This window comes from Sinosporangium album, from assembly GCF_900100605.1.
Lineage (GTDB): Bacteria > Actinomycetota > Actinomycetes > Streptosporangiales > Streptosporangiaceae > Sinosporangium > Sinosporangium album.
The window spans coordinates 1-56,058 of sequence record NZ_FNCN01000036.1 but is presented as its reverse complement, the minus strand read 5'-3'; the positions used below and the strand labels follow the sequence as shown (position 1 = coordinate 56,058).

Genomic DNA, 56,058 nt, shown 5'->3' with positions numbered 1-56,058 from the left:
GGTTGATCATGCGCGGTCTCTCTCGATCGGCTCGGCTGAGCCCGCGCGAGGGAGAGGGCGTGCGTCATCGTCGGGGCGCATGAAGGCCACACGGGAAGGCCGGTTTCCCCACCCCCACACGGACCTCGTCGCCGAAGCTCGGGGGCGGGGGTCATGTGGCCAAGCCAGTTTACCTATGTGTGGTAACGCGTGTGCGGAGGGGGTGATCGCTCCCGCCCAGAGCGTACGGCACAGCCTGAAAAGCCCGCCCCCGCCGTACATCTCCCCCGTGCTGGACGCGCGCTCAGCCCGTGGGGGGCGAACGGTGCGGGCGGCCCCGCTCGACGACCGTCACGCCGTCGATCGCGGTGGCCGGCCCGCCCGTGTTCAGCCCGCCTGCCTCACGGGCAGGGGAGCCGGTTCCGGCGCCGCCTCGCGGCGGGCCGCCTCGTTGAGGACCTCGACCATCCACTCGCGCAGCTCGCTGTGGGTGCGCTCCGCGGCGTCCTGCCAGAGCCGCTTCTGCTCGACGGCGATGTCCATGCGGATCTGCACGACGGCGGTGATGGTCATCGGCACCAGGCCGCGGTCCCGCCGGATGTGGGTGCGCAGGGTGTTGCGCGACCAGCCGTGCTGTTCGGCCCGGTCGAGCCACATGTCCTGGAGGTGGTCGGCGAGGGCGGCCACCTCGGCGTGGTGCTGGAAGCTCAGGGCGGGCCGCCGGCGATGTTTGAGGAACCGGCCGGCGATCCACGCGTAGTTCCGTAGCGTCTGGTAGTCGAGCGCGGTGTCTTCGATGGCCCGCCGGTATCGGTCGGGGTAGACCTCGCGCCCGTAGACGAGCCAGTCGCCGAGCCACCAGGTCGACGAGTCGTTGATGCAGGTGAGCTGTCGGCCCACCCGTTTCCAGTCCTCCAGCGGCATCCGCTCCGGGAGGGACAGGGAGGTGCGCCTGGTGAGTACGGCCCCGTCCAGCGAGAGCCGTTCGGCACCGGTTGGTCCTGATGGCGTGGTGCTCAGCGTTGAGAGTCTCGCGTGAGACATGAATCCTCCATGCCGCTATCCGTCATCTGTTGTCATGACACATGCACCGTGAGTCAGCAGAAATAGGTGAACACCAATCCCCTCCCCCGTTGATGACGACGGAACGTCATAACAATTGCTGTCGGCTAGCGATTGGGGCTTGCCCCGGCCCCTGTCAACACGTGCCCCCGTAAGAGCCTCCCCGACGGCTCCACAGCAACGCCACAGAATCACCACATGCCCCGTACGACCCCTCATTCGTCCAAATACTGCGCGACCAAGTACACCCGGCACCCGAAAATCCGTATACGGTGCGACCGAAACCCGCCCGCGCCTGTGAATCGAGCAATCCGGCCCAGAGAATGGAATCGCTGTCAACAGAGACACTGCCGACCGGGCACGAATCACGCGGAGATTTACTCATAAATCCGGGCAATCATCTCAACCGGATCAGGAATCGCCCCGTCACCCCATCGCCTGACGCCGGAGAGCATCAAATGGTTGACATAAAGTCAATAATGCCTAGATAATCCTGGTGCGTGGATGCCATCCATCACGGGGGAAATGATGGGGGATATCGTGGGCGATCTCAACATCAACATTTTAGGATCAGTCGCCATCCAGCACGGCGAACACGCGATAAGCGTCAGCCCCCCCAAAGCGCGGGCTCTTCTCGTCATTCTCGCCATTCGCTCCCATGAAGTTATCTCCAGGGACGAGTTGATCGACGCGATCTGGGGTCACCGCCCTCCCTCCGCGGCCAGGAGCAACGTCCACACCTATGTCACGGCGCTGAGACGTCTCCTCACCGGAGACCTCCTGGTCACCACCCCTCCCGGCTACCTGCTCAGGCTCGGCCGCGAGCAGCTCGACTCCCGCCGCTTCGAGGCCACCTTGGCGCAGGCCAGAGGCAGGCGTACGGCAGGCGAACACGAGCCGGCGCTGCGCCTGTACGACGCCGCGCTGGCCCTCTGGCGCGGCGCGTCGATCCTCGGCACGCCGGGGCCGTTCGCCGAAGCCGCGCGGGCCCGGCTCGACGAGCTGCGGCTCATCACGCTGGAGGAGCGGGTCCACGTGATGCTGGAGCTGGGCCGCCACACCGAGGTGCTGAGCGATGTCGCCGCCCTCGCCCGCCACCACCCCTTGAACGAGCGTCTGCGCGGCCTGCACATGCTCGCGCTCTACCGGAACGGGCGGCAGGCCGACGCCTTCCACGTCTTCGAAGACACCCGCCGCGCCCTCGCCGAGGAACTCGGCGTCGAGCCGAGCCGCGAACTGCGGCGGTGGCACGAACGCATACTCCAGGCGGACGCCGGCGCTATCGGCCTCTGACCGTCACCCGGCCCGCAGAACACGCGACCATCGGACAACAAGGTCTCACCATGAACGGGCTGGCTCTTTAGCCGGAAAACACGCATCCCAGTTTAGAGCGAAATGTGCTCTATAGTGCGCTCCGGCGAGCACATCAAGCCAATAGGGTATTTCAGGATGACTCGGATAGAGGTCCGGATGCAGATGAGCGAGACCGATCCACATGTGCACATCGAGCAGAAGGTGATGCAGGCCGGTGCCGACTACCGCAACCTCATCGCATCATCGTTGGGGCGCGCGGCCGACGCGCCGAGTGTCGTGACCACCGGTTGTGGACTCCAGGTGCGCTATGCGATGACCTCGCCTCATCCGGAAAGCGTCACCTGTCTCGCCTGTCGAGAACACGCTCATCGGGAGTACCTGCGCTTCGCCGAGCAGGTGGAGAACCTGAGCCGGATGCCTGGCGCACCCGTCACCGGTGATCAGGCGGCCAAGGTCGTGCAATGGGCACGGGACCTCGCAAGGAAGTTCGTCGGCTAGTACGCAGATGCCGACGACCGCTGCGATCAGCTAGGGCCACGACCGTAATGAAAGTACGTGACTCCTCCGCCTCCTGCCTTGAACGCCTTGTCCAGGCGGCGCAGGGTGGCCTGCCAGGGGGAGAACGACCAGCGGCCCTGCCCGCCGGGGTCGCCGGCCCGGATGTGCTTGAGCTCGGCGGACTGGTCGCCGTATCGGACCGTCACGCCCGCCTTGCGGTAGGCGGTGCGGCGGTGCTCCAGCGCCGCGTTGTACAGCTCCCGGTGGTCCTCCAGACAGGCGGCGAGCGCGATCTGCCGGTGCCAGGTCGGGCGCATCAGGAACTTGAACGACCTACGCACGGCCACCACCCCCGGACGGCCGCCCGCACCCCGTCCCGGTGCGGCGCCGCACCGCCTGCGCGGACACGGCACCGGCAGCGGAGCAGGACCGCGACCGCGGTGCGGACGGTCGGGAACGCGGATGCGGGACCTCGACGCGAGGGTGGCGGGAGGTCGACCCTTCGAACCGGTCGACCGCAAACGGCGGCGGGTTCTCCGGCTGCGCCTTGACCAGCGGACGCACGCGGCCGGGCACCACCTCAAGCGCCGCGACCCGCCGGCCGTGCCCGCCGGCCTCGGCACCGGTCCCTTCCTGCGGGCGCGTCCTCACGCGCCCGCGGAGGACCGGGCGGCGGCACCCCGGGCACCGCACGAGGGGGTGGCCGAGGTCGTACGCCGCACCCGGGGAGGTGCGTGCCTGGCGGGTCACCCGGTCATCATGACGCCGCCGCGCATCCGACACGCCCAAGACCGCAGACCTCAGACGCGCGGACCGGACAGGTCAGGGCACGCCCGGGCCTTGGCGGCCCTCCAGCTCCCGATTCCGCCGCCGCCTGAAGGCGACGGTCCCCTCGGGAGAATCTGATGGGGCGGCCGAGGCCATTGCGCATCCGCGTCCCGTCGGTAGACACCTCGATAAGCTACCCGCGTCTTGGAGCCACCGACGAGGGATATGTGATGTTCGAGACGCAAGAGGTCGAGGTCAAATACCAGGTGGCCGATCTCACCGCGTTGTTGAGCGCCTTGGCGCAGCGGGGCGTTCTGCCGGCTTGCGCCGTACGGCAGGACGATCAGGCATACGCGGAGGCGGGTTGGAACTACGGACTCAGCAAGATCGGTGTGGCCTTCGCCAGACTGCGCACCGAGGGCGGCAGGCATCTTTTCACGCTGAAGAGGCCGATGGACAACGAGCTCTCCTGCCTGGAGTACGAGACCGAGGTCGCCGACCGCGAGCAGATGCACCATGCCATCATCGCCATGGGCTTCCGGCCGACTGTGCGCATCGTGAAGGAGCGTCGCACCGCGACATGGGGTGAAGTGACGGTCTGCGTCGACGACGTCGAGCATGCCGGGGTGTTCGTGGAGTTGGAACGCAAGGTTCCCCCGGGCATGTCCGGTGTCGAAGTGCAACGGACTCTGGACGGCTTCGCCCGGTCGCTGGGACTGGAACTGCGCCGCGTGACCGACACCTACGACACCTTGGTGCGCGCCGCCTCCGCCTCCGCGTGATCGGTTAAAACAGGCTGATCGTCCCCGGTCCTATGGGATCTCCGCACTGTAGAGAAGCGGATTTCACCTTGAGTTTCAGCCGGACCGCCGCGTGATCCGTCATTCCGGTGCGTCGTGTCTCATGCAGGTATGCGCAGGAGTCGATGCCGTCGGCCAACGCTCTGCCCACATGCATGTAGTCAAGCGATATCCGTCCCCGGTTCGGCCGATCCAACTATGAGCCTGTTCTCCGGGAAAGCAGGTTTGATGAGCATCAACGAATCCGCGCTTGTCGAGCGTGTCTAGCAGACCGAACTCGAACGGCAGGAAGCCGGAGTGTCGCGGTTGGTGATCAACGGAGATCACGTTGTAGTCGCCGCCGATCACCAAGTGATCGTGCTGATGGATGGGCAGCTCAGCGAGCGCGGCTAGAAAGGAGGTGATGAACGCCTCCTTGCGGCTGGTCTTCGCCTCACTGCGGTCTCTGCTCGGCACGTAGACGCTCACAAACCATGTGGCCGGATCGGTGTCGAGCGCGGCCAGTGCCACCCTGCCGGGCAGGCTTACCCGATCGAACGGCGTGCCCTCGAGGGGCAGGATTGGAACACGGCTGACCAGGGCGGCACCCCGGTCGCGTTCCGTGCCGGGAGTATGTACGACGGCGAAGCCGGCATGTGCGAACTGCTTCAGCAGGTAAGCGGTGCCGTCTCCGGAGCTGGTTTCCGTCAGGAGGAATACATCGTCCGGCTGACGGGAGAGCCAGTGAAGAATCCTTTCGGCGCGACCTCGCGAGGCGGCCCCGATGTTGACTGTGAGTGCTCCCAGCACGGATTACCCTTCATCGCTGTGCCGCTGCACGGACATGAGCATTAGCCGTACGACCTGCTCGGGGTTGATGTCGCAGCAGTCGATCTGGACTTGGCGCCAACCCCGTTCGTGGCGAGCATGGGCCCGGCGACGGCGGGGACGGAGGCGGGGCGGCGCTGAGGCCGACCGGACCGGTCAGGCGGCGGGGGTCTTCCTGCGGCGGCGCTTGGGGGTGGGCAGCGGGTCGGCCTCGGCCTCCTCGGAGGAGAGCACCTCGATGATGCGCCGGCAGACGTGTTCGAGGTGGTCGCGCAGGTGGGTGGCGGCGGCGTCGGCGGCGCCGCGGGAGGCGAGGCGGGCGAGCTCGCGGTGTCCGCCGGCGCCGTGGTCGACGCGCAGGGCGAGCAGGTAGCGCCCGACGGAGTTGCGCAGGTCTTCGATGATCTCGACGGTGGTGGGGTTCTCCTCGGCGTCGTAGAGCTCGCGGTAGAACGCGACCCGCTCGTCGACGAGGGACGTGCTGACGTGCGGTTCGTCGAGAGCGGTGCCGAGTTCGCGGAGGCGGGCCGCGCGGGCCGAGGTCATGCGTGCGATCGACTTGCGGAGGGCGTGGACTTCGAGGAGCACCCGCAGCTCGTAGATCTCGCGGACCTGCTCGACGGTGAGCGTGCGGACCACCGCGCCCTTGTGCGGATGGAAGGAGACCAGACCTTCCGCCTCAAGCTGCATCAGAGCGGTACGAATCGGTATTCGGGATACACCGATGCGCTCAGCCAGCTCTTCCTGGCGAAGATGCTCACCCGGAGCGAGCACTCCGGTGATGATGCATTCGCGGATGATGTCATAGGCCATTTGACCGACGGTCTTGTAACCGCCGGCTGCACGCCCGACCACATCGGCGAACGTAAGCTCTGCCGACGCACTTGCCTTGCGCACCACCATGGGGGTTCCGCCCCTCCGGTTGAGGGTCCTGTCAGGACCCGATCGAGTATCCAGTGTTTGGATACAATCCAAGCACAATCCCCGCGCGCACGCGGACACGCACCCCCTGCGGGGCTCCGGACCGGGGACCTTGAAGGCGCTGAAGGCGCGCACCCCGGCGGCCATCTTGATCACCTCGTCGGGGAGGGCGGCGGACCACGCCGACGTGCGCGACGGGCTGGGACTGCCAGCCAACGGGAAGGCGCGGCCCGTGGTGGCGGCGCGCAGGGCGTTGGAGGACATCCGGGAGGCTTTCGAGATGACCAAGCGGCGGGATCGTTGGGGGACGATGGTGCCGACGGCCCGCTGACCCGCTTGTCGAAGACGCCTGCGGGGTGAGAGTCGGCCTGGTGGGCCGGCCCCTCCGATCTCCACCTGTCCGGCCGCTGTCGGCCAGGCTTCAGCGGCCGGGCATCACGTCGGCGAAGAACCGCTCGGCGATCCGGGTGTGCAGGGGAAACGCCAGCTCTCTCGGCCCGTCGATCAGCATGCGCTCCGACGCCTCCGCCGTGCGCGTGAACGGCGGCAGCTCGTTGGCGTGCAGCCGCGGCCCCAGGCCGAACACCAGCACGGTGCCGTCTGGGGCGCTCAACACGTCGAAAAGGCTCACACCCGCGTCGTCGACCACGATCCCGGTCTCCTCGCGCAACTCCCTGGCGGCGGCCTGCTGCCAGCTTTCACCCACGTCGATGAAGCCGCCTGGTAGCGCGAGCCCGCCGATGTGGGGAGCGACTCCGCGGCGCACCACGAGAAGGGAGTCGTTCACCGGCAGCACCATGAGCGCGACGGGCAGAGGGTTGACGTAGCTGGTGTTCCCGCAGCCGCCGCACGTGCGCGGCCAGGGCAGATCGGAGGCGAAAGCCGTACCGCAGAAGGAGCAGTGGGAGTTCCTGGTCATGCGGTGAGGGTAGGGGAGGCGCACTGGTCGTCGCGTAGCCTTCGGCCACCTTTTCGGGATCGGCATGTGCGCGCGTTCAGGCCTTGGAGACGCGGATGCCCGGGCGCCGCCGTGTCGGCACGCCCGGGCATCCGATCAGCGTCTAGATCAGCCGCCGATCATGCCGGTGACCGGAGCGATCGCGCCGGCGCCGCCGGTCGCGCCGCCGACCAGACCCGTGACGGGAGCCAGAGCGTCGCCACCCGTCGCGCCACCGACCAGACCCGTTACCGGGGAGAGAGCGTCACCGCCCGTGGCACCGCCGACCAGACCCGTGACGGGGGCCAGAGCGTCGCCACCGGTCGCACCGCCGACCAGACCCGTTACCGAGGAGAGCGGGTCGCCGCCGCCGGTGACGCCGCCCGTGGCACCGCCCACCAGACCCGTGACGGGAGCGAGAGCGTCGCCACCCGTCGCACCGCCGACCAAACCGGTGACCGAGGAGAGCGGGTCGCCGCCGCCGGTGACGCCGCCCGTGGCACCGCCCACCAGACCCGTGACGGGAGCGAGAGCGTCGCCACCCGTCGCACCGCCGACCAGACCCGTTACCGGGGACAGCGGGTTGCCGCCGCCGACACCGCCGAGGAGCCCTCCGACCAGGCCGGAGACCGGGTCCGGGTTGCTCGGAGCGGCGGCCATCGCCGCGGGGGCGGCGAACCCGCTCACCGCGGCGGCGAGGAGGAAGGTCGCGGCGACACGTCGTGCAGAACGCATGGGAAATCTGCCTTTCGGGGTGATCACTTTCTCAACCGAGGATAACTCTCCGTGATTAGTTGATAACTAAAGCGATTACCAGGAGTGCATGAAAACCGCGACATGGGATAGCCCGCACCGTGTCTCCCCAATCCATATAGAGCCTCACCAGGCACGAAATCCGGCCAATCCAAATCAACCCCTGACGTCCCCACTCAAGCCAACGCACACCCACACCACACCCCCGACCACGTGCCCCGGGCCGACCGTCGGCGCGCACAGCCTGCACCGAGCCCCCAGTTGGCGACACCCTGTCAACTGCCTAGCCGAGAGGCATGTCGGGCGCGCCCCGCCGCGCTCGCCCCGCTACGACCGGAGGCGATTGCCATGGGCCGGGAGTGTGCGCGGGCAGATGTCCACGCAGGCGAGGCCTCCTGCCGACGGATGTGCCCGCAGCGGACACCTTCCCGGGGGTGGACGTCCGTTCCCACGGCCCGGGACTTCCCGCGGGCCCCCGACTCCGCGCAGCCGAAGGGAAACCAGGACGACGAGAAGCAGACGACCCGGCCGTCCCTTCGGTCGGGACGGCCGGGTCGACTCCAGCCCCTCGCTGCTCAGGCCGGCGCCCTGCCTGCGGGAGGCGACGGCGGCCGGCGACGACTATTGGGGATTGATCGAGATCGGCGGACCACCGTGGCCGCCGACAATACCGAGGAGGCCGGCGAGCAGGCCGGCGACGGGGTCGGGGTTGGCCTGGGCCATGGCCGCGGGGGCGGTCAGGCAACCCAGGGAGGCGGCAAGCACCAGGACAGCGGCGACACGTCGTGCAGAGCGCATGGGAGCTGCCTTTCATCGTGATCTCGGTTTGGTGCAAGGTAACCGCTTGCTTGCATTTGATCACCAAGTGCCACAACAACACTGAAAGAACTCCCAGACTTGCACGGCTAACAGGGTTAGCTTAGAGTCTGGCTAACAACGTTAGCCCAGGAGGAGCCCATGTCTTCCCTTCTTGTCGTCGTGCTCACGAGCGCCGCCGCGCTGGTCGCGGCCCTAGCCGCGCTCCACGTGTGGACCCTCGCCCGTCCCCACGAGGTCCGCACCGAGATCGAGGTGGACGCGTCCCCGCGCCGGGTGTGGGAGGTTCTGACACGGTTCGACGCCTACCCCGATTGGAACCCGTTCATCGTCAGCGTCAGAGGCCGTGCTGAAACCGGTGCCACGCTCATCAATCAGCTCAGCATCGGAGGAAGAACGACAGGGTTCTCGCCCACTGTCCTGTCCGCCTCCCCCGGGCGCGAGTTGCGCTGGCTCGGCCGCGTTCTGGTGCCCGGCATTGTGGACGGCGAGCACTACTTCGTGATCGAAGACCTCGGCGACGGCCGCAGCCGTCTCGTCCACGGTGAGACCTTCACCGGTGCTTTCGTGCCGTTCGCCGGAAAAGCACTCGACGTCGCGGACGAGTTCGCGGCGATGAACTCCGCTCTCAAGGAACGGGCTGAGAGGATGGTCACGTGAGCAGCCATCCCGAGCCCAGCCCCCTGTCCCCGCGCGCCACCGAGATCGTGACCGCGGCCCGGGCCCTCCTTGAGGAGCAAGGACCCGACTCGCTCACCATGCGCGCCCTGGCCGAACGCCTCGGCATCCGCGCCCCCTCCCTCTACAAGCATTTGCCCGACAAGGCCGCCGTCGAAGTGGCCCTCATCGAACGCGGCCTCGCCGAGCTCGGCCAAGCCCTCCACACCGCCGTCACGACGCCCGCAGGCCCCAGCGCCGACTCCCAAGAAGCGTCAACGTGCCCCTCACCCACCGACCCCAGTTCCGCCACACCGGTCACCGCCGCCCTGGAACCTATCGCCGCCGCTCCCGACTTCCCCGCCCAAACCCTCACCGCCGACGTGCCGACCGACGAAGGCCCCCCTTCAAGCCCGATAGAGACACTTCTCTCCGCCTACCGGCACCACGCCCTCGCCAACCCCGCCCTCTACCGCCTGGCCACCTCCGGCCCCCTTCCCCGCAAGCGTCTCGCCCCCGGCCTCGAAGAGTGGGCCGGCAGCCCCTTCTTCCTCGCCGTCGGCGAACCCCACCTCGCCCAAGCCCTCTGGTCCTTCGCCCACGGCATGGTCATCCTCGAACTCGACGGCCGCTACCCCGAAGGCTCAGACCTCGACCGCACCTGGGCCGAAGGCGCCCGCGCTTTCTCCCCCGGCCGTCCCTGACCTCCACGGTGTAGTCCACGCGAGGACGCTTCACCAGAAACCCGATCCCCCACGCACCCCGGGCTGTAGACCGTCCGTTGCCCCGCCCCTTGGCGGCCCCGTGCCCGGCCATCCCCCCATGCCCTCGTTCAAAGTTCCTGCGGATGATTCCGCACGTCATCTGGGATAGTGACATCGTGCGTACGGTTCATATCGAGGCCAAGCCCGACCATCTTCTTCGGCTTGCCCGCCTGAGGGATCCGGTGGGCGCAGTCGCGGAGATGATCTGGAACGCCCTTGATGCCGAGGCTCACAACATCAGCGTCGAACTCGAACTGAACGACCTGAACTGCATCGAATCGGTCAGCATCACCGACGACGGCCACGGCATGGCGCACGCCTCATGCCCGAGTTACTTCAGCGGCCTGGGTGGCTCTTGGAAGACCTCCGCAAAAGTCTCACCAGAACTTAAACGCGGCCTTCACGGACGGAGCGGGCAAGGCAGGCTGCGCGCTTTCGCACTGGGCGAGCAGGTGCGCTGGGTGACGGTCGCGCAGGCCATCGACGGCGGAATCGAACGGACCGCCATCAGCGGAGCACTCGATCACCCCGCCGACTTCGACATCTCCGAGCCGGAGCATGTCGAGGCCCCCTCCGGCACCCGGATCGAGGCATCGGCTCCCGCCGATTTTGTGACGCGTCTGGCCCAGGACGACACCGCACAGCAGCTCGCTTCGACCTTTGCGCCGTTCCTTGCCGCCAACCCAGACGTGAGCATCACATATCAAGGCAAGTTGCTTGATCCCGCTACGGTCTGGACAGCCAAGGCGGAATACCCCATGCCATGGCCGGAGGTCGGCCCGGAGACGCGCCCAGTGCTGCGGATAGTCGAGTGGCCCAAGGATGTTGGCAGGGTGCTGGCCCTTTGCGATGCGGGCGGTGTCGTACTGGACGAGATCTCGCCAGGAATCCAGGCACCCGGCTACCACTTCACCGCCTATCTGCTGTGGGACGGATTCGTTGAACGGCGGGGCGATCTGCCGATGGCGGAGATGGATGAGATCGGCGGCCTGTTGGAGGCCGCGCGCGAGCAGCTTCGCGCGCACTTCCGTGAGCGCGATCGCGAGCGGCGTGCGCGCCTGATCCAGGAATGGAAGCGGGAAGAGGTCTATCCCTACGACGGAGAGCCCATAGAGCCGACTCAGGCCGTCGAACGGCACATGTTCGACGAGGTCGCGACCACCATCGCGCGTCGACTGCCCGCGTCGCAGCAGAGCCGCAAGACGACACTCCGACTCCTCAAGGAGATCATCTCTCACGATCCAAGCGGTCTGTATCCCGTCCTGGATGAGCTGTTCCGCCTGCCGCAGTCGGAACAGGAAGAGCTGAAGAGACTCCTGCAGCGAACAAGTCTGTCGGATGTTGTCCGAGCGACCGGTCAGGTCGCGGATCGGCTGGACTTCATCGCCGCACTGAAGAAGCTCGTCTTCGAGCCCGACATCAGCAGGACGGTCAAGGAGCGTCGCGAACTGCACAAGATCTTGGAGCGGGAGACGTGGGTGTTCGGCGATACGTACACCCTGATGGTCAGCGACCAGAGCCTCAACGTCGTGCTGGAGCGCCACCTGAAGGCTTTGGGCCGCGAACCCGAGAATGGCGCCTCAACCCCCGTCCTGCGAGAAGACGGCCGACAGGGCATCGTCGACCTCATGCTGGGACGGGCGCACCGAGGCAGCAGCGGCAGGGAACACCTCGTCGTGGAACTCAAGGCCCCCAAGGTGAAGATCGGCCTTGACGAAGTCGGCCAGATCAAGAGCTACGCGCAAGCCGTGGCGAACGACCCCCAGTTTTACGATGCGAACGTCTCCTGGGACTTTTGGGTTGTCTCCACACAAATGGATGACATCGTCCGACGAGACGCGACAGCTCCCAACCGTCCTCCGGGATGCATCGCGGAGTGGGACGGTGGAGTCCGTATCTGGGCGCGAACATGGAGCGAGATCATTGACGACTGCGAGCGTCGGCTTCACTTCTACCGGGAACGGCTGAACCACGATCCCGCCACGGAGCATGCGCTGGAATACCTCAGGCGTGTGCACGGCGAGGCGATGCCGCATGTGAGCGAAAGCGCATAGCCGGCCGGGACATCGCGTATCAAACCCATCACTGAAAACCCGTCACTGGCAGCCTTGGCCTGACGCACGGCCGCCCGCCCCGGCCACGCGCCCCGGCCACGCGCCCCGGCCATCGTCGCGCCCACCCTCTACGGACTGGCCACCTGCGGCCCCCTCCCCCGCAAACGCCTCGCCTCGGGGCGGTCGGCTGCTTCACCGCAGCTCTTTGTAGAGGAGGGAACGGAAGGTGCGTGGAGGGCGGCCGGTGAGGCGCTGGACGGTGTCGGTGACGCGGTCCTCGGCCCCCTCGGCGATGGCGCGGTCCATGCCGGCCAGTATCACGGCGAACTCCGGCGGCACCGCCAGCGCCGTGAGGCGGTCGCGCATTTCCTCGTAGGACAGACGGCGGTGGACGACGGGCCGACCGGAGACCTCGGTGGTGATCGCGGCGATGTCGTCGTAGCTCAGCGCTTCCGGCCCGGTAAGGATGAGATCGGTGTCGGGGGCCCGCTCCTCTGTCAGAGCGTGGACGGCGACGGCGGCGATGTCGTCGGCGTCGACGAAGCCGACACGACCGCTGCCGGTCGCGGTCAAAATGGCGCCCTCTTCACGGATGCTGACGGCGTGGACGTGCGTGCCGGTGAAGTTCTGCATGAACCACGAGGGCCGCAGCACCGCCCACTGCTCGAACAGGCCGGGCAGGGCTTGGTGCACCGCGCCCACCGCCGGGCCGCCCCCGGCTATGGCCGAGGAGCTGAGAAGCACCGCACGCCGCACACCGGCAACGCGGGCCTGCTGCAGGAAGGGCAGCATGACGGCCGCCGGGTCGGGGTCGCCCAGGGGCGGTATGAGGTAGACGCGGTCGACACCGTCGAGGGCGGCGGCGTGGGTGGCGGAGTCGTACCAATCGAAGCGGACCGGCTCGGCGCCGGGGACCGGGCCGGCGGAACGGCTGCCCGCCTTGACGCGGTGGCCGGCGGCGGTCAGCCGCGCGGCGGTGCGGCTGCCGGTGGTGCCGGTGGCGCCGATGACCAGAGTGGTGCCGGTGGTGGTCATCGGGCACCCCTGATGAAGTCGACGCCGGGTTCGAGGACGGCGAGCGGGTTCCAGTAGTCGCGGTAGGAGGTGAAGCGCCCGCTTTGAACGGTCACGACGGCGATGTAGGTCATGTCGTAGGGGCTGTCGGTCTCCACCAGGCGGCCGACGCCGCGCATCTCGACCACGATGGTCTCCGGGTCGGTGGTCTGGTGGATCCGCAGGTCGGGGAAATCGTGCGGATCAATGTGATCGGGATAGTGGCGCATGTAGGCGGCGATGGCCGCTCTGCCCTCGACGCGCTCGGGCCAGCCCTGCGGGGCGAAGGGAAACTCCATGACGCCTTCATCGGCCCACAGGCCGACCCAGCCGGGAATGTCCTTATCCAGCAGCAGTCGCAGGCTGTGGCGGTAAAGGTCCGCCGGGGAGGTCGATGCGTACATGGGTATCCTCCATCTCATAGAATCCGGACCATGGGTCCGATTCAACGATACGGACCCTCGGTCCGCTTCGCAAATGGAGGAACCGCGTGCCTGAGCGCAAGCCCCGCAAGGACGCTGCCCGCAACCGGAAGGCCGTCCTCGTGGCCGCCGACGCCCTCTATGCCCGCTGCGACAATCCCGAGGACGTCACGATGGCCGACATCGCGGCAGCGGCCGACGTCGGCAAAGGAACGCTCTTCCGCGCCTTCGGCGACCGCACCGGGCTGCTGCGCGCGCTGTACGAGGCGCGGTTCGAACCGCTCAGGGAGGCCGTGGAAGCGGGTCCACCACCCCTGGGGCCCGCCACTTCACCGCTTCAGCGTGTGCCCGCACTGCTCGACGCCGTGCTGTGCTTCAAACTCGACAACCGGCCCCTCGCGCTGGCCCTGGAGGAGAGCGGGAGCGGCAGCCCTTACCGAACGGAGCATTACGCGCGCTGGCACGGCCTGCTCCAAGCCATGCTGAGCCGGATCCCCGGCGTGGCCGACGGCGACTTCACCGCGCACGTGCTACTCGCCGCCACCCGGGCCGACCTCGTCGAACACCTGGCCGGACACGAGGGGATCCCGCGCGAAAGGATGCGGGCGCGGTTGGCGGACTTCACCGCCGGAGTCCTCGGCTCCCCCACACCACGGACCCAGGGTCGATCGGGGGACGGGTGACCCCCTTGAGGAGCGGGGCACCTCCCGCCGGGCCTCTCCCTGCACACGGTCGACCGAGCCCCACTTCGAAGGGAGCCCCCGTACGGCCCCGGCGTTGCCGTACGGACGATCCCCGACGGGGATGACGGGTCTCGTACGGCAGGCCCGACGCCTTGAGCTGATCCAGCGTGACGATCAGGAGCCCTGCCGCAGGGGCGTGATGGGGAGGCCGGTTCCCCCGGGGAGGTGGGGAACCGGCCGGGAGTCAGGCGACGACGCGTTGGGTGCCGGCGGGAAGTGCTTCGACGGTGATGTCGATGGCGATGCGGGGGCCGACGGCTTCGAGGGGGTGGCGTCGAAGCGTCCTCGCACTCGGGCGACAACGAGGTGCTGGGCTGTGAAGACGATGCTTGTGTGCCGGGGGTACTACGTGCGGGACCCTGCGGGATTCACCGCCGCGTGGCGGCGGCGCGCCAACCTCGCGTGCGAGCTCACCGAGGAGGAGGCAGCCGCGCTCGCGGAGCGCGACTACGGGGCGGTCTGCCTCGGCGGTCATCCGCACCTTCTATGGAGCTTCTCGGAGGCGGTCTGGGTGCCGGAGGTCTCGCGCCCGGAGCTGGTGGAGAGCTATCGGGAGAAGGCCCGTGCGCACGGCTATCCGGACACCTCCACCTAAGTGCGTCCTGGGTGTGCGACGGGTCGGTCGCACACCCAGGAGGGTAAAAAATCCGCGTTCAGTTGATAAAACGGAAAGATCGCTAGCCCTGGGACAGAAGAGACGTTAGCGTCGTCGCATGCATTCCGTTCACTATTCCGGAGTACGGCTCAGGCTGCGCGAGGTCACCCCGGACGACGTGGACGCCCTGCTCGCCATCTACGGCGACCCCGCAGCCACCCAGCACCTGCCGTTCAACCCCCGCACCCGCGACGAAGTCGAGGAGATCATCGCCAAGGCCGTCGAGGCCGCGGCGGCTCGGCCGCGGCACCGCTACCTCCTCGCCGTCATCGACAACGACACGGCCCGGCTCATCGGCGTCGGACGGCTCCTCATCGACCCCGAATACCCGCACAGCGCAGAGATCGGCGTCGGTCTGCGCCCCGACCAGTGGGGGCGCGGGATGGGCACCGACCTGCTCCGGCTCATACTCGAATTCGGTTTCCGAAGACTCGGGCTACACCGCCTGTGGGGGTCGCGCTCCCCCGCGAACACCGGTGCGCAGCTCGCCATGCTGGTCGCCGGGATGGTGGAGGAAGGCCGCCTCCGCCACCACGTCGCCACCCCCACCGGGTGGCGCGATTCCATCATCCATTCCGCAATCCGCACCGAGTGGGACAGATACCGCAGCAACTGATCGCCCCCGCGGTCCGGGCGGCCCGCCTCACGGCGTGCCGTACCCGGGCGGGATAGGTTCGGAATCTGTCCAGTGAGCGGTTCCCGCCGCAGGGCGGCGGGGGCTGCTCCACCACATCGGAAGGCGACACGATGCTGTTCGGAGAAGAGCACGTCAAGCGATACCGCGAGACCGGCGGAGCCGAAGGCCACGACTGGAACGACTCCACCGTCCTGCTGCTCACCACCACGGGGCGCCGCAGCGGCGAGCCCCGCACGTCACCACTGATCTACCAGCGCCACGGCGACGACCTCGTCGTGATCGCCTCCAACGGCGGCGACGTCAAGCACCCGCTGTGGTATCTCAACCTGGAGGCCGACCCCGACGTCGAGGTCCAGGTGCGGGACGAGGTCTTCCCCGCCCGCGCCCGCGCCGCCACCGACGCCGAACGGCCCGAGCTCTGGAAACTCATGACCGCCACCTGGCCGCCCTACGACGAATACGCGCGGAAGACCGCACGGAAGATCCCCGTCGTGGTGCTCGAACGCCGCTGACCCGCACCCGCGGACCCCGCACCCGCGGATGCCGCTCAGCGGAGCGTGGCGTAAAGCCGGAGTGTGCGCTCGGCGACCTTCGCCCACGAGAAGTGCTCGACCGCGCGCACACGGCCGGCGGCGCCCATCGCGGCGGCCCGTGCGGGGTCGGCCAGCAGCGCGTTGACCCGCTCGGCGAGGTCGGCGGCGAAACGCTCCGGGTCGTGGGGCGTGCCGTCCTCCGCCTGGTCGATCGGCACCAGCAGGCCCGTCTCACCGTCGGCGACGACCTCGGGGATGCCGCCCGTGGCGGTGGCGACGACGGCCGTCGCGCAGGCCATGGCCTCCAGGTTCACGATGCCCATGGGCTCGTAGACCGACGGGCAGACGAACACCGCGGCCCGGCTGAGGATCTGGATCACCTCGAGCCTCGGCAGCATCTCCCTGATCCACACGATGCCGGGCCGGCTCGCGGCCAGCCCCTCCACCAGCGCCGTGACCTCCTCCTGCAGCTCGGCGGTGTCGGGCGCCCCCGCACACAGCACGAGCTGGGTGTCGCGCGGGAAGGACCTCGCCGCGTGGAGCAGGTGCACCAGCCCCTTCTGCCGCGTGATGCGCCCGACGAACACGACGTACGGCACCGCCGGGTCGATGCCGTGCCCGATCAGGAAGCCGTCCCCGAGGTCGGGGGCGTATTCGTCGGTGTCGATCCCGTTGTGGATCACCGACACCCTGTCGGGCGGGATCTCCGGATAGGCGGCCAGCACGTCGCTCCGCATCCCGTCCGACACCGCCACGATGGCGTCGGCCGCGGCGAGGGCGGTGCGCTCGGCCCACGACGACACGGCGTATCCCCCGCCGAGCTGCTCGGCCTTCCACGGCCGCAGCGGCTCCAGGCTGTGGGTTGTCACGACGTGCGGCACGCCGTACAGCAGTTTGGCGATGTGTCCGGCGAAGTTCGCATACCAGGTGTGGCTGTGCACGACGTCGGCCCCCCGGCATCCGGCGGCCATGGCCACGTCCACCCCGAGCACCTGGAGTGCGGCGTTGGCCGCCTCCAGCTCGCCGGGCACGGGGTAGGCCAGCACTCCGGGTTCCGGGCGGGGCCCGCCGAAGCAGTGGACGCGCACGTCGGCCAGGCCGCGCAGTTCTCGGGCCAGGTATTCCACGTGGACGCCGGCTCCGCCGTAGACGTCCGGCGGATATTCGCGGCTCAGGAGATCGACTCGCACGGGTCCGACCTTAACGCGCCGGGCGCGTTCCGCGGGGTGTTCGGCCAGGGTGATTTTGGGGGTTTAGAAGGGTAACGTCCTGACTTATGACGACCCCCAGAGTGCTCGCGATCGTGCTCGCCGGAGGCGAAGGCAAAAGGCTCATGCCCCTGACCGCGGACCGGGCCAAACCGGCTGTGCCGTTCGGGGGAATGTACAGGTTGGTGGACTTCGTCCTGTCCAACCTGGCCAACGGGGGCTACCTCAAGATCGTGGTGCTCACGCAGTACAAGAGCCACAGCCTCGACCGGCACATCTCCCGCACGTGGCGGCTCTCGGCCATGCTCGGCAACTACGTGACCCCGGTGCCAGCCCAGCAGCGCCTCGGCCCCCACTGGTTCGCCGGGTCGGCCGACGCGCTCTTCCAGAACTTCAACCTGATCCACGATGAGATGCCCGAACACGTCATCGTCTTCGGCGCCGACCACATCTACCGCATGGACCCGCGGCAGATGGTCCAGCAGCACGTGGAGTCCGGCTCCGATGTGACCGTGGCGGCGATCCGGCAGCCGCTCTCGCTGGCCGACCAGTTCGGGGTGATCGAGACCGATCCGAGCGGGCGGCGTATCGCCGCGTTCCGCGAGAAGCCCACCGACGCCGTCGGCCTTCCCGACGCGCCCGACCAGGTGTACGCCTCGATGGGCAACTACGTCTTCCGCACCCAGGCCATGATCGACGCGGTGCACGAGGACGCGCTCAACCCGTCGAGCAGGCACGACCTCGGCGGGAACATCATCCCGATGCTGGTCAAGGAGGGACGTGCGGAGGTCTACGACTTCGCGCACAACGCGGTGCCGGGTTCGACCGACCGCGACCGCGGCTACTGGCGCGACGTCGGGACGCTCGACGCCTACTACGAGGCGCACATGGACCTGATCTCCGTCCACCCCGTGTTCAACCTCTACAACGAGCACTGGCCCATCTACACCGGGCGTGATCCGCTGCCGCCGGCCAAGTTCGTGCACAACAGCGGCGACCGCGTCGGGCACGCCCTGGACTCGCTGGTCTCCCCCGGCGCCATCATTTCCGGGGGCACCGCCGTACGGTCGGTCATCTCACCCCGGACCGTCCTGCACTCGCACTCCCTGGTCGAGGACTCGGTCATCATGGACGGCGTCAAGGTGGGGCGAGGGGCGCGGATCCGGCGCGCCATCATCGACAAGAACGTCATCGTCCCCGACGGCGCCAGCATCGGCTACGACCTCGACGCCGACAGGAAGCGCTTCTCCGTGACCGCCGGGGGCATCACCGTCATCGGGAAGAACGCCGTCGTCAAACCCTGAGGGCCCCCGATCGCGTGCCGACCACCCGCGGCCGGTCATGGGCCGGGGCCGTGCGCTCGGCGCGTACGGCCCCGGCCCCGCTGGTCAGGGCTCACGCCCGGTTCATGTCCTGCTCCTCCGGCACCCACGACCCGTGGAGCCCGACCGGGACGCGGCGCGGCAGCCGTACGGAGGCGACATGGCTGAGATCTCTGGCGTCGAGGACCAGAAGCTCCGACGGCGCCCCCTCGCCACCGGTCACGAGGGAGATCAACCAGCCTTCGTCCTCTCCGCGCCGCCCGCGCGCCTGGACGAACACCGCCTCGCCGGGCAGCCGGTCGTGGCCGACCTTGTAGAACTCGGCCGTCCCCTCCCTGTGGTCGTATTTCACGATTCCGTCGGTTGAAACCGCGTAGAGATAGCGGTTCGCGTCGCCCACCCGCTCCTCGTTGAAGGTCGGGAACTCGATGTCGAGACCGTCCAGCTGCTCCTCGCTCACGCCTTCCGCCAGGTCGATGACATAGCGGTGCAGATGGCCCTGCCCGAACAGCCCTGCGGCGTTCACCGGCTCTCCCCCCTGGAGCTGCGACCAGAGTGAGTGGAACGCGGAAGGCGAGTAGCGGACGGCGTCGAGCACGATCCGCCCGGAAGCGTCCTCGTGGGCGTTGGCGGTGTGGAAGATGAAGCAGGGGTCGATGTCGTACCAGGTGACCGGCGCGCCCTCCCGCATCGGCATGATCCCGATCCGCGCGCCGTAGTCGTCGTCCCAGCCGTACGGCAGGCCGTCGTCGGCGCGCGCGGCGCTGAACACGACGGGCAGGTCCAGGAAGATGACATGGCCGGAGGTGACGGCGAAGTCGTGCTTCATACTCGGTCCCGGCACCTCGATCTCCCGGCTCTCCACCAGCTCGCCCTCGGTGGACAAGCGGTAGTAGATGAGGTAGGGCCGCCTGAAGCCGTAGTGGTAGAAGTGCAGCTCCCCCGTCACGGCGTCGTGCTTGGGATGCGCGGTCATCCCCGTCTTCAGCATGCCGCCGAAGTTGAACGGGCCGATGGTCTCCAGGTCCACCGTCATCTCGTACGGCATGCCCGACTCGAACAGCGCGAAGACCTTGCCGTGGCACGGCACGATGTGCGTGTTCGCGGGCACGGCGGCGTAGTCGATCGAGTAGTCGTTCCTGATATACGGTGCGTCGTCATTGAACAGGGTGGTCCTCACCCAGCGGTTGTGATACCACTCGGCCTTCCCACCCCTCAGCCGGATCGAGTGCACCATCCCGGGTCCGGTGACCCAGCTGCCGGTGTCCTGGCCGGGCTCGGGATTCGGACCGTTGCGCATGTACCGCCCGTTGAGCTCCCGCGGCAGCTCACCGATCACCGGCAGGTCGTAGGCGTCGATCTCATCGTCCACGGGAGCGAAGAGACCCTGTAGGTAGAGCGGCGTTGTCTCTCGCACAACACATCATCTCCTCGCTTTCACGGTGGCACGGAAGATTCGCCCATATCCACCAAGCAAGGAGCAATATTGTCCCGATTACACCACCGAAGACCCCAGAAAACCTCGCCCCGGCAGGCGCTAAGGGCAAGATCCCTTTACCTTCCGTCCCCGGGTTCCGGTCGGCCGCCGTCCGGGTCTCAGGTGCCCGGGTCTCAGGTGCCCGGGGTCCAGATGAAAGACGGCGGGCGCCGTTCGAGGAAAGCGGCGACACCCTCGGCGAGCTCACCGCTCTCGCGGGAGCGCTTCTGCCACTCCCGGAAACGGGCGTCGTCCGCCCTACCGTCGATGACCTCCTTGGTCGCGGCCAGCGTGAGCTGCGAACGGCCGACCATCGCGCCGGCGAGGGCGTGGACACGGGCCGTGAGGTCCTCGGGGACCGCGGTCTCGTCGACAAGCCCGACACGCAGCGCCCACGAGGCGTCGACCAGGTCCGCGGAGAAGAGCAGGAGCTTGGCGGCCGACGGGCCGACCTGGCGGACCAGCCGGTGCGTCGAGGAGTGGGGGTAGACGATCCCCAGCTTGGCGGGCGTGATCCCGAAACGGGCGCTGTCCGAGGCGATGCGCAGGTCGCAGGCCAGGGCGAGCTGGCATCCGCCGCCCACGCAGTAACCCTCGATCATCGCGATGGAGGGCTTGGGGAACTCCAGCAGCGCACTCTCCGCCGCCACGGTGGCGCCGGTGTCGTCACCCCCGTCGCCGAGGGCAACGATCTCGGAGATGTCGGCCCCCGCGCAGAACGTGCCGCCCGCGCCGGTGAGGATCAGAACCCGTACGGTGGGGTCCTCGGCAAGCCGCCCCAGGATGCCGGGCAGATCGCGCCACATCTGGGCGGTGATGGCGTTGCGCTTCTCCGGACGGTTGAGCCGGAGCGTCGCGACGGCGGCGTCACGGTCGAGTGCGAGGTCGAACCCGGGGGCGATCTGCTGGAACATCCGAACATTGTGTCCGACGGCGGTCAGGCCACCAGCGACCGGGGCCGTTGAGTAAAGTCCAGCTGTGCGAAGATCGCGGTTATTTCGGAGGATGAGTCCGGCCGAGCGGCGAGTCTGGGACGCGTACCCCTCGGGCACCTGGGTCGACCTGCGCGCCGAAGACCCCGACGACAACCTCCCCGCGGACGGCGCGAACTGGGACGCCGACCGCGAGATCAGAGCCGAGCTGATCGCGGCACTGCTGACCGGGGCACGCGAGCCCGAACCCGGAAAGATCCCCGGCGTGCGCCTGGCGGGCGCCCGCATCGTGGGCGACCTCACCCTCTCCGACGCCGAGATCTCCGACAAACTCAACCTCCTCACCTGCTACATCCCCGGCGCCGTCCACCTCACCGACGCCTCCGCCAAAGGCATCCGGCTACGCGGCTGCGACATCCACCGCATCCGCGCCGGACGCGCCCACATCAACGGGGTCTTCGAACTGGACGGCACCCGCGTGCGGGCCGGCATCCGGCTGGACAACGCCCACATCACCGGCCAATTCCGCATGTCCCGGGCCCACATCTCGGCGCCTCCGCCGTACTCGCAGATCAACGAGCGCCCCTTCGAGGACACCGGTCACCCCTACACCAAGGCCGACCTGGCAGAACGCGGCTACGACCAGCACAAGTGGGCCGTATGGGCCGGCGGGCTGACCGTGGACGGCGGCACATTCATGCGCGACCTGCGCGCCGAAGGCGGCCTGCGGCTCATCGGAGGAACCTTCGTCGGCGGCCTCTACCTCCAGCGGTCCACGATCACCGCCACCGGCGGCCTCGCCCTCCTCGGCGACTTCCTCACCGCCAGAGCCGCCGAATTCAGCGCCGGCTTCACCTCCGAAGGCGGCATCCGCCTGCGCGGCGCCCACATCGGCGGCGTGCTGTCCTTCGACAAGGCCCACCTCAGCGCCGAAGGGCGCGTACTCCACCTCAGCCACATGCAGGTCGACGAGCTGATCCTCACGACCGCCTCCACCAAAGGCGAGATCACCCTCGGCTACTCCCGCATCGGCGTCCTACTCGACCACCCGACCGGCTACGCCGGCAAGGTCCACCTCAACGGCACCACCTACGACTCCCTCCGCGGCGACTGGACCGTCGCCCAACGCCTCGACTGGGTCTCCCGCGACCCCGACGGCTACCGCCCCCAGCCCTACGAACAGCTCGCCACGTGGTACCGCCGCATCGGCCACGAACCCGACGCCCGCCGCGTCATGCTGGCCAAACAGCGCGAACACCGCACCACCCTGCGCCCCACCGGTCGCGCCTGGGGCCGACTCCTCGACGCCATCGTCGGGTACGGCTACCGCCCCTGGCAGGCCGCCCTCTGGGCCGCCGTCCTCCTCACCACCGGCACCATCGTCTTCGGCCTCGAACCCCCCACCCAGATCGACCCCGACCACCGGCGCACCTTCAACTCCTTCGTCTACACCCTCGACCTCCTCGTCCCCGTCAGCGTCTTCGAACAACGCGCCGCCTGGGACCCCGCCGGCTGGACCCGATGGCTCGCCTGGACCCTCATCGCCTCCGACTGGATCCTCGCCACCGCCCTCATAGCCGGCACCGCCCGCGTCCTCCGCCCCCCAAGCCCCCCATGATCTGCGCTCCCCCGCACTCCCCGCGAAAGTGACCACGGCTGGTCAGAGCACTTCCATGGTCTACGACGCAGACGGAGAACGCATTATCCGGCGTAGCCCAGATGGCACCACCACCCTTTACCTGGGCGCTATGGAGCTAAAACTCTCAGGAAACACGGTAACCGGTACCAGATATTACTCCGGTCCCGATGGGACATCCGTGGCCATGAGAAGTCCTGGCGGGATCAAATGGCTGGCCTCAGGCCTGAATGGGTCAACTGTCCTTTCCATTGACGACACTACCGGAGCGGTGTCACGAGAGCGCTACCTCCCCTTCGGAAAGCGCCGAGGTGGCGACGATCTACCGTTCACAGATAGAGGATTTCTCGGGAAGATCGAAGACGATTCCATCGGATTGTCTTATCTATCCGCAAGATATTACGATCCCAGTATCGGAAAGTTCATCTCCACGGATCCACTTCTGCCGTTGGATGAGCCCCAATGGATGAACCCCTATGGGTATGCAGGCAATAACCCAATCGGGCTCTCCGACCCTGGGGGCCTCGCTCCAGATAAGGGCACCGAAGGGGAGAGTTGCGATTGCTCAGCGAGTGCCATTGAAGCAAGCCTAGGAAAACTTCCGAATGAAAACATTCGAAAGCAGTCCCAGAAGAAGTGGCAAGCTAAAATCTCTCGCCATCTGAGTGAACACCTAACCGGCGGCTCTCTGCACAACAATCGCCTGCGAACGCAGCAAGAGCTCTTTCTCGCCATCTCCATCTGTGAAGAGATAGGATTCGGCGAGACAGGGTGCGGAAAACGAGCGATCAACTTCTATTTCGATGGCGTGTGGGCAAGACATGACTACGAGAAACTCATGGGCAGCGACCGCCGCGGATCGGCGCACATGTCGACGTTCAAACGGTTCGGCGTCTCCCCGGGAAAGAACCTTAACCTAAAAAAACCGAGTGCAGCCAACGGCAGAAGCTATATCATCTACGTGATCAAAAATAAGAATCGCGTAGTTTATGTGGGAAAAGCCAGCGGGGTAGACACTCCCGAGCAGGTGCTCAAAGCACGCTTCACAAAGCGAAAGGAAGGACACCACAGTTACTTCCCATCGCAGGGAGACTCCGAACCCGAGATTATAGATGTGCTAATGTCCAGATATGCCATGGCTGGAGCAGAGCAATTCTACATGGAGGCTTATCGCGAAGGGGGAGCCAAGCTAAGGAACATAGACCAAGCAATAAGCTTTGATCGACCGAAACGCAGGAAAAATTCGATCGCAAAGCTTGATGCATTCTTCCTCGAAGTATTCTCAAGGAAAAGGTAGGGTATGGACGCCTTCCTCTACTGGAGGGGCGAGCACCACATATCTCGCATAGAGATCGAGTATGTCGTAGAAGACGTACTCGGCGATCAAGGCGAGGTTACCGGAGCCGGAAGCGGTGAACGCGGAGGCAACATTGATATAGAGATATTCGAAGACAGTGCCGCGCCACGACTCATGGTCGAGATATCGAAAGCAGTAGCCCAGTACCTTCCGGCAGATGCGTACTATCACTTTGACGATGAAAGTGAAAGGCATCTCCTGGCAGACGATCTCAAATAGGAGTTAGCTCCTAGAAATTTAGAGATCGCAGCCGCCGCCTGGTCAGCCTCGATGCGGCACCAGGCGGCGGCTCCATGCTCATGCCAGCCCACCTACGTGAAACTGGGAACAAAGTCTTGTAAACGTTCCAACTCAAGGCGTGATAAACCCAGAGAGTTGCTCGTTATAAATGTGTGACCAACTGACCATGGTTCGTGGACGAGGAAACTATAGGGCCTGATCGAACATCTGCTGCCCCTTTAGCCGGGCAAGTCCCCGGGCCAGCCCCAGTACCCGACACCTTCGTCTCCTTGGCGTGCGGTCTCATTTTCTGGCGGCGACTCACGAAGAAGTAGATGTGATCGTATTACGAGCTCTCACGCGACCGGTCACGCCCGCTTCAGATCGCACAGCTCGTGAGCTGCATCGTGGTCCCCGCCGCGTCCTAGTGTCCCGCGTGACACCCGGCCTTCCGGCCTTCCCCGCGAATGCACGCGTTCTTGTACGGCAGAAGCCGCGGCGGCGCTCCGCGTGCCTGGCCTTGGTCCGGGACGCCGAGGGGTCGGTTCCAGTACGCGGCGGGGCCGAGCGCCGGTGGTGGGGGTGGTTCCGTCTTGTCCCGCAGGGCTGTCGCCGGTGACCCTGCGGCCGGTGCTCTTCAGGCAGACGAGAAGGCCTTCGTCCTCCAGCATGGCCAGTGCTTTGCGGACTGTGGCCCGGCTGCAGTGGTGGAGGCGGGCGAGGTCGATTTCGCCGGGGACGAGCGCACCGATGGGGTAGCGGCCTGTGGTGATCTTCCTGCGTATCTCGGCGGCGACGAGCTGGTAGCGGTAGTCACGGGGGGATTCCGCAGGGTCCTGGGAGCGCAGTCTCCAGCCTTTGTGAGGTACGACGGCCACGATGCCGAGTTCGGCCAGGGCCTGCAGGGCACGCCGTACGGTGAGGCGTGAGCAGTGGAACCTGGCGGTGAGGGCGTGTTCGGACGGTAGGAACGAGCCGGGCGGGTGAGCGCCTTGGGCGATGCGGCGCAGGAGTCCGTGTGCGACCTGCACGTGCAGGCCGGGCCCTCGGATCTGCCCCAGAGCGTCGTTCAGGCTTGTGGGCAATGGATTGTCCTGCGCCGGTCGGGGGCGGACGTGCGTAATACCTTGGCGGGCCATTATCTGCGTCATCGGGTCGGGCCTCCGGTCGTCCGATTAGGAGCCCGCTCGATGACGCCACTCACCGTGCGGGCCGGCTTTTCCTGGCTTGTTTTTTCGGCGACTATCCGCTGCCCGCTTGTGGGGCCATAATCGTGAGCGGTGCCGCTTATCCGCTAGGCAATGATGCGTGCTGAACCCATCCCGGCAGAAGGCCGGTGGCTTGGACAGCCGCATCTGTCCACCGTGTCCACGAGAGGTTTCATGGCTGGAATTCCAGGTGCCGGTCCGACTGAGCAAGCCCTCTGGGATCTTCTAGGTGCCCAGCTCAGGGCGTTGCGCAAAGCCAACGGCATGACGTTGGCGCAGGTCGGTGAGCAGTGCCATATGAGCGGCAGCTTGATCAGCAAGGTCGAAGGCGGGGCCCGGAGGCTTCCCGCCGACAGCGTTGAACCGCTGGAAAAGCTCTTCAGTGCACAGGGGACAATCCGCGCCGCCTGGCTTGCAATCGGTAGAACGGCAAATAAGAGTGACGATGGCGGCATATCAGCGATAGCCGCAGTAGGGAATGCTGATGGCATGGACCAAATACGACGCGGAATTCTGACGGGAGCCGCCGCCATCGCCGCCGGAACCGTCCTTGGCGGTGACGGGTTCGCCTCTCTTCGCGAGCTGGTGGATGCCCGGCTCGGCACCAGCAGTCTGCCCGACTGGGAAGAACGCGTGTGGGAGACCGCCGCGGGCTACGCCACGGCAGCGGAACTCCCCACTCTGGCGGCGACGATCGCCCTCGACCTTCTGGCCACGCAGGCACTGGCCGACAAAGCCCCACCCGGCGAGGCGCTCGGCTGGGCCCGGGTGAACGCGCGGCTGACATTCCTCCTCGCCTACACACTCGGGTACTGCGTCGGCCGGACACCCGAGGTGCGGCGCTGGTGGAACACCGCCTGCCGCGCCGCCGAACGGACCGGGGACGCCACGCTGATCTCCGCCGCACACGCCTACCAGGCGAACCAGGCCATCGCCGAAAGAAACGACCGGCTTATTGCCAGCCACGCGGAGGCCGCTCTCCGCGCCGCCCAGGGGAGGGCGCTGCCCGCGGCGGCAGAGGCATTCGGGACATTGGCGCAGCTCAAGGCTTCGGCCGGTGACGCCGACGCCGCCCTTGCTCAGCTCGATGAGCAGAAGCGGGCGCTATCTCGACTGCCTGCCGAGACCCGCGCGAACCCGATCCTGCTCGACGGGTGGCCCGAGGTACGGCACACCCAAATGGCGTCGTCCACGTTCATACGACTGGGGCACCCGGATGCCGACAAGGCCGTCAACGACTTGATCAGCGAGTTGCCCCAGGCTCAAGGCCGCGGGCGACTTGCTGTCCAGATCGCGGAGGCGAAACTACAACTTGCGTATGTGGAAGTACGCAAAGGCGACGCCCGTAGCGGACTGGCCCAGGCGTTGGAAGTCGTCAACGCCATGGAGACCTACACTTCCAGCCCTTACATCCGCCGAACAGCCCTGGATGTGCTCGATCTCGCACCTGGACTCGACGAAGCCGAGGAGCTGCGAGACCGTCTGGCTCTCCCCATGGGAACGTCGGCTTCGTGAGTCGCGAATCGGTCGTCCCCCGCGGGTCGGCGCATCGACTCCGGCCCGCGGGGACGGTGAGGGTGGTGCGGGGTCAGAAGGATTCGTCGAAGGAGACGTTGCCTTCGACGGCCACCTGGTAGGCGGAGACGCGGCGTTCGAAGAAGTTGGCCAGTTCCTGAACGTCTTGGAGTTCCATGAAGGCGAACGGGTTGGCGGTGCCGTACCGGATGGGCATGCCGAGGCGGCGCAGGCGCTGGTCGGCGACGTATCGCAGGTAGTCGCCCATCTGGTCGACGCTCATGCCGAACAGCCCGTCGCCGCACAGGTCGCGGGCGAAGGCGAGTTCGGCGGCGACGGCGTCCTCCATCATGGTGGTGACCTTCTTGGTCAGTTCGCCGTCGAACAGCTCGGGCTCTTCGGCGCGCACGGTGTCGACGACGCTGAAGGCGAACTCCATGTGCATGGACTCGTCGCGGAACACCCAGTTGGTCCCGGTCGCCAGGCCGCTGAGCAGGCCGCGGGAGCGGAACCAGTAGACGTAGGCGAAGGCCCCGTAGAAGAACAGCCCTTCGATGCAGGCGGCGAAGCAGATGAGGTTGAGCAGGAACGCCCGCCGGTCGTCGGCGTCGTTGAGCCGGTCGAGCCCGCCGAGGGAGTCGATGTATGTGAAGCAGAACTCCGCCTTGTCGCGGATCGACGGGATGTGCTCGACCGCGGCGAACGCCTTGACGCGTTCGTCGTGGTCGGGCAGGTAGGTGTCGAGCAGCGTCAGGTAGAACTGCACGTGGACGGCTTCCTCGAAGAGCTGCCGCGACAGGTAGAGCCGCGCTTCGGGGGCGTTGACGTGCTGGTAGAGGTTGAGCACGAGGTTGTTGGCGACGATGGAGTCGCCGGTGGCGAAGAACGCCACGAGCCGGTTGATCAGGTGCCGTTCCTGCGGGGTCATCGCGGCGAGGTCGGCGAGGTCGCTGTGCAGGTCGACCTCTTCGACGGTCCAGGTGTTGCGGATGGCCGCGCGGTAGCGTTCGTAGAAGTCGGGGTAGCGCATGGGACGCAGGGTCAGGTCCATGCCGGGGTCGAGCAGCATTACTGGCACGCCTCGCAGATCTCGGGGTTTTCCAGGGAGCAGGAGACCGCCTCGGCCTCCTGGGTGTCGGCCGTGGCCGCGACCGTGGTCTGGGCGATCCGGGTGGCCGGGCGCGAACGCAGGTAGTACGTGGTCTTGAGGCCCTGCCGCCAGGCGTAGGCGTACATCGAGGACAGTTTCCCGATGGTCGGGGTCGCCATGAACAGGTTCAGCGACTGCGACTGGTCGATGTACGGCTGGCGCGCGGCGGCCAGGTCGATCAGCGCCTTCTGGGGCAGTTCCCAGGCGGTGCGGTAGAGCGTCTTGAGCTCGGCGGGGATCTCGGGGATGTCCTGCACCGAGCCGTCGGCCCGTTTAATGGCGTCCCGCACCTGCGGCGTCCACAGGCCGAGCCGGGTGAGGTCGGCGACGAGGTAGCGGTTGACCTGGAGGAACTCACCGGACAGGGTTTCGCGCTTGAACACGTTGGACACCTGCGGCTCGACGCATTCGTAGCAGCCGGCGATGGAGGCGATGGTGGCCGTCGGCGCGATCGCGATCATCAGGGAGTTGCGCAGGCCGGTCTCGGCGACCGTGGCCCGGAGCCGCTCCCATTCGGCGGTGTGCAGCGGGGAGGCCGGGAAGTGGTCGAGGTGCAGTGTGCCGTCGGCGGCGCGGGTCTCGGCGTAGGACGGGTGGACGCCGAGGCGGCGGGCGAGCTCGGCCGAGGTCTGGTAGGCGGCGAGGGCGATCTCCTCGGCGATCCGGGTGGACAGCCGCAGCGCCTCGGCGCTGTCGAACGGCAGGCGCAGCGCGAAGAACACGTCGGCCAGGCCCATCACGCCGAGCCCGACGGGCCGCCAGCGCCGGTTGGCGGCCTGCGCCTGCGGCGTCGGGTAGAAGCCGCGGTCGATCGTGCGGTCGAGGAAGGTGATCGCGGTGGCGACCGTACGGCGGAGCCGCGCCCAGTCCAGTTCCTCGCCCGGGGCGGTGGAGCCCGACAGGTGTGCCCCGAGGTTGATCGAGCCGAGGTTGCAGACGGCGGTCTCGCCGTCGCTGGTGACCTCCAGGATCTCGGTGCACAGGTTGGACAGGTGGATGACGTTCGCCGGGCGGGCCGTCTGGTTGGAGGTGCGGTTGGAGGCGTCCTTGAAGGTCATCCAGCCGTTTCCGGTCTGGGCGAGGGTGCGCATCATGCGGGCGTAGAGCGCGCGGGCCTGGACCTGCTTGACGTAGCGTCCGGCGCGTTCTGCCTCGGCGTAGGCGGCGTCGAACCGCTCACCCCACAGGTCAACGAGTTCGGGCACCTCCTTCGGGTCGAACAGCGACCACACCCCGTCGGCCTCGACACGCCTCATGAACTCGTCGGGGATCCAGTTGGCGAGGTTCAGGTTGTGGGTGCGCCGCGCCTCCTCGCCGGTGTTGTCGCGCAGTTCGAGGAACTCCTCGATGTCGGCGTGCCACGGCTCCAGGTAGACGCAGGCGGCACCCTTGCGCCGGCCGCCCTGGTTGACGGCGGCCACCGAGGAGTCGAGGGTGCGCAGCCACGGGACGATGCCGTTGGAGTGGCCGTTGGTGCCTTTGATGAGGCTGCCGCGCGAACGCACCCGGGACCAGGCGATGCCGATGCCTCCGGCGTATTTGGACAGGCGGGCCACCTGGCCGTACCGCTCGTAGATCGCCTCCAGCTCGTCGCGGGGCGAGTCGAGCAGGAAGCAGGACGAGAGCTGCGGGCGGCGCGAGCCGGAGTTGAACAGCGTGGGCGAGCTCGGCAGGTAGGCCAGGGTGGACATGAGCCGGTAGAGCCGCGCCGCCTCCTCGACGGTGTCGGAGAGCCCGGCGGCCACGCGCAGGAGGAAGTGCTGCGGGCGTTCCAGCACGGCTCGGGTCACCGGGTGGCGCAGCAGGTAGCGGTCGTAGACCGTGCGCATGCCGAAGTATTCGAATCGGTCGTCGGCGCTCTCGTCGATCAGCGCGTCGAGCTCGGCCGCGTGGGCGGACACGAACGCGGCCAGCTCGTCGGACACCAGCCCCACCGCGTGGGTGGCGGCGACCGACTCGGCGAAGGTGCGCACCCCGTGGGCGGCGGCCTCGTCGGCGATCTCCTCGGCCAGCAGCGCGGCGGCGACCTTGGAGTTCTCCGGGTCGGAGATGACCTTGGCCGCGGCCTCCTCGATGGCGAGCCGCCGATCCGCACCCTGTATTGCGGCAGTCGTCACGTGCCTGTCTCCCTACGCGTGAACGAAAATCCCCCTCGGCTTCCGGGGTGGGCACGCACGGGAGACGGCACGGCCCGGGGCACGGGTCGTCCGCTCGTCCGCCGGGCCCTCCCTCGAAGCCCTGGACACACAAGTCGCTGGCAGGTCTTCGGACTCGCGGGCGCCGCGCCTTACGACAGGTCGTCGTCTGGCGTCGCCTAATGGCCGTCGCTTCCCAGGCTCGCGCCCAGTGCTCATGACGGCGGTCGTTCCCGCTCACCGCTGCGGGGCAGTCCCGGAATTGGCGCCGTCCACTATGTGGAGGTTTGGCCGCACCGGGTTCCCTCTTGCCTCGCCCCCCGCTGGACGGGGGGCGAACCAGCAACGAGCAGAATCCTACATCTAGTGCCGCTTGCCGCAACCACCCCAACACCTTGTGTCGAAAGCGTCCACGACCCTGTACGATCAGGAGCCGCCGAGGTCCTCCACGACTCAGCCTCCGATGCCGGACAGGGCGACCATGGGCGGCAGCAGCACCATGACCAGCATCGCGCCGAGCACGTCGAAGCCGACCCCGGTGCGGATCATCGTGGTGATGGGCACGACTCCCGAGCCGTAGGCGATGGCGTTCTGCGGCGTGGAGACGGGCAGCATGAAGCCGAAGGACGCGGCGAAGGTCGCCGCGAGCGCGGGCACGAGAGGGTCGACGCCGGCGGCCTGCGCGATCGGGATCACGATGGGCACGACGACGGCGGCCGAGGCGGTGTTGCTGGTGGTCTCCGAGACGATCACGGCGAGCACGACGGCGAACGCGGTGATGGCGAACACGCTGGACAGATTGAGCGTGGAGGACGCCGCCGAGCCGATCGTCTTGGCGAGGCCGGTGTCCTCCAGCAGGGCGCCGAAGATGATGCCCGTGCCGAACAGCACGATCGTGCCCCAGTCGATGCGGGCGGCGTCGCTCCAGTTGAGGGTGAACTCGCGTTTGCCCCAGTCGGCGGGGAGCAGGAACAGCAGCGACGCGCCGAGCACGGCGACGATGCCCTCGTTGAGGCGACCGCTGATCGCGGAGTAGATCTCCGATTCGGTACCGACGGCCAGAGCCACGATGCCCGGGAAGATCCACAGGGTGACGGTGACGCCGAAGGCGATCAGCGTGTTCTTCTCCGCGCGCGACAGTTTCCCGAGCGTGGCCCGCTCGGCCCGGACATACTGCTCGATGCCTTCGATCTTGCGGATCTCCGGCCGGTTCAGTAGGAGCAGCACCACGACGAGCACCGCGAACATGGCGGCGCACAGGGGCAGGGCGGTGATCACCCACTGGGCGAACGAGATGCGCCGCCCGGTGGCCTCCTCGATCAGCCCCCGGCCGATCAGGTTGGGCGGGGTGCCGACGGGGGTCAGCAGGCCGCCCACGCCGGCGCCGTACGCCGTCATCAGCACAAGCGCGGCCCCGACGCGGAGCCGCAGCGGGTTGAAGTCCTCGGGGACGAGCCCCCGGTCCTGGAGCAGTTTCGCGATGACGGCGAGAATGCCGAGCGCCGTCGGCAGGAGCATCGCGACGGTGGCGGTGTTGGAGACGAAGGCCGACAGCAGGCAGGTGATCAGGCCGAAGGCCGCGACCAGCCGGAACGTCGAACGGCCGACGCCGGGCAGCGACAGCACCCGGAACGCGAACCGGCGGGCCAAGCCATGTTTGAGCATTGCCTGGGCGAGGATGAACGCCCCGATGAAGGTGAAGATGGTGGAAGAGCCGAACGGCGCGAGCACCTCGCCCGCCGGCGCCACGCCAAGCAGCACGACCAGGGCGACGCCGACGAGCCCGCCGACCGGAATCGGGATGGGCTCGGTCACCCACAGCACGATCACGCCGAGCAGAACGGCGGACAGCGCCTTCTGAGTGCCGTCCAAGCCGAACGGCATGAGCAGGAACGCGACCGTCACCAAGGGCGCGAGCCACAGGCCCGTGGTGCGGCGGCCCCTCTCGAACCGCTCCTCGGCCGGCGACAGTTTCTGCTCGCCGAGGCTGCGGTAGGTCGTGTGGCCGAGAAGTGCCTGGTCAACGTCGGTCCGGGTGCGCGGCGGGGATTCGTCTAGGGCCATGGAGCCACTCCTCGCAGGTGAGGGTTCGCTGCTTCCTCAGGGACCTTTCGCCTCATTGGCCTTCCCCCGCACCACCGGCATCCAACGCATCGTGAGCCTCGGACTTTCAAGCGTCTCATCCATAGCAGCACTTGGCTTAGATGTAGTAGGTGTACTACATTCCTTCATATGGATGCTGTTGTCAGTGCCAGCGGGATTCGGATGGCGTACGGCAAGCGCGAGGTCCTCACCGGCGTCGACCTGCGGATCTCCGCGGGAGAGACCGTCGCGCTGCTCGGCCCCAACGGAGCGGGCAAGACCACGACGATCGAGATCATGCAAGGCTTCAGACGGCGCTCGGCCGGCGACGTCACCGTGCTGGGCACCGATCCGGAGAAGGGGGACGAGACGTGGCGCGGTCGGCTCGGCACGGTGCTGCAGAGCTGGCGCGACCACCCGCGCTGGGAGGTCGGCACACTGCTCTCGCAGATCGCGGCGCACTACCCCAGCCCGTGGGACAGCGATGAGCTGCTCGCCGCCCTGGGCCTCACCGCGCAGGCCAAGGTCAAGATCGGCATGCTGTCCGGCGGCCAGCGGCGCAGGCTCGACGTCGCGCTCGGCATCGTCGGCCGCCCCGAGCTGCTGTTCCTCGACGAGCCGACCACCGGCTTCGACCCCGAGGCCAGGCGGGAGTTCCACGAATTGATCCGCGGGCTCGACACCACGATCCTGCTCACCACACACGACCTCGCCGAGGCCGAACGACTCGCCGACCGCATCGCCGTCCTCATCGACGGGCGCATCGCGGTGTACGGCACGCCCGAAGAGCTGGCCCGTGCCGTACAGGCACCGTCGGTCGTGAGCTGGCAGGACGGCAGCACGGAGACGCACGACCCGTCGCAGCTCGCCTGGGAGCTGCACCAGAAATACGGCGGGCCCGTGCCCGCGCTGGAGATCCGGCGGCCGACGCTGGAGGAGAGCTATCTCAGCCTGATCGAAAGGAGCGTGGCGTGAGCGGGATCATGCGCCTCGGGCCGCGCCGGGGAATCGCCGAATTCGGCACCATGGTGCGCGACCGCAAGGAACTGTACAACTCGATCCTCGGCTCCGCCGGAATATACGCCCTGCTCGCGGTCTGGCTCAGGGACAGGAAGGTCGCCGGGACCGATGTCGACCTGAGTACCTACATGATGGCCGGGATGATGGCGCTGGTCGTCTTCCAGATCGGCCTGATGAACCTCCCGATGATGATCGCGGCGGACCGGGAGGAAGGCGCGCTGCTGAGGCTGCGCACCGTGCCGGGTGGCATCGGCTCCTTCCTGATCGGCAGGGCCGTCTCGATCACGCTGGCGGCCACGCTGCAGATCGCGCTCATCCTCGCCATCGGTCTGGCGGTCGGGGGAGCGTCTCTGCCGGCGTCGCCAGGTCACTGGCTCACTCTGGCCTGGGTCCTGCCGCTCGGCATGCTGGCCGTCGTGCCGCTCGGTGCGGCCCTCGGGGCGCTGCTGCCGAATCCCCGCACCGCGGGGGCGGTGCTGGGGCTGCCCGTGATGGGGCTGTTGATCATCTCGGGGGCGATGTTCCCGGTCACGGCGATGCCCGAGGCGGTGCGGTGGGTCGCCCAGGCGTTCCCCCTGTACTGGCAGGGCCACGGCATCAGGGCGGCCCTCCTGTCCGACTCCACACTGGCGGCGGAGATCGGCGGGACGTGGCGGCTTGCCGAGAGTGCGGGGATTCTCGCCCTGTGGCTCGTGGCCGGTATGGTGCTGGCCCCTCGGCTGCTTCGCCGTGCCACGCGTGGCGCGGCGGGCACACGGTCGCCAGTCGGATCTTAGAGGTCAAGGCATGTCATCGGAGATCGTCTACAACCGCATAGCCATGCTGCGCGCCGAGCGGGGAATCTCCCGGAAGGATCTCGCGGGAGCCCTCGGCGTGCATTACCAGACGGTGGGTTATCTGGAGCGGGGGGAATACAGCCCGAGCCTCTTCCTCGCGTTGCGGATCGCTGATTTCTTCGAAGTGCCGGTGGAAGTGGTGTTCTCGCTACAGCCCTTCCCCCGTATCGGCAGTGGAGGGTGACACGGATCATGGACAGACAGGACAAACGCATCGCGAAACGCCAGGCCGACTTCGAGCGGATGGCCGCCCGGAGCGCCAAACGCCTCGGCACCAGGTCGCAGAGGCGGCGGCTCGTGCTGGTCGGCTGCGCACTGCTGGGGCTGCTGTGGATCGGACAGGCGGTCATCATCGCCTACGCCCCGAGCGATTTGGCGCGCAACATCTACCTGTCGATGTTCGGGGTCAGCGTTGTCGGCGGCCTTCTGGTCGCCGGGGGGCTGATGACGGCGGCGGGCGGCGCGCTCTCCCTGCCGGAGCGGGTCCTCGACGAACGGCAGCGCGGGCAGCGCCACCACGCCTACGCCATCGCCCATCGCGTGACCGCGACGCTGCTCGGGGTGACCATGGCGGCCACGCTGGTGTGGGGCATGAGCGGCGACGACCTGACGGTCGTGGTGCCCAGCGCCCTGCTGGCGACACTGCCGATGACACTGTTCATCACCCACTGGACCATCCCGCTGCTCGTCGCCGCCTGGCACGCGCCCGACGCGCCGCCCGACGACGAGGACTAGCGCCGTGCGCGCGTGGAGAGATCGAGGCGCAGACACCTGTCCGCGTCCTCATGCGCGGCGGCACGGATAACCAGTAGGGGGCGCCTGTCGCGACAGGCGCCCCCTACTTCACCTGCCGGCGGTCAGGGCCAGGTCGACTGTCGTACGCTTACCGACCTCGACGTCGACCTCTCGAGTGACGGTGTCGTAGTCCCCCTTGGAGACCGTGATCGAATAGTCGTCGGAGGGCATCTGCTCGATGAAGGTGCCGTCGGCGGCCGTGGTGGTCACCTCGTCGCCGATCTTCACGGTGGCGTTGGCCAGCGGCTGACCGCTGGCGGCATCGACGACGGTGCCGCCCACCAACCCGTGCCGCTGCGATGCGAAGGTCAGGCTCATGCCGTCGGTCAGCACGGGCCGGTCATAAGAGAAGGGGAAAGCGGCGGTCGTGTCCCGCTTGCCCTCGATGCCGATGGTGGCACTGCTTCCGGCGGTGAGGTCATTGGAGATGCCTCGATAGCGGAACCCGACGGAGCCGTCTTCCCCGAGGAGCACCGAGTAGGAGAGGCGGCTTGCCGGATCCCTCACTGGCGCGACATCACGCCATTCAAGGACGAAAGTGCGGTTGGGAGCGGTTCCCAGCGTGGCTGTGTAGAGCCAAGGGGTGGGGAAGGCCGGCGAAGTGGTCTCCTCCCAGAAGGGGTAGATCGCGCCTACCTGCGAGAAGTAGCTGGGAAGCGGATAGTTGAGTTGACTGCGGACCGTTCGATCTAGGGACAAATAGCCATCCTTGGACACCGTTACTTCCCTATGCGATTCCCCGTAGAAAGGGAAGGCGAAGGGAAGCTGGACCAACTGCCTGCCCAACGGCTTAGGCTCCGTGCCCGCGACATAAGACTCGGTGCCGACGACGCAGGCGTAGCCGAACGAGTCCGTACGGCGTGGCAACGCGATGTCCTTCGCGATGTCCTTCGCGATGTCCTTCGCGATGTCCTTCGCGATGTCCTTCGCGATGTCCTTCGCGATGTCCGCGTCCACCTCGATCGACACGGTCCTTCCGCCCGCACAGCTCTCCGGAAGCGAGGTGACCGCGAGTTCGTGGTCACCTCGGGGCAGAGAGATGCGGTAGCGGCCGGCCGCGTCGGTGCCCACGCTCTCCGGCGTGCCCGCCACAGCCACCTGGGCGCCCTTCTGCGGAGCACCGTCGATGGTGACGGTCCCCGACACGGTGCGCACCGGCAGCGGCCGGAGCCGCACATCGTGTGACACGGTGGAGGTCGCCGGGACGGTGGCGACGGCGGTGGCTGTGCGATACCCGAGCTTCTTCACCCTGACCCGGTGGTTGCCGACCGCCAATCGGACAAGCTCATAGTTTCCGCCCGCGTCGGTGACGACCGTACGGGGCTGGGCGCCCGAGACGGTGACGACCGCCTTGGCGAGCGGCGTGCCGTCCTGCGAGGTGATCTTGCCGGTCAATCCGCCGACGGCCTCGCGGGGTGCGTCGCGGACCGTCGCGTAGGCGTCGAGCCGGCCCTCGCCCCAGACGTTGTTCTTTTCCGCGGTGCCACCGCAACTGGTGTCGTCGACGTCGATCGCCGTGCGGTCGAGCAGGGCGCGTGTGGCCGGGATGTCCCGCCGCAGGCTGGGCGCGGCGGACCAGAGCAGCGCCACCGTGCCCGCCACGTGAGCGGCGCCGTAATCGGCGCCGAACACCGTGCTGTAGCCGCCGTCGACCGCGGCCGTGCGGATCATGACCCCGGGTGCGGCGATGTTGGGCTTCACCTCGCCGTTCGTGCCAGGTCCGCGTCCGGAGTAGGGGCTGATCGCGTTGTTGATGTCGAACATGCCCACGCTGTAGCCGTTGTCGTCCTGGTTGAGGCCGTAGATAGTGCCGCAGAGGCCGTAGCCGACTGTCAAGTTGGTGCCGAAAACGGGAAAGATGCCGGCAGCCACCCACGCGTCGAGAAGCTGTTTCTGCAGCGCGCGAAAACCTGCCCCCAACGCGGCCGGGGAGAAGAGCAGGTTGGTGGTGACGACATCGGGGGCGAGGTCGGGACGGGGATTCCGCCCGCCCAGATCGGTGGGCGCGAGCATCCATTGTCCGGCGGCGAGCACGGAAGCGTAGTCGCACGGGGTGAACCTGCACCCCGAAGCGGCGATCCATTTGGCCCCGGGAGCGACCCCGATGGTATCCGCGCCCGCTTCGCCCACCATGACGCTCACGTACCTGGTGTCGTTGCCGGTGAAGGTGTCGCAGGGGGCGGCGGAGGGGCAGCTACGCGCGGCGTCATACCAGCTGTAGTTGTGGTCGACGCTCCCGTCGCTCTTCCGCCCGCGATATTGGGTGGCCAGCGCAGGGTGGTCGAACTTCACACCCCTGCCGATGTTCCCCACCACGATGCCTTCGCCCCGCGTGCCGAACTCATTCCAGACCCTGGGGGCACCGATCCGGTCGAGGTTCCACTCGACCCCGTTGACCTTCGGGTGCGCCATGGCGGGGAAGGTCCGGGGGTCGTCGACGGTGGCGTTGGGTTCGATGCTCTCCACCTCGGGCAGCTTCGCGATGTGCCTGGCCAGATCGGCGTCGCCGACCACCTTCACCGCGTTGACCGCCCAGAACGGCGTGAACTCCACCTTTTGCTCGGTGAGCATTCGCTGTAGACGCCCCTGCGACGAGGCCGCGAACTCGACCTTGGCCTGGTAGACCTCCTTGCCCTTCTCCGGCTTGCTCCTCGCCTGGAGCGCCGTCGTGAGATCGGCCTGGTCCCTCAGTCGCACCAGGAATGAGCTCGTCCTGGCATCGGAAAGGACGGCCTTATTGATTTTGGCCGACTCGGGCGCCGCCTGTGCCACACCCGCGGGCAGTAAGAGAGCGAATACGGCGGTGGCCGTCAGGGCCGCCCGCCATCGCCCGGAGGAATTGACCACACGATCTCCTTCACATCAGGCGGAGTAAAATCCGAGATGGAGCCGACAATCTCCACAGAACCGTGTGGGAGAATCGTGGACCGCTCTTGAACTCATTTCAACTCGTGGACCGATGCAAATCCATACGACCCGAAATCAAGTGTCTCCGCAACATCCCGGACCGGCCAACACGCTTAACCTCCAGGTCAAAGCCTCCTTCCGATGTACGGCTATCGGCCGGATCGAGGGCACGGCATACAGGGTCCCCTTGTGCCGCGTTCTAATGCCGAGCACGTGAAAGAAATTATTCGGGGAACCTCCTGCTCGCACACCGGCCGGAGACCTCATACACCGCCTCTTCACACAGGGAGAAACAGCCGCCGCTTCACCTCGTTTTCTGCTCAAGACGCCTGGTATCAGGCCCGGACGGCCGCACGATGAACGGTTCTCGTGATGGACGGCAGGCAAGAGGGATCGATAGAGCAGATCGCTCACTGAACGGCATTGGGACGAAAAACAGGCCCTAATGCCGCCGGGCGCAGCTTCCGCCCGGGCACCGGTGGTCGGGGCGGCTCAGCAGGCCGAGGTCGCGCAGCGACTCGTGGATGCGCGCCGTCTCCGAGGTCAGCCACTGCCGGCAGTCGTCGCCGCTCAGGTCGATGCGCCGCCACCCGTGGGCGCCGCAGGCCCGGCCCCAGGACGGCGACGCCGCGAGGCGGTCCAGCAGGTCCACGGCGTTCGCCGTGGCGTCGTCGCCGAGGCGGGGTGCCCCGACGATCGCGTGCCAGTCGCTGTAGTCGACGCGCACCCCGCACTCCAGGAGGGTGGGCGCGTCGATCCCCTTGACGCGGCTCACCGTGGACACGGCGAGCGGCCGGAGCGTGCCGCGCGCGATCCCGGCGCGCCAGGCTTTGAGCGGCCCGATGGCCGCGACGACGCGGGTGCCGAGAAGGGCGGGATCGGCGTGTCCGTGGAAGCCCGCGTAGTCGAGAAGGCGCACGTCGGTGCCGAGGCACTGGCCGATCATGCCGAACAGCACGTGGTCGGCCCCGCCGGTGGGCCCTCCGGCGACGGGGACCCCGGCGGGGTCGGCCTTGAGCGCCGCGGCGAAATCCTCGAACGAGGCGAACTTCGAGCGTGCGGGCACGACCAGCGCCTCGCAGTCGCCGATGAGCCTGGCCAGGGGCGTGACCGCCGCCGCGGCCCGGCCGTCGCCGTCGATCTCGGCGGCGGCGAGATCGGCGAGGCCCATCACCAGCAGGCGGCTCCCCCCGTCGGACCCGCCGGCGAAGGCCGAGGTCACGCCGCCCACCCCGGTCAGGGTCGCCGTGGCCAGCCGTTCCCCGCGGAGCGCGTCAGCGATGGCGTGGGCGATGGCCAACGCGTGACCCGAGTTGGCCGCCGTGATCGAGATACGCGTGGACTCCCGTCCGGCGGCGCCGTCCGCGGCCCCGCAACCGGCGGTGCACAACGCCAGACCTGAGAGCGTGAGAAAGCGCCTACGGCGCATAAGCCACCCCCTCCCCCGAGATCCCCCGTTCCCGAGGTTATCCATGCGTCACCGCACATAACACCCCGGAGAGGTATAGAGGACACCCTCCTGACCTGCGGATATCGTGGGCTTGTCCATGCTGTCTGAACGATCGCCGCGAAATGTGCAGTGTGCCTTGACACTGTGGTGCGCTGGTCGTAGGTTTCGGGCAGGTTACGGGCGTCCCCAACTGGGATAAGTGACGCCCGTCAGCACAACCCGAACCATCCGGAGGTAGCCGTGGCGGACCGTACCCTCATCCGCAACGCCAGCATCATCAGCGTCGACCCCGCCATCGGCGATCTCGACAACGCGGACCTGCTCATCGAAGGCACCCGCATCGCCGCAGTGGGTCGCGACCTGCCCGTGGACGGCGCGTGGGTGATCGACGGTACTGGCACGATCCTCATGCCCGGCATGGTGGACACCCACCGGCACCTGTGGCAGACCGTCCTGCGCAACATCGCGGCCGACTGGACCCTCAACCAGTACTTCGCCGGCGTACGCGTCGTTCTCGGCGGGCACTTCCGCGCCGAGGACGTCTACGCCGGCAACCTCGCCGGCGCCTACGAGGCGCTCAACGCCGGTGTCACCACCGTGCTCGACTGGTCGCACAACATGAACACGCCCGAACACGCCGACGCCGCCGTGGAGGCGCTCAAGGCGACCCACGGGCGCTATGTCATGTGTTACGGCAACTCCAACGACGAGTGGCTGCCCATCAGCGCCAAGCCCACCTCGCAGGACGCCCGCCGGGTGAAGGCCGAGCACTTCTCCTCCGACGATCAGCTCGTGACCATGGGCATGGCCCTGCGCGGCCCGCAGTACGCCACCCCCGAGGTCACCCTCGACGACTGGGCGCTGGCCCGCGACCTCGGAGTGCTGATCTCCGTCCACGTCGGCGACGGCGCGTGGGGCAAGAACCGCCCCGTGGCCTGGCTCGCCGAGAACGGCCTGCTCGGCCCCGACGTCGTGTGCGCCCACTGCAACTCGCTCGCCGACGACGAGTTCCAGATCATGGCGGACTCCGGCTGCTCGGCGGCCATGACGCCCGAGATCGAGATGCAGATGGGGCACGGCTGGCCGGCGACCGGCCGCCTCATGGCCGTCGGCATGAAGCCCACCATCGGCATCGACATCGCCACCTGCAACAGCGGGCACCTGTTCCAGGTCATGCGCACCGTCCTGCTCGTCGAGCGTGCCGTCGCCCACGAGAGGGCCGACCGCGCGGGCACGACCGCGGAGCGGCTGCCGGTCAACACCAAGGACGCCATTGAGTTCGCCACCATCAACGGCGCCAAGGCCCTGCGCCTCGACCATCGCATCGGGTCCCTCACGCCGGGCAAGGACGCCGACGTGATCATGATCAGGGCGGACGGCGTCGAGATGGCCCCGATGAACAACGCCTCCGGGGCCGTCGTCCTCGCGGGCCACCCGGGCCTCGTGGACTCCGTGTGGGTGGCGGGCCGCCAGGTCAAGAGGAACGGCCGCCTGCTCGGCGTCGACGAGCACGCCCTGGTCGGGCGGGTCAACGCCTCCCGCGACCACGTGCTCGCCAAGGCCGGCGTCGAGCCCGGTGGCCGTTTCGTCCCGGACAACTACTCGGCCTGAACCCCCTCCGGGAACCGTACGGCTTGCGCGCGAGCCGTACGGTTTCCGCTTTTCCCGGCCTTTTCCCGGCCCTTCCCCGACCGCCCGGCCGCGGCCGGGCGGTCAGTGCCGTGGCCGGGGCGGTTCAGGCGGTTCAGTGGGGGCCGGGGAGGTGTTTGTGGAGGACGAACCAGATGGCCCGGGCGGGCACGTCGCCGTCGTTGCGGTAGAGGTGGGGGGTGGAGGAGGCGAAGGAGATGGAGTCTCCCGCGTTGAGCACGTATTCCTCCGTGCCGATCCGTCCGGTGAGGGCGCCTTCGATGACGATGCCGTACTCGGAGCCTTCGTGGCCTACGAACTCGTCGGACGAGCTGCCCGGGGCGTAGACGATCTCCAGGAAGTCGACGCGGGAGTCGGAGGTCGTGGTCAACCGCTCCCAGCGGACCCCGCTGCCGAAGTCGATGGACTGGCGGGTGCCCGCGCGCTGGACCTGGGCCTGGATCGAGGGCGGGAGGGAGCGCAGCAGGCGCCACCGCTCGGGCGTCTCCGGCAGCGTTTCCGGCATGGGGCCGGCTCCGGCGAGGTCCGCAGCTCCCCCACCGGACGCCTCAGGGCCGGAAATTTCGGCATTTGACGGCTCGCCGGATTGCGTATTCCCTGAAGGGAGGCGGGTCGCGGACCCGCCACCGGCCGGAGCCGCCCTTCTGGTCTCGCCTTTCAGGGCCCCGCCGGAGTCCGGTGCCACGGCATGTGCATCGACGCCCACCGCATCGGCCCTGCGGCGCCGTTTTGCGCCACTCTGGGCGGCTTCATCGGCTTTGTCCCCCGGTTCCCCCGCCCGGTCCTCCTGTTCGATTGGCCGATCCGCGGATCGCGCGGCCCGCCCCGCCGCCTTCGCCGTACGGCTGCGCGCCGGCACGCCCGCCGCGAGGTTGGGTTCGGGGGCGGGGGCGAGGCTGAGCAGGCGATCGGTGGAGACGTCCAGCTCGTTGGCGAGGGTGTAGAGCATCCCGACCGACGGCGCGGTGATGCCTCGCTCGATCTGGGACAGCAGGCTGGCCGAGCAGCCGATCTTTCGCGCCAGACCTCGGACGGTAAGACCGCGCTCCTGCCGGGCCGCTCGGAGTCCGGCACCGAGGGCCTCGGCCTGGAGTTGCGGCGAAGGTCCTGTCGCTGCGTTCGTCACGCCGTAAGCCTACACTGCACAGCTTGACTCATACCCTGCCCTCGAGGCAGGAAATACCTCCACCCTGGCAGGTCTCGGCCGCCGCTCCGTCACAGGAGCCCACCCCCTCACCAAATGTGCAGTGACAGTTGACACGCTTCAGATCGACAGTGTTCTATCTGAGTGAACATCTGGTTATCTTCTCCGCACTCCTCCCCCTCACCCCCGTGCGGCTGAACCTCAGCATCAAGGGAGCCCTCCATGACTTCCGCTCAGATCCCCCTGACCGCGTCCCCCGGACACCGCGCCGTCGACTTCGAGGAGCGCGTGAACTTCGACCGGCTCCGGCAGTACCGCTACCAGCGCGCCCTGGAAGCCCTCCAGGCGAGCGACCTCGGAGCCCTGCTCCTCTTCGACAACAACAACATCCGCTACCTCACCGGCGTCTGGATCGGCGAGTGGACCCGGGACAAGCTCAGCCGCTACGTGGTGCTGACCAGGACCGGCGAGCTGATCCTCTGGGACTTCGGATCCGCCGCGATCCACAACCGGATGTACTCCCCGTGGCTGAAGCCCGAGAACTGCCTGTCCTCGATCACCAGCATGCGCGGTGCCGTACCGCCGGACGCCGACCTCGCCGAGAAGGCGATCCGCGAGATCAAGGGGCGGCTGGACGACGCAGGCGTGGGCGACATGCCGGTCGGCGTGGACTTCGTGGAGCTGCCCTACCTCTTCGAGATGGAGCGCCAGGGCATCAGGGTCAAGGACGGCCAGCAGCTTATGCTGGACGCACGGGAGATCAAGTCCCGCGACGAGATCGTGCTGCTGACCACGGCCGCGTCGATGGTCGATGGTGTCTACCAGGACATCGTCGAGGCGCTGAAGCCGGGCGTGCGCGAGAACGAGATCGTCGCGCTGGCCAACAAGCGCCTCTACGAGATGGGCTCCGACGACGTCGAGTCGATCAACGCCGTGTCCGGCGAGCGGTGCAACCCGCACCCGCACAACTTCTCCGACCGCATGATCCGCCCGGGCGACCAGGCGTTCTTCGACATCATGCACTCCTACAACGGCTACCGGACCTGCTACTACCGCACGTTCAACGTCGGCCGCGCCACGACCGCCCAGCACGACGCCTACAAGCAGGCCCGGGAATACATGGACACGGCGATCCGGGCCATCAAGCCGGGCGTCATGACCGACCAGGTGGCCCGGCTGTGGCCGAAGGCCGAGGACTTCGGCCTCCCCGACGAGAAGGCCGCATTCGGCCTGCAGTTCGGGCACGGGCTCGGACTCGCCCTGCACGAGCGCCCGATCATCAGCCGCCTCACGTCATTGGAGAACCCCCGCGAGATCCGCGAAGGCATGGTCTTCGCGCTGGAGACCTACTACCCGGCGCGCGACGGCGTGTCGGCCGCCAGGATCGAGGAGGAGGTCGTCGTGACGGCGACCGGCAACGAGGTCATCACCAAGTTCCCCGCCGACGAGCTGTTCATCGCGAACAAGTACTGACGGGGACCGGCTCATGACCTTCACCACCGATCCGCTGACCAATCCGCCGACCGACTCGCTGTCCACGGCGGACCAGATCGACCTGTACCGCCAGATGGTGCGGGCACGCCAGTTTGAAAAGCGGTGCTACGACCTGTTCCTCCAGAACTTGGTCAAGGGCACCACCCACCTCTACATCGGCCAAGAGGCCATCGCCACCGGCGTCAGCGCGGCGATGTCCGAAGGCGACTACACCTTCGTGACCTACCGGGGCCACGCGCACCTGCTGGTGCGCGGCACCCCGATGGGCCCGATCCTGGCGGAGATGCTGGGCCGTTCGAACGGGCTGATGTCCGGCAAGGGCGGATCGATGCACCTGATCGACGCATCCCGCGGCGTCCTCGGCTCCTACGCGATCATCGGCGCCCAGCTCGTGATCGCGAACGGCGCCGCCTGGGCGGCGCAGTACAAGGAGACGGGCCAGGTGACCGTCTGCTTCTTCGGCGACGGCGCGACCAACATCGGCGCCTTCCACGAGGCGATGAACTTCGCCGTGATCTGGAACCTGCCGATCGTCTTCGTGTGTGAGAACAACCAATATATGGAGTACACCCCGATCCGCTCGGTCACGGCCGTGGACCGGCCCGCCGCCGACCGGGCCGGGGCGTACGGCCTGGACCCCGTCGTCGTCGACGGCAACGACGTCGAGGCGGTGTACGGCACGGCGGCGGCAGCCGTACACAAGGCGAGGACCGGCGGCGGCCCCACGCTGATCGAGGCCCTCACCTATCGGCACGGCGGGCACTCGCGGGCCGACCCCGGGAAGTATCGCCCGGACGAGGAGCTGCAGGCGTGGCTCGCCAAGGACCCGATCCCGAACTACCGCTCCGCCTTGATCGGCAGGGGTGTCGCCGAGCGGGACCTGGACCTGATCGACGCGCAGACCCGCCACGAGGTGGACGAGGCCACGGAGATGGCGAAGTCGGGCGGTCTGCCCGCCGACGAGCTGCTGTGGACCAACCTGTGGTCCGACGGGAGCTCGGGATGGCGCACCTGATGCATGTCACGGGGAGTGCTGTCGTGAAGGACGCTATGGAGAGGAGGACGTCGTGGCACTGGTGACCTACCGGGAGGCCGTCGCCCGGGGGATCGCGCAGGAGATGCGTCGGGACGAGTCGGTCGTGTTCCTGGGAGAGGACGTCGCCGCGGCCGGCGGCGTCTTCAAGACGACCGTGGGGCTGCTGGACGAGTTCGGACCGAAGCGGGTCCGCGACACGCCGATCAGCGAGCAGGCCATCCTGGGCGCGACCATGGGCGCCGCGATGGCGGGGCTGCGGCCCATCGCCGAGATCATGTTCAGCGACTTCTACGCCGTGTGCTGGGACCTGGTCGCCAATGAGATGTCCAAGTCGCGCTACATGGCCGACGGGCAGGTCTCGTTCCCCCTGGTGATCAAGTCGGGGAACGGCGCCGGCCTGCGGTTCGGGGCGCAGCACTCCCAGGACATCTCCAACTGGGCCATGGCGATTCCGGGGCTCAAGGTGGTCTGCCCGTCCAACCCGGTCGACATGATCGGTTTGATGGCGGCGGCCGTACGGGACAACGACCCTGTCCTGATCTTCGAGGCGAAGGGCATGTACGCCGAGAAGGCCGAGGTGCCCAATGGTGAGATCGTCGACTCGCTCGGAAAGGCGAAGATCATCCGTGAGGGGGACGACTGCACGATCGCCGCGCTCGGCATGATGGTGCCGCGCGCCATGCGGGCCGCCGAGATCCTGTCGTCGCGCGGCATCGAGGCGACGGTGGTGGACGTGCGGTCGCTGGTGCCGCTCGATGTGACGACGCTGATGGCGGCCTACTCCCGGACGGGCCGGCTGTTCACCGTGGAGGAGAACCCCCGCCTGTGCGGGTGGGGAGCCGAGTTGGTCTCCATCATCGTGGAGGAGGGCTTCGAGTATCTCGACGGGCCCCCCGTGCGCATCACCACGCCGCACCTGCCGCTGCCGGCGGCGGACAACCTGGAGGACCTCGCGCTTCCGTCGGTGGAGCGCATCGTGTCCACCATCACGGAGGGCATGAAGTACTGAAATGCCTCCCGGCCGGGGGATCCGCACTCCCGGCCGGGGTTTCGATCGAGTTCCGGGAGGCCGGAAAGCGAGGCGCCCGCCCCGGTCGCGGAGTCCGGGGCGGGCGCCGAGCGTTTCCGATCACGAAGTCCGGGTGACCTGCACCTTCGCGGCGCGGTTACCGGTGGCGGCCAGGGAGAAGTCGGCGCTCTTCACCGAGTCGCCGGAGCAGACCGGGCTGTCGAGCTTGTAGTAGTAGCCGACGACACCCCAGGTGATGCTGCCGGTCGCGGCGTCGAAGCGGAAGGCCAGCGGGCCCGTGGAGTTGCCGCCGCGGGCGACGTCGACCTTGCCGTCACGGAACGTGAGGGTCACGCTGACCTCGCCCGCGGGCGTGGTGGCCTTGCCGTTGTAGACGGCGTTGCCGGTGCCGACCCAGTTCGAGATCGCCCCGCCGCAGGCCTTCGCCGCCGCGGGTGCGGCCGGGGCTGCGGCTACGGCGGCGGGTGCCGCCGCCAGGCTGAAGGCGCCGGCGAGAGCGAGGACCGCGGTGCGGACGCTGAAGGGGGACATGGCAGCTCCTTGGATCGCGTGGGGGCACTCGCATCTGCGGCGCCCCCGGCTGGACGACTACGTTGCGTAGCCGTTTATAGCCCTGCGTGATCACGGGAAGCGTGTCCAACGGCGAGAGAAGGCTGGACTCCAGGTCATACGAATGTGACCTGTGAGGCCAGTGTGAACAGCGTTGCCGCTGTGACCCGTGTGACTGGAGTCCGTTTTGCGTCACTCCACGGTGACGCTCTTGGCCAGGTTGCGGGGCCGGTCGACGTCGCGGTCGAGGACGACGGCCGCGTGGTAGGCGAAGATCTGCAGGGGGATGCCGAGCAGGATCGGGTCCAGTTCGGGCTCGTTCTTCGGCACGAGGATGACGTCGTCGGCGAGCTTGGCATCGGGCTCGCGGTGGCCGACCATGAGCACCCGCCCGCCGCGGGCGCGGATCTCACCGAGCGTGGTGAGGTTCTTGTCCAGCAGCTCGTCGTCGGGCACGACCGCGACCGTCGGCGTCTCGGGGCCGATCAGCGCGAGCGGGCCGTGCTTGAGCTCGCTGGCGGGATACGCCTCGGCGTGGACGTAGGAGATCTCCTTGAGCTTCTGCGCGCCCTCCCGGGCCACGGGGTAGCCGCGCACCCGCCCGACGAACATCATGCTGGGGTGGTCGGCGTACTTCGACGCCAGCGCGGCGATGTGGTCACCCCCGGCGATGATCTCCTCGATCTGCCCGGGGAGGCGGCGCAGTCCGTCGCAGATGCGGCGGCCGTCGGCGGGCGACAGGTCGTGCACGCGCCCGAAGTGCAGGGCCAGCAGGGCGAAGGCGACGGCGGTCGAGGTGAACGCCTTGGTGGAGGCGACCGACACCTCCGGGCCGGCGTGCAGGTAGATGCCGCCCGCGCACTCGCGGGCGATGGCGCTGCCCACGGTGTTGACGATGCCGAGCACCCGGCCGCCCTTGCGCTTGAGCTCCTGAACGGCCGCCAGCGTGTCGTAGGTCTCGCCGGACTGGCTGATCGCGACATACAGCGTGTCGTGTTCGACGACGGGGTTGCGGTAGCGGAACTCCGAGGCCGGCTCGGCGTCGGCGGGGATGCGGGCGAGCTCTTCGATGAGCTGGGCGCCGATCTGGCCGGAGTAGTACGCCGAGCCGCAGCCGATGATCTTCACGCGGCGGAACGCCCTGGTCTCGTGGGGCGTGAGGTTGAGGCCGCCGAGGTGGGCGATGTGGAAGCGGTCGTCGATGCGCCCGCGCAGGGTCCTGGCGACGGTGTCGGGCTGCTCGGAGATCTCCTTGAGCAGGTAGTGCGCGTATCCCCCGGTGTCGTAGTGCCCGGTGTCCCAGTCGACGACCAGCGGCTCCTTGGCCGTCTCGCGGGCGTCCGAGGTGAAGGTGTGGAATCCGTCGGCCTTGATCACGGCCAGTTCGCCGTCCTCCAGGTGCACCACCTGGCGGGTGTAGCGGACCAGCGCGGCCACGTCGGAGGCGGCGAACATCTCCTTCTCGCCGATGCCGAGCACGATGGGCGACCCATTGCGCGCCACGACCACCTCGCCGGGACGCTCGGCGTCGAGTACGGCGATGCCGTACGTGCCGACGACGCGCTTGAGCGCCAGCCGTACGGCCTCTTCGAGGGTCGCGGTGTCGGCGACGGTGCGGGCGATCAGATGGGCGAGGACCTCACTGTCGGTCTCGCTGAGGAACTCGGCGCCGTCGGCGGTGAGCTTGGCCCGCAGTTCGTCGGCGTTCTCGATGATGCCGTTGTGCACGACCGCGATGCGCTGGTCGTTCGACAGGTGCGGGTGGGCGTTGACGTCACTCGGCTCGCCGTGGGTGGCCCACCGGGTGTGGCCGATGCCGAGGGAGCCTTTGAAACGCGCGGGTACGGCTGCCGCCAGGTCGGCGACGCGCCCCTTGACCTTGCGGAGTTTCAGCCCCTTGTTCGAAACGACGAGCCCCGCGGAGTCGTAGCCCCGGTATTCCAGGCGCTGGAGTCCTTCGAGAAGGATCGGCGCCGCGTCCCTAGGGCCGACATAGGCCACGATTCCACACATATGCAGAGTCTCCCTATCCGTAGACGATTCGGCGGAGCTGCCGTAAAGACAGCTCTGGTGCCGCGACCCGGCGCGCGGCGATCTCCGCCGCGATCCTCGGGAAGATCGCCTCGTTGGTGAGACCGCGCACCCTCAGCTCGGCGTGCCGGCGGCGGACGAACTCCTCCACGGATTCGGAGAAGTACGCCAGCACATCCGCCACCACCCTGGCCGCCTCACCTGGCCCCAGGGGGCTCGTCCGGGTCAGGTGGGCGATCAAGTCGCTGTGGGGATGCCGCGCCGTGGACACGAATGTGGACCTTACGCATGGGTATCAATGAACACCAAGTTTCCTGCCCGAATTCGGGCAGAACAGATGCCCCAAGCCTCTCACACGCCGCTTAAAGACTCGCCAGGTGGCAGGCCACCTCATGCCCCAGGCCGAGACTACGCAACTCAGGCCCCTCGTTCTCGCACCGGGCCACGGCCCGAGGGCAGCGGGGATGGAACCGGGCAGCCGGACCGCGCACGTCCCCGGCGGGGTCACACTCCGTTGCGGTACGTGAACCCGCCGCGCAGGAGCGTGGCTACGACCTCGATGCGGCGCAGCCCCTCCGGCGCTATGGCGCAGGGGTCGTCCGCCAGAACCATCAGGTCGGCGCGATCCCCCCGCGCGACACCCGACCTGCCCCCGCAGGCCGCCGTGAGCGCCGCCCCCAGCGGGACGGCCTGCTCGGGGTGCCAGGTCGGCCGGTCGTCGTCGGTGCGGGTGACCGCCGAGGCGATGCCGTCCCACGGATCCAGCGGTGCCACCGGGGCATCCGACCCGAACTGCAGCACCGCGCCCGCCGCGAGCAGGTCGGCGTAGGCGTAGGCCCGTGCCGTACGGCCCCGCCAGTGGATCTCGGCCACGTCCCGGTCGTCCGGGCCGTGGGCCGGCTGCACACCGGCGACCAGCCCCGGGCGGGCGAACCTAACAAAGTCATCGGAGCGCACCAACTGGGCGTGTTCGATACGCCCCGGACAGCCGAGCTCCTCGAACGCATCAAGCACGAGAGCGTTGGCGGAGTCGCCGATCGCGTGTACGGCGGGGTGCAGCCCGTGGGCCGCGGCCCGCGCCATCGTCGCGCGCAGTTCATCCGGCGGGAGTTCGAGCAGGCCCCGATCCCCGGTGCCCGGGTACGGATGGTCGCAGTAGGCGGTCCGCGTGTTGAGGGAGCCGTCGGCGAACAGCTTCAGCGGGCCGACCTCCAGCAGGCCGCCGGACCCGGCCACCTCCTCCCCCGTCCGCAGACCTGCGTGGATCGCCTGATCCAGCAGGATCCGGGTGATCGCGCACGTCACCCTGACATCCACCCGGTGCTCGGCCACGCGACGCGACCAGTCGGTGACGGTGTCGGCGAACTCGAAGTCCAGCACCCCGGTCACCCCCCGCGCCGCGGCGGCGGAGGCCGCCTCGACGACCCAGCGGTCGACCTCCTCCCTCGGCGGCGGCGGAAGCGCGGCCATCGCGGTGTAGCAGTCCTGTTCGCGCAGCACCCCGGTGGGGTGGTCGCCCCTGCCGACCAGCCGCAGGGCCTCCGGACTGAGCCACGCGGTGTGCAGGTCATTGCTCACCAGGACGAACGCGCCCGGAGGGAACATCGACGTGTCGGGGGCGTCGGGCCACAGCGCGTCGCGGAAGCCGTACCCGACTGTGGGGCCGTCACCGGAGCGGCCCGCCACGGCGAGGTCCACCGCCTCGCGCGCCGAGCGCGCCGGGGAGAGGTCGATCCGCCTGCGGGCCTGCGCCCACTGGACCATGTGCACGTGGGCGTCGTAGAGGCCGGGAAGCACGGTCGCGCCCTGGACGTCGATCCTCTCCCCCCGGAAGTCGGCGTCGATGAGACCGCTCACGTCGACGACGCGGCCCTTCTCGATCACGAGGTGGCGGATCGGGCCCCCGAGCCCGATCCGCGCGTTCAGCAGCACCAGACGAGATGACATAGGGCAGAACCTAGAGCCCGCGAGCCGCAGACTCATCGTCGAAACCGGACATTCCACTACGTCCACATTGTCGGACAGACCTAAACCTCACCGCGCAACCGCAACACCGTGAGATAGGCGCGCCCCCCGGCACCCGCCGGTCTTCGGAGGCTTCCCGTTCGACAACGGTTCGGAGTCGCGTGGTGAAATCCATCGCCCTGCTGATTTCATGGTGAATGCCATAGGGATCACATGGATTAACGGATAACCGAAGGACGCCCGCCTGAACGTGAAGTAGGCAAGGTGACAATGACCGACCCGAAAGAGCGATTCCTCAACAGCCTGGCAGGCCTGCGTCCCACAGGCCTGGACGGCGACGAGGCCCTGGCCGTGCTCGCGGAGGAGACCGGCCTATTACCGGAGACCGTCGAGCGGATCTGGGCGGGGAACGCCTTGTTTTCCTGGGAGGTGACCGCCGTCTATGTGCATGCCTGCGGCGAGAGCACCAGCGCCTGGTTCCGCCGCTGGAAAAGCGCCGCCGAGGCGGAGGGGATGCGCACCGCCGGATCCGCGGCCTATATCTCCGCGGCTTTTCCCGATCCCGCCCAGGCCACCACCCTGGACGAGCTGCGCGCCCTGATGAACAAGATGCGCCTCAGCCTCGGACGGCTTTCCTACAGAGCCCTCGAAGAGCGCTCCGCTCCCCCAGAAGCCGGGGAACAACGCCATGCGTTCCCCTATCGCATGCTCCGCGCCACCACGCTCAACAGCGTGATGCGGGGGCGGGGCCGACTGACCGGGGAGGTCATCGAGGGGTTCGCGGCGGCCTGCGGGCTGCCCCAGACGGAGGTCCGCCGCTGGGGGCTCGCCTACGAGCGGATCACGGCGGCGTCGGAGCCTGCCCCATTGCCGGACAAGCACTCCGCGAACGCGAGCGGAGGCGTGGCGGTCCCGGCGGTGGGCGCCGTCGGGCGAGGCGACGACGGCGTGTCCCGCCGGCAGGTCTGGCGATGGCTGGGCGGGGCGGCCGTGGCGGGCGCCGCGACCGGCTCGCTCGCCACCGCGGCCTGGGGCGACCGGGCCGAACAGGTGCAGCACCTGATCGTGCGCACGCCGCTGGCCCCGCTTTTCCACACCCCGGTGACCTCCACCGACGACCAGGACGGCCGCAGCGCGAAAGGCCCCACGTCGACGTTCAAGGTGAGCGAACTCGACGAGAACGTCATTCGGACGCTCGCGTCGGCGAACCAGCACTGGTTCATGGATCTGATCCTTCACCTGAGCCACAGCAGGGCCGAGCGCCTGGCGAACTACAGCTACTACGGCAGCGTCACCTATCGCCTTACCGTCGACGACGGAGTGCGGAAAGAGGGCGTCCTGCAGCCGCTCGCACGCGACTACAAGACCGTGCAGGTGCGGGACATCGATCTCGGCGTGCTCAGTTCGGCACTCAAGGAGATCGAGGTCGTCGTCGGCTTCCAGCCGGACCGCGGCATCAAATTCCGGCCCGGCGGCGTCCAGGCCGCCAACGTGGATTTCGACCTGCTGCTCAACCCCGGCGAGCTCACCTTCCACAACCGCCCTTTCACCGAGACCGGACGCGCCGCCTCCGCCGCGCCGACCACCGGCGACCGGCTCCTGCCGTCGGATGGAGCGGCCACGTCCATGCCGCGGACCTGGTCCGTACGGAAAGTCCAGGGCAGACGCCTCCGCGTGGGTTTCCGGCATGACCTGCCGGGCGTTCTGACTCCCGCGGACACGAACACGGTGCGCGGCTTCGAATATGAACTCGCCGATGTGATCGCGAACGAACTCGGCCCCGTCAGCCTGGAAGTGGAGCAGATTCCTTCGGGGGAACGGGAGAACCGGCTCCTCGACGGCAGTATCGACATGCTGATCTGCACATACTCGATCACCGAGCGGCGCAGGGACAGGGTTCTGTTCGCCGGGCCGTACCTCGTGACCAAGCAGGCCGTCATGGTGCGCGCCGACGACACCGAAGTCCGGAAATTCGATGACCTCTTCAACCGGAGAATGGCGTATGTGGAGGGGTCCACGTCCTACGAGCGGCTGAAGACCATCTTCGGCCAGCGGTGGATGGAGAGCGAGAGGCGTACGAAGCTGGTGACGGACTACCGGGCGGGGGCTCGGGAGCTGGCCGCCCGCCCTGGGGATAGAAAAGGGACTGCCTCCGCTATATCGACAGATATCCCGATTCTCATTGCGCTGGCGCATGAGATGGGCGCCGATCGGTTTAAGATCATTGGCGAGCTGCCGTCGTCAGAGGAATGGGGTATCGGACTACACCCGCGAAACCCATGCTTCGATCCGGAGGAACTCAATGAACTTCTTAAGCGCCTCATAAACACCACCTGGTGGGAGAAGCGGGTGAAAAAGTACTTCGACCTCTCCATGGCTCGTACGGATGGCTCAACCCTGATCCTCGCGGACGAGCTGATGCGTAACTCTCCCGTCATCCCCTGACACTCCAACACGACTCCCCCCGCCATACACAAAAATGCCCATTACTCTGAGTAGTGTTAAGTAGACGAGGAGTAGTTGAGCTGCCTGGGGAGTCGCCAATGCCGTCTATGTCCGTCGCCACCTCCGCCATCCTCGCGTCGGCGGTCGTCCTGGCTCCCCCCTCCATCACAGCCCAGCCTCCATCCGACATCCGCCTCGGCGCCGCCGAAGCCGCATCCCTCCAAACCCCCGTTCAAGCCCCCTCCTCCGCGACCGGCGCCCGGCAAGCCGCATACGCGGAAGCCGCACACGCCTTCGGCGTACCGGAAAGCGTCCTCCTCGGCGTGTCCTACATGCAGTCACGCTGGGACGTGAACGCGGGCGAACCCAGCACCTCCGGGGGATACGGGCCGATGCACCTCATCGACCTGAAGACCGCGCGCCTCACCATCGGCGCCGGCACGGGCAACCACCACGACGACAACGAGGAGGACCCGCGCGGCGACGACACGCGACCGCTGCCGCCGCGCCACCATGAGGCGCCAGGAGACGCGCCGCCCGAACCGCGCACATTGATGCGGGCCTCCGAACTCACCGGCATCACCCCCGAACGCCTCCGCAGCGACCCCGCCGCCAACATCCGCGGCGGGGCCGCACTGCTGTCGGAGACCCAGCGGGCACTCGGCAAACCGGCCGACGACGACCCCTCCGACTGGTATGACGCGGTCGCGCGCTACTCGGGCGAACCAACCGGAGGTACGGCGTTCGCCGACGAGGTGTTCGCCATGATCCGGTCAGGTATGACGCGCACCACCGACGACGGCCATCCGCTGCGTCTCGGCGCACACCCCGCCCTCACCGCACCCGCCGCGAGCAGGGGGTCGCGCCCGTCCGCCGACAGTGGGCCGCGCGCGTCCGCGGACAGGGGTCCGCGCGCGTCGTCTAGCCCGCCGCGTCCCCGGCGAACGGCGGGCGACAGCGACCGGGGGCAGCGCCGTACGGCGAAAGCCGACCGCAAGCGCGCGAAGCGCGCCCACGCGGGCGCCCGGGCCGGTCGCGGGCGCACCCCGAAGTGGCGGAACACGCAGAGGTTCGACGAGGGGCGGCCGGCGCGGGTCAGCATGCGGGACACGCCGAGTAGGAGCGCTCCGCGCGGGAGCGCTCCCGGGGTGCGGGATGGCGGGGCGAGGGATGGCGGGGCGAGTCGGAAGAGGACCGACATGCGTGCCGAGTGCCCGGAGTCCCTGGCGTGCGAGTGGATGCCTGCTGCGTACAAGCGGCTCAAGAAGGGCGGCTACGGCAACCACGATCGGATGGCGCAGCGGCGCCCTATCGACTACATCGTGATCCATGACACCGAGGGCTCGTATCGCGGTGTCCCCTCAATGGTCAGCAATCCCAGCTATGTGAGCTGGCACTACACCATCCGCTCAGAAGATGGACATGTCGCCCAGCACGTGCGGACAAATGACATCGCCTGGCATGCGGGGAACTGGGATATCAACTCCAGATCCATTGGCATCGAGCATGAGGGCTACCTCGCTCACGGCGGCACCTGGTACACCGAGGCGATGTATCGCTCATCCGCCAAACTCGTGAAATATCTGGCGGAGGAACATGACATCCCGCTCGACCGCGCTCATATCCTCGGACACGACAATATTCCCGGAATAACACCAGAGCACGTGCGCGGCATGCACGTCGACCCCGGACCCTACTGGGACTGGGCACGCTTCTTCGACCTCCTCGACAGCCCCATCACCGGCAGCGGCCCCGAAGAGGGCGAATCAGTCGTCATCCGCCCAGACTTCGACCGCCACCGCGTGAAATACACCGGATGCACGCGCAAAGAACCCGGCAAACGCTGCAAATCCCAAGGCTCAGCCTCCGTCTGGCTGCACACCCAGCCGTCCCACGACGCCCCCCTCGTCCAAGACATCGGCAAACACGCCGGCGGCAAATCCACCCACAGCGTCTACGACCACGCCGCCCGCGCCTCAACCGGCCAGCGCTACGCCAAAGCCGACCGCCAAGGCGACTGGACCGCCATCTGGTACCTGAACCAGAAAGCCTGGTTCTACAACCCGGAAAACGCACCCACCGCCCTCCCCGCCGGAGGCCCCCTCGTCACCCCACGCGCCGGCCTCCGCACCGTCCGCCTGTACGGCAGGGCCTACCCCGAAGCCGACGCCTACCCCCGCGGCATCGAACCCATCAAACTGGTCCCCCTGCAATACACGCTCCGAGCCGGACAGCGCTACGCCCTCGGCCACACCCTCCGCTCCATCTACACCCACGCCAAATCCTTCAACCCGCGCGACCACATCATCATCCGCGGCAAACTCCTCTACCACCAGATCCAGTTCGGCCACCGCGTGATGTTCGTCAAAGCCGACGACGTCGAAATCCTGCAAGACTGAGCCCTCCACGCCACCCCGGCGCCCCGCCAACGAGACACCGCCGAAAGACAACCGGCCCGGCCCCCACCTTTCCCGAGGCCAAGCCGCCTCACCGCATGAAAGCTCAACGAGCCCACCTGCCACCGCTTGCACACATCGGGGCCCCAGAGGCGATAGAGTCTTTGCGTGGCCCCGAGCAACAGGGCACACGCGGACGTGGCTCAGCTGGTAGAGCATCACCTTGCCAAGGTGAGGGTCGCGGGTTCGAATCCCGTCGTCCGCTCGGATCAGCACCAGGTGGAGTGGCCGAGAGGCGAGGCAACGGCCTGCAAAGCCGTCTACACGGGTTCAAATCCCGTCTCCACCTCGACGCGAAAACCGCAGCGCGAGAACCCCCCAGGTTCCGCTAAAGTGGTCAACGTAAAACCGACCTGCAAATGCAGCCGGTAAAAAGCGGGCGCAAGCCCACACGCGGACGTGGCTCAGCTGGTAGAGCATCACCTTGCCAAGGTGAGGGTCGCGGGTTCGAATCCCGTCGTCCGCTCGAAGACCCCGGAAACCCGGAATCCAAGGGCGATTAGCTCAGTGGGAGAGCGCTACCTTGACACGGTAGAGGCCACTGGTTCAATCCCAGTATCGCCCACTCGGTCGATGGGCGACGTATGCCGCGCAACATGCGCTGGCCGCGTCGCCCTCATCGTGTAGTGCTCGCTTCGCTCGCTTGCGGGGGCTCCGCCACCCGCACCCCCGGGCTGGCGCCCCTCGGCCGCAGGCCGAGGGCTTGGCCAGGCTGAAACAGGTGGCCAACTGCGTCGGTCAACAGGAAACGCGCGGGCAACTGCCTCGGACAACGTGAAACGCGGGGCCAACTGCGTGGGGCAACGGTCAACGACCGGGCAACTGCACCGGACAAC

Annotated in this window: 51 protein-coding genes, 4 tRNA genes, 1 pseudogene and 1 riboswitch (1 of these 57 only partly in view); of the genes and pseudogenes, 32 read left to right on the top strand and 24 right to left on the bottom strand. The window is 67.8% G+C overall.

Annotated elements, in window-relative coordinates:
* Together BLQ73_RS26125 and BLQ73_RS26120 are read right to left on the bottom strand one after the other, a co-directional pair.
* Window positions 1-10, bottom strand: the 5' end (the start) of a protein-coding gene (locus BLQ73_RS26125; protein ID WP_093174408.1) for an MDR family MFS transporter. The gene continues 1,400 nt to the left of window position 1, outside the view; 10 of the gene's 1,410 nt are visible here — the first part of the coding sequence; it begins with the start codon at window positions 8-10; its stop codon lies off the left edge, out of view.
* A gap of 356 nt (window positions 11-366) precedes the next feature.
* Window positions 367-1,023: an LmbU family transcriptional regulator gene (locus tag BLQ73_RS26120; protein WP_176955691.1), complete on the bottom strand. Its 657-nt coding sequence runs from the start codon at window positions 1,021-1,023 to the stop codon at window positions 367-369.
* A 522-nt stretch (window positions 1,024-1,545) separates the two neighbouring features.
* On the opposite strand from BLQ73_RS26120, the gene BLQ73_RS26115 reads away from it, so the two are divergent.
* Together BLQ73_RS26115 and BLQ73_RS26110 are read left to right on the top strand one after the other, a co-directional pair.
* Window positions 1,546-2,334, top strand: a complete 789-nt coding sequence (locus tag BLQ73_RS26115; RefSeq protein ID WP_093174404.1) for an AfsR/SARP family transcriptional regulator — start codon at window positions 1,546-1,548, stop codon at window positions 2,332-2,334.
* A gap of 183 nt (window positions 2,335-2,517) precedes the next feature.
* Entirely contained in the window at window positions 2,518-2,853 is a 336-nt protein-coding gene (locus BLQ73_RS26110; RefSeq protein ID WP_093174418.1) for a hypothetical protein, read from the top strand.
* Between the two features lie 26 nt (window positions 2,854-2,879).
* Here BLQ73_RS26110 and BLQ73_RS26105 read toward each other — a convergent pair whose 3' ends face one another.
* Window positions 2,880-3,194: a helix-turn-helix domain-containing protein gene (locus BLQ73_RS26105; RefSeq protein ID WP_245691418.1), complete on the bottom strand. Its 315-nt coding sequence runs from the start codon at window positions 3,192-3,194 to the stop codon at window positions 2,880-2,882.
* A 121-nt stretch (window positions 3,195-3,315) separates the two neighbouring features.
* Between BLQ73_RS26105 and BLQ73_RS32820 the strand changes: the two genes are divergently transcribed.
* Together BLQ73_RS32820 and BLQ73_RS26095 are read left to right on the top strand one after the other, a co-directional pair.
* Complete coding sequence (locus tag BLQ73_RS32820; protein WP_176955690.1) at window positions 3,316-3,759, top strand: hypothetical protein; 444 nt, start codon at window positions 3,316-3,318, stop codon at window positions 3,757-3,759.
* A 92-nt stretch (window positions 3,760-3,851) separates the two neighbouring features.
* Window positions 3,852-4,403 (top strand): class IV adenylate cyclase, encoded by a 552-nt coding sequence (locus BLQ73_RS26095; RefSeq protein WP_093174400.1) that lies wholly within the window; start codon window positions 3,852-3,854, stop codon window positions 4,401-4,403.
* Window positions 4,404-4,502: 99 nt separating this feature from the next.
* Here BLQ73_RS26095 and BLQ73_RS26090 read toward each other — a convergent pair whose 3' ends face one another.
* Window positions 4,503-5,210: an endonuclease/exonuclease/phosphatase family protein gene (locus BLQ73_RS26090; RefSeq protein WP_093174398.1), complete on the bottom strand. Its 708-nt coding sequence runs from the start codon at window positions 5,208-5,210 to the stop codon at window positions 4,503-4,505.
* Window positions 5,211-5,384: 174 nt separating this feature from the next.
* Complete coding sequence (locus BLQ73_RS32815) at window positions 5,385-6,041, bottom strand: GntR family transcriptional regulator (protein WP_176955689.1); 657 nt, start codon at window positions 6,039-6,041, stop codon at window positions 5,385-5,387.
* A gap of 220 nt (window positions 6,042-6,261) precedes the next feature.
* Between BLQ73_RS32815 and BLQ73_RS32810 the strand changes: the two genes are divergently transcribed.
* Window positions 6,262-6,480: a hypothetical protein gene (locus BLQ73_RS32810; RefSeq protein WP_176955688.1), complete on the top strand. Its 219-nt coding sequence runs from the start codon at window positions 6,262-6,264 to the stop codon at window positions 6,478-6,480.
* A 90-nt stretch (window positions 6,481-6,570) separates the two neighbouring features.
* Here BLQ73_RS32810 and BLQ73_RS26080 read toward each other — a convergent pair whose 3' ends face one another.
* The 3 genes from BLQ73_RS26080 to BLQ73_RS32805 all read right to left on the bottom strand — a co-directional run bounded on the left by BLQ73_RS26080 (window position 6,571) and on the right by BLQ73_RS32805 (window position 8,637).
* Window positions 6,571-7,068, bottom strand: coding sequence for an NUDIX domain-containing protein (locus BLQ73_RS26080; protein WP_093174416.1), 498 nt, complete (start codon window positions 7,066-7,068; stop codon window positions 6,571-6,573).
* Window positions 7,069-7,215: 147 nt separating this feature from the next.
* Window positions 7,216-7,821, bottom strand: coding sequence for a hypothetical protein (locus BLQ73_RS26075; RefSeq protein ID WP_093174394.1), 606 nt, complete (start codon window positions 7,819-7,821; stop codon window positions 7,216-7,218).
* A 639-nt stretch (window positions 7,822-8,460) separates the two neighbouring features.
* Complete coding sequence (locus BLQ73_RS32805; RefSeq protein ID WP_176955687.1) at window positions 8,461-8,637, bottom strand: hypothetical protein; 177 nt, start codon at window positions 8,635-8,637, stop codon at window positions 8,461-8,463.
* 159 nt (window positions 8,638-8,796) lie between these two features.
* On the opposite strand from BLQ73_RS32805, the gene BLQ73_RS26070 reads away from it, so the two are divergent.
* The 3 genes from BLQ73_RS26070 to BLQ73_RS26055 all read left to right on the top strand — a co-directional run bounded on the left by BLQ73_RS26070 (window position 8,797) and on the right by BLQ73_RS26055 (window position 12,130).
* On the top strand, window positions 8,797-9,315 hold the full coding sequence (locus tag BLQ73_RS26070; RefSeq protein ID WP_093174393.1) for an SRPBCC domain-containing protein: 519 nt from the start codon (window positions 8,797-8,799) through the stop codon (window positions 9,313-9,315).
* Window positions 9,312-10,016 (top strand): TetR/AcrR family transcriptional regulator, encoded by a 705-nt coding sequence (locus tag BLQ73_RS34715; RefSeq protein WP_275936322.1) that lies wholly within the window; start codon window positions 9,312-9,314, stop codon window positions 10,014-10,016. The genes BLQ73_RS26070 and BLQ73_RS34715 overlap by 4 nt, the downstream gene beginning before the upstream one ends.
* A gap of 143 nt (window positions 10,017-10,159) precedes the next feature.
* A complete protein-coding gene (locus BLQ73_RS26055) occupies window positions 10,160-12,130 on the top strand; it encodes an ATP-binding protein (protein ID WP_093174391.1) in 1,971 nt (656 codons plus the stop codon).
* Window positions 12,131-12,322: 192 nt separating this feature from the next.
* Here BLQ73_RS26055 and BLQ73_RS26050 read toward each other — a convergent pair whose 3' ends face one another.
* Both BLQ73_RS26050 and BLQ73_RS26045 read right to left on the bottom strand, forming a co-directional pair.
* Window positions 12,323-13,165: an NAD(P)H-binding protein gene (locus BLQ73_RS26050; protein WP_093174389.1), complete on the bottom strand. Its 843-nt coding sequence runs from the start codon at window positions 13,163-13,165 to the stop codon at window positions 12,323-12,325.
* Window positions 13,162-13,587 (bottom strand): nuclear transport factor 2 family protein, encoded by a 426-nt coding sequence (locus BLQ73_RS26045; RefSeq protein ID WP_093174387.1) that lies wholly within the window; start codon window positions 13,585-13,587, stop codon window positions 13,162-13,164. The genes BLQ73_RS26050 and BLQ73_RS26045 overlap by 4 nt, the downstream gene beginning before the upstream one ends.
* An 86-nt stretch (window positions 13,588-13,673) precedes the next feature.
* Here BLQ73_RS26045 and BLQ73_RS26040 point away from each other — a divergent pair, with 86 nt between their 5' ends.
* The 4 genes from BLQ73_RS26040 to BLQ73_RS26025 all read left to right on the top strand — a co-directional run bounded on the left by BLQ73_RS26040 (window position 13,674) and on the right by BLQ73_RS26025 (window position 16,152).
* On the top strand, window positions 13,674-14,288 hold the full coding sequence (locus BLQ73_RS26040) for a TetR/AcrR family transcriptional regulator (RefSeq protein ID WP_093174385.1): 615 nt from the start codon (window positions 13,674-13,676) through the stop codon (window positions 14,286-14,288).
* Between the two features lie 376 nt (window positions 14,289-14,664).
* Window positions 14,665-14,943: a hypothetical protein gene (locus BLQ73_RS31725; RefSeq protein WP_143020443.1), complete on the top strand. Its 279-nt coding sequence runs from the start codon at window positions 14,665-14,667 to the stop codon at window positions 14,941-14,943.
* A gap of 118 nt (window positions 14,944-15,061) precedes the next feature.
* The gene (locus tag BLQ73_RS26030; protein ID WP_093174381.1) at window positions 15,062-15,619 is read left to right on the top strand and encodes a GNAT family N-acetyltransferase; all 558 of its coding nucleotides are present in this window, start codon (window positions 15,062-15,064) and stop codon (window positions 15,617-15,619) included.
* A 131-nt stretch (window positions 15,620-15,750) separates the two neighbouring features.
* Complete coding sequence (locus BLQ73_RS26025; RefSeq protein ID WP_093174379.1) at window positions 15,751-16,152, top strand: nitroreductase family deazaflavin-dependent oxidoreductase; 402 nt, start codon at window positions 15,751-15,753, stop codon at window positions 16,150-16,152.
* Between the two features lie 35 nt (window positions 16,153-16,187).
* Here BLQ73_RS26025 and glgA read toward each other — a convergent pair whose 3' ends face one another.
* Complete coding sequence (gene glgA / locus BLQ73_RS26020; RefSeq protein ID WP_093174377.1) at window positions 16,188-17,363, bottom strand: glycogen synthase; 1,176 nt, start codon at window positions 17,361-17,363, stop codon at window positions 16,188-16,190.
* Between the two features lie 86 nt (window positions 17,364-17,449).
* Here glgA and glgC point away from each other — a divergent pair, with 86 nt between their 5' ends.
* Window positions 17,450-18,685: a glucose-1-phosphate adenylyltransferase gene (glgC, locus tag BLQ73_RS26015; RefSeq protein ID WP_093174375.1), complete on the top strand. Its 1,236-nt coding sequence runs from the start codon at window positions 17,450-17,452 to the stop codon at window positions 18,683-18,685.
* 91 nt (window positions 18,686-18,776) lie between these two features.
* Here glgC and BLQ73_RS26010 read toward each other — a convergent pair whose 3' ends face one another.
* Both BLQ73_RS26010 and BLQ73_RS26005 read right to left on the bottom strand, forming a co-directional pair.
* Entirely contained in the window at window positions 18,777-20,120 is a 1,344-nt protein-coding gene (locus tag BLQ73_RS26010; protein WP_093174373.1) for a carotenoid oxygenase family protein, read from the bottom strand.
* A 194-nt stretch (window positions 20,121-20,314) separates the two neighbouring features.
* A complete protein-coding gene (locus BLQ73_RS26005; RefSeq protein WP_093174371.1) occupies window positions 20,315-21,094 on the bottom strand; it encodes an enoyl-CoA hydratase/isomerase family protein in 780 nt (259 codons plus the stop codon).
* Between the two features lie 91 nt (window positions 21,095-21,185).
* Here BLQ73_RS26005 and BLQ73_RS26000 point away from each other — a divergent pair, with 91 nt between their 5' ends.
* From BLQ73_RS26000 to BLQ73_RS25990, 3 genes are read left to right on the top strand one after another with little or no spacing between them, the layout of a single operon-like run.
* A complete protein-coding gene (locus BLQ73_RS26000; protein ID WP_093174369.1) occupies window positions 21,186-22,730 on the top strand; it encodes a hypothetical protein in 1,545 nt (514 codons plus the stop codon).
* A 55-nt stretch (window positions 22,731-22,785) separates the two neighbouring features.
* On the top strand, window positions 22,786-24,045 hold the full coding sequence (locus BLQ73_RS25995; RefSeq protein ID WP_143020442.1) for an RHS repeat domain-containing protein: 1,260 nt from the start codon (window positions 22,786-22,788) through the stop codon (window positions 24,043-24,045).
* Window positions 24,046-24,048: 3 nt separating this feature from the next.
* Entirely contained in the window at window positions 24,049-24,324 is a 276-nt protein-coding gene (locus BLQ73_RS25990; protein WP_093174365.1) for a hypothetical protein, read from the top strand.
* Between the two features lie 368 nt (window positions 24,325-24,692).
* On the opposite strand, the gene BLQ73_RS25985 is transcribed toward BLQ73_RS25990, so the two are convergent.
* Entirely contained in the window at window positions 24,693-25,409 is a 717-nt protein-coding gene (locus BLQ73_RS25985; RefSeq protein ID WP_176955686.1) for a GntR family transcriptional regulator, read from the bottom strand.
* A 216-nt stretch (window positions 25,410-25,625) separates the two neighbouring features.
* Here BLQ73_RS25985 and BLQ73_RS35140 point away from each other — a divergent pair.
* Together BLQ73_RS35140 and BLQ73_RS25980 are read left to right on the top strand one after the other, a co-directional pair.
* Window positions 25,626-25,925, top strand: a pseudogene (locus BLQ73_RS35140) (helix-turn-helix domain-containing protein); the annotation flags it as partial.
* A gap of 96 nt (window positions 25,926-26,021) precedes the next feature.
* Complete coding sequence (locus BLQ73_RS25980) at window positions 26,022-27,047, top strand: hypothetical protein (protein ID WP_245691416.1); 1,026 nt, start codon at window positions 26,022-26,024, stop codon at window positions 27,045-27,047.
* A 73-nt stretch (window positions 27,048-27,120) separates the two neighbouring features.
* On the opposite strand, the gene BLQ73_RS25975 is transcribed toward BLQ73_RS25980, so the two are convergent.
* From BLQ73_RS25975 to BLQ73_RS25965, 3 genes are all read right to left on the bottom strand, one after another.
* Window positions 27,121-28,116: a ribonucleotide-diphosphate reductase subunit beta gene (locus BLQ73_RS25975; RefSeq protein WP_093174359.1), complete on the bottom strand. Its 996-nt coding sequence runs from the start codon at window positions 28,114-28,116 to the stop codon at window positions 27,121-27,123.
* Complete coding sequence (locus BLQ73_RS25970) at window positions 28,116-30,314, bottom strand: ribonucleoside-diphosphate reductase subunit alpha (RefSeq protein WP_093174357.1); 2,199 nt, start codon at window positions 30,312-30,314, stop codon at window positions 28,116-28,118. Before BLQ73_RS25970 ends, BLQ73_RS25975 begins: the two co-directional genes overlap by 1 nt.
* A gap of 122 nt (window positions 30,315-30,436) precedes the next feature.
* A riboswitch (cobalamin riboswitch) is annotated at window positions 30,437-30,691 on the bottom strand.
* Window positions 30,692-30,785: 94 nt separating this feature from the next.
* Window positions 30,786-32,396, bottom strand: coding sequence for an SLC13 family permease (locus BLQ73_RS25965; RefSeq protein WP_093174355.1), 1,611 nt, complete (start codon window positions 32,394-32,396; stop codon window positions 30,786-30,788).
* Window positions 32,397-32,564: 168 nt separating this feature from the next.
* On the opposite strand from BLQ73_RS25965, the gene BLQ73_RS25960 reads away from it, so the two are divergent.
* The 4 genes from BLQ73_RS25960 to BLQ73_RS25945 are packed head-to-tail and all read left to right on the top strand — an operon-like array spanning window position 32,565 to window position 35,005.
* The gene (locus BLQ73_RS25960) at window positions 32,565-33,389 is read left to right on the top strand and encodes an ABC transporter ATP-binding protein (RefSeq protein ID WP_093174353.1); all 825 of its coding nucleotides are present in this window, start codon (window positions 32,565-32,567) and stop codon (window positions 33,387-33,389) included.
* Window positions 33,386-34,210 (top strand): ABC transporter permease, encoded by an 825-nt coding sequence (locus BLQ73_RS25955; RefSeq protein WP_093174351.1) that lies wholly within the window; start codon window positions 33,386-33,388, stop codon window positions 34,208-34,210. Before BLQ73_RS25960 ends, BLQ73_RS25955 begins: the two co-directional genes overlap by 4 nt.
* A gap of 10 nt (window positions 34,211-34,220) precedes the next feature.
* Window positions 34,221-34,454, top strand: a complete 234-nt coding sequence (locus BLQ73_RS25950) for a helix-turn-helix transcriptional regulator (RefSeq protein WP_093174350.1) — start codon at window positions 34,221-34,223, stop codon at window positions 34,452-34,454.
* An 8-nt stretch (window positions 34,455-34,462) separates the two neighbouring features.
* Window positions 34,463-35,005 (top strand): hypothetical protein, encoded by a 543-nt coding sequence (locus BLQ73_RS25945; protein WP_093174348.1) that lies wholly within the window; start codon window positions 34,463-34,465, stop codon window positions 35,003-35,005.
* A 108-nt stretch (window positions 35,006-35,113) separates the two neighbouring features.
* On the opposite strand, the gene BLQ73_RS25940 is transcribed toward BLQ73_RS25945, so the two are convergent.
* Together BLQ73_RS25940 and BLQ73_RS25935 are read right to left on the bottom strand one after the other, a co-directional pair.
* On the bottom strand, window positions 35,114-37,912 hold the full coding sequence (locus BLQ73_RS25940; RefSeq protein WP_093174346.1) for a carboxypeptidase regulatory-like domain-containing protein: 2,799 nt from the start codon (window positions 37,910-37,912) through the stop codon (window positions 35,114-35,116).
* A 502-nt stretch (window positions 37,913-38,414) separates the two neighbouring features.
* On the bottom strand, window positions 38,415-39,401 hold the full coding sequence (locus tag BLQ73_RS25935) for a Bug family tripartite tricarboxylate transporter substrate binding protein (RefSeq protein WP_176955684.1): 987 nt from the start codon (window positions 39,399-39,401) through the stop codon (window positions 38,415-38,417).
* 261 nt (window positions 39,402-39,662) lie between these two features.
* Between BLQ73_RS25935 and BLQ73_RS25930 the strand changes: the two genes are divergently transcribed.
* Window positions 39,663-41,033: an amidohydrolase family protein gene (locus BLQ73_RS25930; protein WP_093174342.1), complete on the top strand. Its 1,371-nt coding sequence runs from the start codon at window positions 39,663-39,665 to the stop codon at window positions 41,031-41,033.
* 133 nt (window positions 41,034-41,166) lie between these two features.
* Here BLQ73_RS25930 and BLQ73_RS25925 read toward each other — a convergent pair whose 3' ends face one another.
* Window positions 41,167-42,198: a helix-turn-helix domain-containing protein gene (locus BLQ73_RS25925; protein ID WP_093174340.1), complete on the bottom strand. Its 1,032-nt coding sequence runs from the start codon at window positions 42,196-42,198 to the stop codon at window positions 41,167-41,169.
* A 240-nt stretch (window positions 42,199-42,438) separates the two neighbouring features.
* On the opposite strand from BLQ73_RS25925, the gene BLQ73_RS25920 reads away from it, so the two are divergent.
* Genes BLQ73_RS25920 through BLQ73_RS25910 form a run of 3 tightly spaced genes read left to right on the top strand, consistent with a single transcriptional unit; the run spans window position 42,439 to window position 45,755 of the window.
* Window positions 42,439-43,689 carry a M24 family metallopeptidase gene (locus BLQ73_RS25920; protein WP_093174338.1) on the top strand — a complete coding sequence of 417 codons (1,251 nt, stop codon included), beginning with the start codon at window positions 42,439-42,441 and terminating at the stop codon, window positions 43,687-43,689.
* Window positions 43,690-43,702: 13 nt separating this feature from the next.
* Window positions 43,703-44,725: a thiamine pyrophosphate-dependent dehydrogenase E1 component subunit alpha gene (locus BLQ73_RS25915; protein WP_093174336.1), complete on the top strand. Its 1,023-nt coding sequence runs from the start codon at window positions 43,703-43,705 to the stop codon at window positions 44,723-44,725.
* A gap of 52 nt (window positions 44,726-44,777) precedes the next feature.
* Window positions 44,778-45,755 carry an alpha-ketoacid dehydrogenase subunit beta gene (locus BLQ73_RS25910; RefSeq protein ID WP_093174334.1) on the top strand — a complete coding sequence of 326 codons (978 nt, stop codon included), beginning with the start codon at window positions 44,778-44,780 and terminating at the stop codon, window positions 45,753-45,755.
* 120 nt (window positions 45,756-45,875) lie between these two features.
* On the opposite strand, the gene BLQ73_RS25905 is transcribed toward BLQ73_RS25910, so the two are convergent.
* The 4 genes from BLQ73_RS25905 to BLQ73_RS25890 all read right to left on the bottom strand — a co-directional run bounded on the left by BLQ73_RS25905 (window position 45,876) and on the right by BLQ73_RS25890 (window position 50,303).
* On the bottom strand, window positions 45,876-46,307 hold the full coding sequence (locus BLQ73_RS25905; protein ID WP_093174332.1) for a hypothetical protein: 432 nt from the start codon (window positions 46,305-46,307) through the stop codon (window positions 45,876-45,878).
* 210 nt (window positions 46,308-46,517) lie between these two features.
* Window positions 46,518-48,338 (bottom strand): glutamine--fructose-6-phosphate transaminase (isomerizing), encoded by a 1,821-nt coding sequence (gene glmS, locus BLQ73_RS25900; RefSeq protein ID WP_093174330.1) that lies wholly within the window; start codon window positions 48,336-48,338, stop codon window positions 46,518-46,520.
* Between the two features lie 13 nt (window positions 48,339-48,351).
* Window positions 48,352-48,627, bottom strand: a complete 276-nt coding sequence (locus BLQ73_RS25895; protein WP_093174328.1) for a hypothetical protein — start codon at window positions 48,625-48,627, stop codon at window positions 48,352-48,354.
* A gap of 233 nt (window positions 48,628-48,860) precedes the next feature.
* Window positions 48,861-50,303 carry an amidohydrolase gene (locus tag BLQ73_RS25890; protein WP_093174326.1) on the bottom strand — a complete coding sequence of 481 codons (1,443 nt, stop codon included), beginning with the start codon at window positions 50,301-50,303 and terminating at the stop codon, window positions 48,861-48,863.
* Window positions 50,304-50,591: 288 nt separating this feature from the next.
* Here BLQ73_RS25890 and BLQ73_RS25885 point away from each other — a divergent pair, with 288 nt between their 5' ends.
* The 6 genes from BLQ73_RS25885 to BLQ73_RS25860 all read left to right on the top strand — a co-directional run bounded on the left by BLQ73_RS25885 (window position 50,592) and on the right by BLQ73_RS25860 (window position 55,787).
* On the top strand, window positions 50,592-52,766 hold the full coding sequence (locus BLQ73_RS25885; protein ID WP_093174324.1) for a substrate-binding periplasmic protein: 2,175 nt from the start codon (window positions 50,592-50,594) through the stop codon (window positions 52,764-52,766).
* Between the two features lie 98 nt (window positions 52,767-52,864).
* Complete coding sequence (locus BLQ73_RS25880; protein ID WP_245691415.1) at window positions 52,865-55,165, top strand: N-acetylmuramoyl-L-alanine amidase; 2,301 nt, start codon at window positions 52,865-52,867, stop codon at window positions 55,163-55,165.
* A 189-nt stretch (window positions 55,166-55,354) separates the two neighbouring features.
* Window positions 55,355-55,427, top strand: a tRNA-Gly gene (locus tag BLQ73_RS25875).
* Window positions 55,428-55,440: 13 nt separating this feature from the next.
* Window positions 55,441-55,511 (top strand) — tRNA-Cys (locus BLQ73_RS25870).
* A gap of 104 nt (window positions 55,512-55,615) precedes the next feature.
* Window positions 55,616-55,688 (top strand) — tRNA-Gly (locus BLQ73_RS25865).
* Window positions 55,689-55,715: 27 nt separating this feature from the next.
* Window positions 55,716-55,787 (top strand) — tRNA-Val (locus BLQ73_RS25860).
* Window positions 55,788-56,058 lie beyond the last annotated feature (271 nt).

What these genes read in the sequence shown, in the direction of transcription:
- glgC (WP_093174375.1), top strand. Translation starts at nt 17,450, where the DNA reads ATGACGACCCCCAGAGTGCTCGCGATCGTGCTCGCCGGAGGCGAAGGC.
- BLQ73_RS26030 (WP_093174381.1), top strand. Translation starts at nt 15,062, where the DNA reads ATGCATTCCGTTCACTATTCCGGAGTACGGCTCAGGCTGCGCGAGGTC.
- BLQ73_RS26110 (WP_093174418.1), top strand. Translation starts at nt 2,518, where the DNA reads ATGAGCGAGACCGATCCACATGTGCACATCGAGCAGAAGGTGATGCAG.
- BLQ73_RS25935 (WP_176955684.1), bottom strand. Translation starts at nt 39,401, where the DNA reads ATGCGCCGTAGGCGCTTTCTCACGCTCTCAGGTCTGGCGTTGTGCACC.
- BLQ73_RS32815 (WP_176955689.1), bottom strand. Translation starts at nt 6,041, where the DNA reads ATGGCCTATGACATCATCCGCGAATGCATCATCACCGGAGTGCTCGCT.
- BLQ73_RS25975 (WP_093174359.1), bottom strand. Translation starts at nt 28,116, where the DNA reads ATGCTGCTCGACCCCGGCATGGACCTGACCCTGCGTCCCATGCGCTAC.
- BLQ73_RS25915 (WP_093174336.1), top strand. Translation starts at nt 43,703, where the DNA reads ATGACCTTCACCACCGATCCGCTGACCAATCCGCCGACCGACTCGCTG.
- BLQ73_RS25905 (WP_093174332.1), bottom strand. Translation starts at nt 46,307, where the DNA reads ATGTCCCCCTTCAGCGTCCGCACCGCGGTCCTCGCTCTCGCCGGCGCC.
- BLQ73_RS25950 (WP_093174350.1), top strand. Translation starts at nt 34,221, where the DNA reads ATGTCATCGGAGATCGTCTACAACCGCATAGCCATGCTGCGCGCCGAG.
- BLQ73_RS25945 (WP_093174348.1), top strand. Translation starts at nt 34,463, where the DNA reads ATGGACAGACAGGACAAACGCATCGCGAAACGCCAGGCCGACTTCGAG.
- BLQ73_RS25890 (WP_093174326.1), bottom strand. Translation starts at nt 50,303, where the DNA reads ATGTCATCTCGTCTGGTGCTGCTGAACGCGCGGATCGGGCTCGGGGGC.
- BLQ73_RS25960 (WP_093174353.1), top strand. Translation starts at nt 32,565, where the DNA reads ATGGATGCTGTTGTCAGTGCCAGCGGGATTCGGATGGCGTACGGCAAG.
- BLQ73_RS26070 (WP_093174393.1), top strand. Translation starts at nt 8,797, where the DNA reads ATGTCTTCCCTTCTTGTCGTCGTGCTCACGAGCGCCGCCGCGCTGGTC.
- BLQ73_RS32805 (WP_176955687.1), bottom strand. Translation starts at nt 8,637, where the DNA reads ATGCGCTCTGCACGACGTGTCGCCGCTGTCCTGGTGCTTGCCGCCTCC.
- BLQ73_RS25880 (WP_245691415.1), top strand. Translation starts at nt 52,865, where the DNA reads ATGCCGTCTATGTCCGTCGCCACCTCCGCCATCCTCGCGTCGGCGGTC.
- BLQ73_RS26045 (WP_093174387.1), bottom strand. Translation starts at nt 13,587, where the DNA reads ATGTACGCATCGACCTCCCCGGCGGACCTTTACCGCCACAGCCTGCGA.
- BLQ73_RS26000 (WP_093174369.1), top strand. Translation starts at nt 21,186, where the DNA reads ATGAGTCCGGCCGAGCGGCGAGTCTGGGACGCGTACCCCTCGGGCACC.
- glmS (WP_093174330.1), bottom strand. Translation starts at nt 48,338, where the DNA reads ATGTGTGGAATCGTGGCCTATGTCGGCCCTAGGGACGCGGCGCCGATC.
- BLQ73_RS25885 (WP_093174324.1), top strand. Translation starts at nt 50,592, where the DNA reads ATGACCGACCCGAAAGAGCGATTCCTCAACAGCCTGGCAGGCCTGCGT.
- BLQ73_RS26055 (WP_093174391.1), top strand. Translation starts at nt 10,160, where the DNA reads ATGATTCCGCACGTCATCTGGGATAGTGACATCGTGCGTACGGTTCAT.
- BLQ73_RS26095 (WP_093174400.1), top strand. Translation starts at nt 3,852, where the DNA reads ATGTTCGAGACGCAAGAGGTCGAGGTCAAATACCAGGTGGCCGATCTC.
- BLQ73_RS26115 (WP_093174404.1), top strand. Translation starts at nt 1,546, where the DNA reads ATGCCATCCATCACGGGGGAAATGATGGGGGATATCGTGGGCGATCTC.
- BLQ73_RS25995 (WP_143020442.1), top strand. Translation starts at nt 22,786, where the DNA reads ATGGTCTACGACGCAGACGGAGAACGCATTATCCGGCGTAGCCCAGAT.
- BLQ73_RS25980 (WP_245691416.1), top strand. Translation starts at nt 26,022, where the DNA reads ATGGACCAAATACGACGCGGAATTCTGACGGGAGCCGCCGCCATCGCC.
- BLQ73_RS25990 (WP_093174365.1), top strand. Translation starts at nt 24,049, where the DNA reads ATGGACGCCTTCCTCTACTGGAGGGGCGAGCACCACATATCTCGCATA.
- BLQ73_RS26050 (WP_093174389.1), bottom strand. Translation starts at nt 13,165, where the DNA reads ATGACCACCACCGGCACCACTCTGGTCATCGGCGCCACCGGCACCACC.
- BLQ73_RS25965 (WP_093174355.1), bottom strand. Translation starts at nt 32,396, where the DNA reads ATGGCCCTAGACGAATCCCCGCCGCGCACCCGGACCGACGTTGACCAG.
- BLQ73_RS26080 (WP_093174416.1), bottom strand. Translation starts at nt 7,068, where the DNA reads ATGACCAGGAACTCCCACTGCTCCTTCTGCGGTACGGCTTTCGCCTCC.
- BLQ73_RS25920 (WP_093174338.1), top strand. Translation starts at nt 42,439, where the DNA reads ATGACTTCCGCTCAGATCCCCCTGACCGCGTCCCCCGGACACCGCGCC.
- BLQ73_RS26005 (WP_093174371.1), bottom strand. Translation starts at nt 21,094, where the DNA reads ATGTTCCAGCAGATCGCCCCCGGGTTCGACCTCGCACTCGACCGTGAC.
- BLQ73_RS26120 (WP_176955691.1), bottom strand. Translation starts at nt 1,023, where the DNA reads ATGTCTCACGCGAGACTCTCAACGCTGAGCACCACGCCATCAGGACCA.
- BLQ73_RS26075 (WP_093174394.1), bottom strand. Translation starts at nt 7,821, where the DNA reads ATGCGTTCTGCACGACGTGTCGCCGCGACCTTCCTCCTCGCCGCCGCG.
- BLQ73_RS26025 (WP_093174379.1), top strand. Translation starts at nt 15,751, where the DNA reads ATGCTGTTCGGAGAAGAGCACGTCAAGCGATACCGCGAGACCGGCGGA.
- BLQ73_RS32820 (WP_176955690.1), top strand. Translation starts at nt 3,316, where the DNA reads ATGCGGGACCTCGACGCGAGGGTGGCGGGAGGTCGACCCTTCGAACCG.